The sequence below is a fragment of the Pseudomonas glycinis genome, from assembly GCF_054871425.1.
The window spans coordinates 224716-280347 of sequence record NZ_JBTYHF010000005.1; the positions used below are offsets into that span (position 1 = coordinate 224716).

At 60.2% G+C, this 55632-nt stretch carries 54 protein-coding genes, 2 pseudogenes and 1 riboswitch (1 of these 57 only partly in view); of the genes and pseudogenes, 28 read left to right on the forward strand and 28 right to left on the reverse strand.

Annotated elements, in window-relative coordinates; all coding sequences use genetic code 11:
• Nucleotides 1-11: 11 nt before the first annotated feature.
• Nucleotides 12-611 (forward strand): annotated as a pseudogene (locus tag ACYSTU_RS14100) (methyl-accepting chemotaxis protein); the annotation flags it as partial.
• Nucleotides 612-751: 140 nt separating this feature from the next.
• Here ACYSTU_RS14100 and ACYSTU_RS14105 read toward each other — a convergent pair.
• The gene (locus ACYSTU_RS14105) at nt 752-1237 is read right to left on the reverse strand and encodes a flavin reductase family protein (RefSeq protein ID WP_016775037.1); all 486 of its coding nucleotides are present in this window, start codon (nt 1235-1237) and stop codon (nt 752-754) included.
• Between the two features lie 323 nt (nt 1238-1560).
• Here ACYSTU_RS14105 and ACYSTU_RS14110 point away from each other — a divergent pair, with 323 nt between their 5' ends.
• The gene (locus ACYSTU_RS14110; RefSeq protein WP_016775036.1) at nt 1561-2967 is read left to right on the forward strand and encodes a purine-cytosine permease family protein; all 1407 of its coding nucleotides are present in this window, start codon (nt 1561-1563) and stop codon (nt 2965-2967) included.
• A 249-nt stretch (nt 2968-3216) separates the two neighbouring features.
• A complete protein-coding gene (locus tag ACYSTU_RS14115; protein WP_016775035.1) occupies nt 3217-4317 on the forward strand; it encodes a polyamine ABC transporter substrate-binding protein in 1101 nt (366 codons plus the stop codon).
• A 124-nt stretch (nt 4318-4441) separates the two neighbouring features.
• Here ACYSTU_RS14115 and ACYSTU_RS14120 read toward each other — a convergent pair whose 3' ends face one another.
• Together ACYSTU_RS14120 and ACYSTU_RS14125 are read right to left on the reverse strand one after the other, a co-directional pair.
• The gene (locus tag ACYSTU_RS14120; protein ID WP_323164862.1) at nt 4442-5416 is read right to left on the reverse strand and encodes a TerC family protein; all 975 of its coding nucleotides are present in this window, start codon (nt 5414-5416) and stop codon (nt 4442-4444) included.
• Nucleotides 5417-5655: 239 nt separating this feature from the next.
• Nucleotides 5656-6444 carry an AraC family transcriptional regulator gene (locus ACYSTU_RS14125; protein ID WP_016775033.1) on the reverse strand — a complete coding sequence of 263 codons (789 nt, stop codon included), beginning with the start codon at nt 6442-6444 and terminating at the stop codon, nt 5656-5658.
• A gap of 82 nt (nt 6445-6526) precedes the next feature.
• Here ACYSTU_RS14125 and ACYSTU_RS14130 point away from each other — a divergent pair, with 82 nt between their 5' ends.
• Complete coding sequence (locus ACYSTU_RS14130) at nt 6527-7525, forward strand: bile acid:sodium symporter family protein (protein WP_041480047.1); 999 nt, start codon at nt 6527-6529, stop codon at nt 7523-7525.
• Nucleotides 7526-7532: 7 nt separating this feature from the next.
• On the opposite strand, the gene ACYSTU_RS14135 is transcribed toward ACYSTU_RS14130, so the two are convergent.
• Entirely contained in the window at nt 7533-8135 is a 603-nt protein-coding gene (locus tag ACYSTU_RS14135; protein ID WP_498999424.1) for a LuxR C-terminal-related transcriptional regulator, read from the reverse strand.
• A 113-nt stretch (nt 8136-8248) separates the two neighbouring features.
• Here ACYSTU_RS14135 and ACYSTU_RS14140 point away from each other — a divergent pair, with 113 nt between their 5' ends.
• On the forward strand, nt 8249-9877 hold the full coding sequence (locus ACYSTU_RS14140) for an ATP-binding response regulator (protein ID WP_498999427.1): 1629 nt from the start codon (nt 8249-8251) through the stop codon (nt 9875-9877).
• A gap of 91 nt (nt 9878-9968) precedes the next feature.
• Here the strand turns inward: ACYSTU_RS14140 and ACYSTU_RS14145 are convergent, their stop codons facing one another.
• The 3 genes from ACYSTU_RS14145 to ACYSTU_RS14155 all read right to left on the reverse strand — a co-directional run bounded on the left by ACYSTU_RS14145 (nt 9969) and on the right by ACYSTU_RS14155 (nt 13337).
• Nucleotides 9969-10439, reverse strand: coding sequence for a hypothetical protein (locus ACYSTU_RS14145; protein WP_498999429.1), 471 nt, complete (start codon nt 10437-10439; stop codon nt 9969-9971).
• 352 nt (nt 10440-10791) lie between these two features.
• Nucleotides 10792-11964 carry a cystathionine gamma-synthase gene (locus ACYSTU_RS14150; RefSeq protein WP_498999432.1) on the reverse strand — a complete coding sequence of 391 codons (1173 nt, stop codon included), beginning with the start codon at nt 11962-11964 and terminating at the stop codon, nt 10792-10794.
• Nucleotides 11961-13337: a pyridoxal-phosphate dependent enzyme gene (locus ACYSTU_RS14155; RefSeq protein ID WP_125918460.1), complete on the reverse strand. Its 1377-nt coding sequence runs from the start codon at nt 13335-13337 to the stop codon at nt 11961-11963. Before ACYSTU_RS14155 ends, ACYSTU_RS14150 begins: the two co-directional genes overlap by 4 nt.
• A 364-nt stretch (nt 13338-13701) precedes the next feature.
• Here ACYSTU_RS14155 and metE point away from each other — a divergent pair, with 364 nt between their 5' ends.
• On the forward strand, nt 13702-15990 hold the full coding sequence (gene metE, locus ACYSTU_RS14160; RefSeq protein ID WP_498999435.1) for a 5-methyltetrahydropteroyltriglutamate--homocysteine S-methyltransferase: 2289 nt from the start codon (nt 13702-13704) through the stop codon (nt 15988-15990).
• A 77-nt stretch (nt 15991-16067) separates the two neighbouring features.
• Here the strand turns inward: metE and ACYSTU_RS14165 are convergent.
• The 3 genes and pseudogenes from ACYSTU_RS14165 to ACYSTU_RS14175 form a co-directional block, all read right to left on the reverse strand.
• Nucleotides 16068-16736 (reverse strand): annotated as a pseudogene (locus ACYSTU_RS14165) (ABC transporter ATP-binding protein); the annotation flags it as partial.
• Nucleotides 16737-16828: 92 nt separating this feature from the next.
• On the reverse strand, nt 16829-17845 hold the full coding sequence (locus ACYSTU_RS14170) for a FecCD family ABC transporter permease (protein ID WP_122507927.1): 1017 nt from the start codon (nt 17843-17845) through the stop codon (nt 16829-16831).
• Nucleotides 17842-18855: an ABC transporter substrate-binding protein gene (locus ACYSTU_RS14175; RefSeq protein WP_498999438.1), complete on the reverse strand. Its 1014-nt coding sequence runs from the start codon at nt 18853-18855 to the stop codon at nt 17842-17844. The genes ACYSTU_RS14170 and ACYSTU_RS14175 overlap by 4 nt, the downstream gene beginning before the upstream one ends.
• 139 nt (nt 18856-18994) lie before the next feature.
• Nucleotides 18995-19188: riboswitch (cobalamin riboswitch) on the reverse strand.
• Nucleotides 19189-19308: 120 nt separating this feature from the next.
• Here ACYSTU_RS14175 and ACYSTU_RS14180 point away from each other — a divergent pair.
• Both ACYSTU_RS14180 and map read left to right on the forward strand, forming a co-directional pair.
• Nucleotides 19309-19536, forward strand: a complete 228-nt coding sequence (locus ACYSTU_RS14180; protein ID WP_007918027.1) for a ParD-like family protein — start codon at nt 19309-19311, stop codon at nt 19534-19536.
• Nucleotides 19533-20324: a type I methionyl aminopeptidase gene (gene map, locus ACYSTU_RS14185; protein WP_016775022.1), complete on the forward strand. Its 792-nt coding sequence runs from the start codon at nt 19533-19535 to the stop codon at nt 20322-20324. Before ACYSTU_RS14180 ends, map begins: the two co-directional genes overlap by 4 nt.
• A 202-nt stretch (nt 20325-20526) precedes the next feature.
• On the opposite strand, the gene ACYSTU_RS14190 is transcribed toward map, so the two are convergent.
• The 5 genes from ACYSTU_RS14190 to ribBA form a co-directional block, all read right to left on the reverse strand.
• Nucleotides 20527-21681 (reverse strand): ABC transporter ATP-binding protein, encoded by a 1155-nt coding sequence (locus tag ACYSTU_RS14190; RefSeq protein WP_073471132.1) that lies wholly within the window; start codon nt 21679-21681, stop codon nt 20527-20529.
• A 17-nt stretch (nt 21682-21698) separates the two neighbouring features.
• The gene (locus tag ACYSTU_RS14195; RefSeq protein ID WP_007918021.1) at nt 21699-22508 is read right to left on the reverse strand and encodes an ABC transporter permease; all 810 of its coding nucleotides are present in this window, start codon (nt 22506-22508) and stop codon (nt 21699-21701) included.
• Nucleotides 22509-22514: 6 nt separating this feature from the next.
• Nucleotides 22515-23423: an ABC transporter permease gene (locus ACYSTU_RS14200; protein WP_130927333.1), complete on the reverse strand. Its 909-nt coding sequence runs from the start codon at nt 23421-23423 to the stop codon at nt 22515-22517.
• Nucleotides 23420-24445, reverse strand: coding sequence for an ABC transporter substrate-binding protein (locus ACYSTU_RS14205; RefSeq protein ID WP_136492516.1), 1026 nt, complete (start codon nt 24443-24445; stop codon nt 23420-23422). Before ACYSTU_RS14205 ends, ACYSTU_RS14200 begins: the two co-directional genes overlap by 4 nt.
• A gap of 357 nt (nt 24446-24802) precedes the next feature.
• Nucleotides 24803-25912, reverse strand: coding sequence for a bifunctional 3,4-dihydroxy-2-butanone-4-phosphate synthase/GTP cyclohydrolase II (gene ribBA / locus ACYSTU_RS14210; protein WP_016775017.1), 1110 nt, complete (start codon nt 25910-25912; stop codon nt 24803-24805).
• Nucleotides 25913-25980: 68 nt separating this feature from the next.
• On the opposite strand from ribBA, the gene ACYSTU_RS14215 reads away from it, so the two are divergent.
• The gene (locus ACYSTU_RS14215; RefSeq protein WP_136492517.1) at nt 25981-26277 is read left to right on the forward strand and encodes a DUF1330 domain-containing protein; all 297 of its coding nucleotides are present in this window, start codon (nt 25981-25983) and stop codon (nt 26275-26277) included.
• A gap of 140 nt (nt 26278-26417) precedes the next feature.
• Here ACYSTU_RS14215 and ACYSTU_RS14220 read toward each other — a convergent pair whose 3' ends face one another.
• From ACYSTU_RS14220 to ACYSTU_RS14250, 7 genes are all read right to left on the reverse strand, one after another.
• Nucleotides 26418-26981 carry an NUDIX hydrolase gene (locus ACYSTU_RS14220; protein WP_024013191.1) on the reverse strand — a complete coding sequence of 188 codons (564 nt, stop codon included), beginning with the start codon at nt 26979-26981 and terminating at the stop codon, nt 26418-26420.
• Between the two features lies 1 nt (nt 26982).
• Entirely contained in the window at nt 26983-27747 is a 765-nt protein-coding gene (locus ACYSTU_RS14225) for a GntR family transcriptional regulator (protein ID WP_016775014.1), read from the reverse strand.
• Between the two features lie 57 nt (nt 27748-27804).
• Nucleotides 27805-28194: a carboxymuconolactone decarboxylase family protein gene (locus ACYSTU_RS14230; protein ID WP_498999447.1), complete on the reverse strand. Its 390-nt coding sequence runs from the start codon at nt 28192-28194 to the stop codon at nt 27805-27807.
• Between the two features lie 210 nt (nt 28195-28404).
• Nucleotides 28405-28890, reverse strand: a complete 486-nt coding sequence (locus ACYSTU_RS14235) for a flavin reductase family protein (RefSeq protein WP_016775013.1) — start codon at nt 28888-28890, stop codon at nt 28405-28407.
• A gap of 12 nt (nt 28891-28902) precedes the next feature.
• Nucleotides 28903-30384, reverse strand: a complete 1482-nt coding sequence (locus ACYSTU_RS14240) for an aldehyde dehydrogenase (RefSeq protein ID WP_024013188.1) — start codon at nt 30382-30384, stop codon at nt 28903-28905.
• Nucleotides 30381-31214, reverse strand: a complete 834-nt coding sequence (locus ACYSTU_RS14245; RefSeq protein ID WP_024013187.1) for an alpha/beta fold hydrolase — start codon at nt 31212-31214, stop codon at nt 30381-30383. The genes ACYSTU_RS14240 and ACYSTU_RS14245 overlap by 4 nt, the downstream gene beginning before the upstream one ends.
• Nucleotides 31215-31245: 31 nt before the next feature.
• The gene (locus ACYSTU_RS14250) at nt 31246-31836 is read right to left on the reverse strand and encodes an amino acid synthesis family protein (protein WP_007968626.1); all 591 of its coding nucleotides are present in this window, start codon (nt 31834-31836) and stop codon (nt 31246-31248) included.
• Between the two features lie 461 nt (nt 31837-32297).
• On the opposite strand from ACYSTU_RS14250, the gene ACYSTU_RS14255 reads away from it, so the two are divergent.
• Together ACYSTU_RS14255 and ACYSTU_RS14260 are read left to right on the forward strand one after the other, a co-directional pair.
• Nucleotides 32298-33341 (forward strand): WD40/YVTN/BNR-like repeat-containing protein, encoded by a 1044-nt coding sequence (locus tag ACYSTU_RS14255; protein WP_110603691.1) that lies wholly within the window; start codon nt 32298-32300, stop codon nt 33339-33341.
• On the forward strand, nt 33338-35722 hold the full coding sequence (locus ACYSTU_RS14260) for an efflux RND transporter permease subunit (protein WP_498999453.1): 2385 nt from the start codon (nt 33338-33340) through the stop codon (nt 35720-35722). Before ACYSTU_RS14255 ends, ACYSTU_RS14260 begins: the two co-directional genes overlap by 4 nt.
• A gap of 307 nt (nt 35723-36029) precedes the next feature.
• Here ACYSTU_RS14260 and ACYSTU_RS14265 read toward each other — a convergent pair whose 3' ends face one another.
• Complete coding sequence (locus tag ACYSTU_RS14265; RefSeq protein ID WP_024013185.1) at nt 36030-36749, reverse strand: FadR/GntR family transcriptional regulator; 720 nt, start codon at nt 36747-36749, stop codon at nt 36030-36032.
• A 196-nt stretch (nt 36750-36945) separates the two neighbouring features.
• Entirely contained in the window at nt 36946-38682 is a 1737-nt protein-coding gene (locus tag ACYSTU_RS14270) for an IlvD/Edd family dehydratase (protein WP_024013184.1), read from the reverse strand.
• Nucleotides 38683-38874: 192 nt separating this feature from the next.
• Between ACYSTU_RS14270 and ACYSTU_RS14275 the strand changes: the two genes are divergently transcribed.
• The 6 genes from ACYSTU_RS14275 to ACYSTU_RS14300 all read left to right on the forward strand — a co-directional run bounded on the left by ACYSTU_RS14275 (nt 38875) and on the right by ACYSTU_RS14300 (nt 44974).
• Complete coding sequence (locus ACYSTU_RS14275) at nt 38875-40197, forward strand: MFS transporter (protein ID WP_130911257.1); 1323 nt, start codon at nt 38875-38877, stop codon at nt 40195-40197.
• A 145-nt stretch (nt 40198-40342) separates the two neighbouring features.
• Nucleotides 40343-41335, forward strand: coding sequence for an AraD1 family protein (araD1, locus tag ACYSTU_RS14280; RefSeq protein WP_498999457.1), 993 nt, complete (start codon nt 40343-40345; stop codon nt 41333-41335).
• A 9-nt stretch (nt 41336-41344) separates the two neighbouring features.
• Nucleotides 41345-42925, forward strand: coding sequence for an aldehyde dehydrogenase (NADP(+)) (locus tag ACYSTU_RS14285; RefSeq protein ID WP_137214978.1), 1581 nt, complete (start codon nt 41345-41347; stop codon nt 42923-42925).
• A gap of 240 nt (nt 42926-43165) precedes the next feature.
• Nucleotides 43166-43477, forward strand: a complete 312-nt coding sequence (locus ACYSTU_RS14290; protein WP_206422032.1) for a DUF5629 family protein — start codon at nt 43166-43168, stop codon at nt 43475-43477.
• Nucleotides 43464-44639 (forward strand): lactonase family protein, encoded by a 1176-nt coding sequence (locus tag ACYSTU_RS14295; protein WP_498999461.1) that lies wholly within the window; start codon nt 43464-43466, stop codon nt 44637-44639. Before ACYSTU_RS14290 ends, ACYSTU_RS14295 begins: the two co-directional genes overlap by 14 nt.
• Nucleotides 44640-44794: 155 nt before the next feature.
• On the forward strand, nt 44795-44974 hold the full coding sequence (locus tag ACYSTU_RS14300) for a hypothetical protein (protein ID WP_016775003.1): 180 nt from the start codon (nt 44795-44797) through the stop codon (nt 44972-44974).
• A 204-nt stretch (nt 44975-45178) separates the two neighbouring features.
• Here the strand turns inward: ACYSTU_RS14300 and ACYSTU_RS14305 are convergent, their stop codons facing one another.
• A complete protein-coding gene (locus tag ACYSTU_RS14305) occupies nt 45179-45379 on the reverse strand; it encodes a hypothetical protein (protein ID WP_498999464.1) in 201 nt (66 codons plus the stop codon).
• Between ACYSTU_RS14305 and ACYSTU_RS14310 the strand changes: the two genes are divergently transcribed.
• Both ACYSTU_RS14310 and ACYSTU_RS14315 read left to right on the forward strand, forming a co-directional pair.
• A complete protein-coding gene (locus tag ACYSTU_RS14310; RefSeq protein WP_039763920.1) occupies nt 45378-45590 on the forward strand; it encodes a hypothetical protein in 213 nt (70 codons plus the stop codon). The genes ACYSTU_RS14305 and ACYSTU_RS14310 overlap by 2 nt on opposite strands.
• The gene (locus ACYSTU_RS14315) at nt 45587-45844 is read left to right on the forward strand and encodes a hypothetical protein (protein WP_039763921.1); all 258 of its coding nucleotides are present in this window, start codon (nt 45587-45589) and stop codon (nt 45842-45844) included. Before ACYSTU_RS14310 ends, ACYSTU_RS14315 begins: the two co-directional genes overlap by 4 nt.
• 123 nt (nt 45845-45967) lie before the next feature.
• Here ACYSTU_RS14315 and ACYSTU_RS14320 read toward each other — a convergent pair whose 3' ends face one another.
• Genes ACYSTU_RS14320 through ACYSTU_RS14330 form a run of 3 tightly spaced genes read right to left on the reverse strand, consistent with a single transcriptional unit; the run spans nt 45968 to nt 51443 of the window.
• On the reverse strand, nt 45968-46564 hold the full coding sequence (locus ACYSTU_RS14320) for a glutathione S-transferase (RefSeq protein ID WP_498999469.1): 597 nt from the start codon (nt 46562-46564) through the stop codon (nt 45968-45970).
• Entirely contained in the window at nt 46561-50202 is a 3642-nt protein-coding gene (locus ACYSTU_RS14325) for an AAA family ATPase (RefSeq protein ID WP_498999472.1), read from the reverse strand. Before ACYSTU_RS14325 ends, ACYSTU_RS14320 begins: the two co-directional genes overlap by 4 nt.
• Complete coding sequence (locus ACYSTU_RS14330) at nt 50199-51443, reverse strand: exonuclease SbcCD subunit D C-terminal domain-containing protein (protein ID WP_498999475.1); 1245 nt, start codon at nt 51441-51443, stop codon at nt 50199-50201. The genes ACYSTU_RS14325 and ACYSTU_RS14330 overlap by 4 nt, the downstream gene beginning before the upstream one ends.
• 267 nt (nt 51444-51710) lie before the next feature.
• Between ACYSTU_RS14330 and ACYSTU_RS14335 the strand changes: the two genes are divergently transcribed.
• The 9 genes from ACYSTU_RS14335 to ACYSTU_RS14375 all read left to right on the forward strand — a co-directional run.
• A complete protein-coding gene (locus ACYSTU_RS14335; RefSeq protein ID WP_498999478.1) occupies nt 51711-52187 on the forward strand; it encodes a hypothetical protein in 477 nt (158 codons plus the stop codon).
• Between the two features lie 105 nt (nt 52188-52292).
• Nucleotides 52293-52547 carry a DUF8617 domain-containing protein gene (locus tag ACYSTU_RS14340; RefSeq protein WP_254433232.1) on the forward strand — a complete coding sequence of 85 codons (255 nt, stop codon included), beginning with the start codon at nt 52293-52295 and terminating at the stop codon, nt 52545-52547.
• 65 nt (nt 52548-52612) lie between these two features.
• Complete coding sequence (locus ACYSTU_RS14345) at nt 52613-53056, forward strand: hypothetical protein (protein ID WP_130930007.1); 444 nt, start codon at nt 52613-52615, stop codon at nt 53054-53056.
• Nucleotides 53053-53289 carry a hypothetical protein gene (locus ACYSTU_RS14350; protein WP_071172685.1) on the forward strand — a complete coding sequence of 79 codons (237 nt, stop codon included), beginning with the start codon at nt 53053-53055 and terminating at the stop codon, nt 53287-53289. Before ACYSTU_RS14345 ends, ACYSTU_RS14350 begins: the two co-directional genes overlap by 4 nt.
• A gap of 23 nt (nt 53290-53312) precedes the next feature.
• The gene (cdiI, locus tag ACYSTU_RS14355) at nt 53313-53675 is read left to right on the forward strand and encodes a ribonuclease toxin immunity protein CdiI (RefSeq protein WP_071172684.1); all 363 of its coding nucleotides are present in this window, start codon (nt 53313-53315) and stop codon (nt 53673-53675) included.
• Between the two features lie 64 nt (nt 53676-53739).
• Entirely contained in the window at nt 53740-54081 is a 342-nt protein-coding gene (locus ACYSTU_RS14360) for a hypothetical protein (protein WP_264365390.1), read from the forward strand.
• A 241-nt stretch (nt 54082-54322) separates the two neighbouring features.
• The gene (locus ACYSTU_RS14365) at nt 54323-54631 is read left to right on the forward strand and encodes a hypothetical protein (RefSeq protein ID WP_076562550.1); all 309 of its coding nucleotides are present in this window, start codon (nt 54323-54325) and stop codon (nt 54629-54631) included.
• Nucleotides 54632-54804: 173 nt separating this feature from the next.
• Nucleotides 54805-55245 (forward strand): hypothetical protein, encoded by a 441-nt coding sequence (locus ACYSTU_RS14370; RefSeq protein WP_136492531.1) that lies wholly within the window; start codon nt 54805-54807, stop codon nt 55243-55245.
• An 80-nt stretch (nt 55246-55325) separates the two neighbouring features.
• Nucleotides 55326-55632: the 5' portion of a hypothetical protein gene (locus ACYSTU_RS14375; protein WP_130888534.1), read on the forward strand. Its footprint extends 176 nt past the window's final position; only the first 307 of its 483 coding nucleotides appear in the window; its start codon is at nt 55326-55328; its stop codon lies beyond the right edge, outside the window.

Genomic DNA, 55632 nt, shown 5'->3' on the forward strand with positions numbered 1-55632 from the left:
AGATCGACGCGGCGGTGAGTAACGTCGGGCGCTTGAGTCAGGAGATCGGCCATAGCGCCGAGTCGATGCAGCAACTGGAGCAGGACAGCAACGACATCCAGTCGATCCTCGGCACCATCCGCTCGATTGCCGAGCAGACCAATCTGCTCGCGCTCAACGCCGCCATCGAGGCCGCGCGCGCCGGTGAACAGGGCAGGGGCTTTGCCGTGGTCGCCGATGAAGTCCGGGCGCTGGCCAAACGCACTTCCGACTCCACCGGTGAGATTGACGCATTGCTCGGCAATCTGGCGCGGCGCACCCACCAGATGGGCAAGCAGATGCACGCCAGCCTTGAGGTGTCACAGGAAACCGTGGTGTCGATCAACGAGGCGCGGGCGAGTTTTGAATTGATCCGTGAATCGGTCGACGTGATCCGCGACATGAACACGCAGATCGCCACAGCGGCGGAGGAACAGCATCAAGTGGCAGAGGACATCAATCGGCACATCAGCCAGATTCATGGCGATGCGCAGTTGGTGGCGAGCCTGGCGGATTCGACTCGGCAGGATGCGCAGAACCTGACGGCATTGTCGCAGACGTTGAATCAGTTGGTGAGCCGGTTTAGGACCTGACACGGTCGCCCAGGCAACACCAAAACCTGCGGGAGCGAGCCTGCTCGCGAAGGCGTCGGGTCAGTCAAAAATGTAACAACTGACCCATCGCATTCGCGAGCAGGCTCGCTCCCACATGGAATATCCGAGATCTGGTGAAATCACGCCACAACCGGTAACGCACCCATCTTGCCGTGGCAATACACCAGCGGCCCGGCGACCTGCTCGGGGACGATCAGGTTCTTCACCGCGCCGACCATGATCGCGTGGTCGCCACCTTCGTATTCACGCCACAACTCGCACTCAATCACCGCCGTGGCATTGGCGAGGATCGGGTTGCCCAGTTCGCTCAACGTCCACTCGATGCCCTGCGCCTTGTCCTTGCCTTTGCGGGCGAAGGCATAGGCTTCGCTTTGCTGCACGCTGGACAACAGGTGAATCGCAAAGCGTTTGTTCTTGATCAGCACGGGATAGGAGTCGGAGCTGTAGTTGGGGCAGAACAGCACCAGCGCCGGGTCCATCGAAAGTGAGCTGAACGCGCTGGCGGTCAGGCCGACGATCTGACCGTCGTCGTCCAGCGTGGTGATAACGGTGACGCCGGACGGGAACGAGCCCATGACTTGTTTGTAAATGGCAGCATCGATCATTGGGTGGTCCTCGGGTGGTGTGACGCGGTTTTTATGGTTTGTAGGTCTGATGGTATACCGTAATACATATCTTGCAAGAGCTTTTCTGGTGAACCGATAAACGCGCCACTTTCGTCGGAAACTCAATGTTTACGGGGCGTTCAGCTAGCCGGGCAGGGGCGGGATCAGCGAGGATAGCGGATCAGACAGCGACAGAATCAGCGGATCAGGCTTGTGCAAAGTTTGGAATACCATAATATGGTCTGCATCTGAGGGGCGACCCAAGAGTCCTCCCGGTTTGGCTTCATACAAAGATAAAAACAGACAAACTCGAGTTCATGCATATGTCCCAGATGTCCCGGCAAGATCCGTTGATCGAGAATCATACGGTCGATTACGTCCCACTCGCGGAACGCCACGGGAAGGCCCGCGATCTGTTCACTCTTTGGTTCAGCACCAACATCGCGCCACTGCCCATCGTCACCGGCGCCATGGTGGTTCAGGTGTTCCACCTCAATCTGTTCTGGGGGCTACTGGCGATTGCGCTGGGGCACATGATCGGCGGCGTGGTGATTGCGCTGGCCTCGGCCCAAGGCCCGCGCATGGGCATTCCGCAAATGGTCCAGAGTCGCGGTCAGTTCGGCCGCTACGGCGCGCTGCTGATCGTGTTTTTCGCAGCGCTCATCTACATCGGTTTCTTCATTTCCAACATCGTGCTGGCCGGCAAATCCATCGTCGGCATTGCGCCGTCTGTGCCAGCGCCGCTGAGCATTCTGATCGGCGCGCTGGCTGCTACGGCGATCGGTGTGATCGGCTACAACTTCATCCACACCCTCAACCGCATCGGCACCTGGGTGATGGGCGGTGCATTGCTCGCAGGCTTCATCTACATCTTCGCCCATGACTTGCCGGCAGACTTCCTGACGCGCGGCAGTTTCAACCTCTCCGGCTGGCTGGCGACGGTGTCGCTGGGGATCATCTGGCAGATCAGCTTCTCGCCATACGTCTCCGACTATTCGCGTTATCTGCCAGCAGACATCGGCATCGCCAAACCCTTCTGGGCGACGTATCTGGGCGCAACGCTGGGCACGATTCTGTCGTTCAGTTTTGGCGCGGTGGCAGTGCTGGCGACGCCGGAAGGCACTGAAGCGATGGCGGCGGTCAAGCAGTCCACCGGCTGGCTGGGGCCGATTCTGATGGTGCTGTTTCTGCTCAACATCATCAGCCACAACGCGCTCAATCTGTATGGCGCGGTGTTGTCGATCATCACCTCGATTCAGACCTTCGCCAGCCAGTGGACGCCGAGCATCAAGGTGCGCGTGGTGCTGTCGAGCGTGATTCTGGCCGGATGCTGCGTAGTCGCCCTCGGTGCTTCGGCGGATTTCATTTCCGAGTTCATTGGACTGATTCTCGCGCTGTTGCTGGTGCTGGTGCCATGGGCGTCGATCAACCTGATCGACTTCTACCTGATCAAGCGCGGCAACTACGACATCGCCTCGATCTTCCGCGCCGACGGCGGGATCTACGGGCGCTTCAACCTGCACGCGATCATTGCCTACTTCATCGGCATCATCGTGCAACTGCCGTTTGCCAACACCTCGCTGTACGTCGGGCCATACGCCAATCTGGTGGAAGGTGCTGACCTGTCGTGGCTGGTTGGCCTGGTGGTCACCGTGCCGTTGTATTACTGCCTGGCAACTCGCGGTCAGGCGCAGCAGAGCAGGGCGGCCAGACTCGGCTATACCGACTGATCCAAACTGCAACACAGCAATGCCCGGCCCAGTGCCGGGCATTTTTGTTTGCGTATTTCAGCGGTCACGGAAAATGGCCATATCGATCCCCTTTTGGCCTGCCGCCTACTGTCATCGCGCTACGCTGTCAGCAAGAATCGAAACCATAACAACAGGCTCGACTTTTTTTGCCCTTGGCTATCGTTACTGCCACTGCCGTGTACAGAACATAAAAACCATCGATCTCACGTCGCATTCGGGGAAACAACCATGGTCACGATCAAACGCATTCTGGGCGCCACCGTGTGTGGCCTGACGCTGCTGGCCAGCGCCGTCCAGGCCGAGCAGCGCGAACTGCGGGTGTACAACTGGGCGGATTACATTCTGCCGTCAGTGCCCAAGGACTTCGCCGAGCAAAGCAAGATCAAAGTGACCTGGGACACCTTTGACACCAACGAATCCCTGGAAGCCAAACTGCTCACCGGCAACTCCGGTTACGACCTGGTGGTGCCGTCCAACCAGTTCATCGAAACCCAGATCAAGGCCGGCGTGTTCCAGAAACTCGACAAGTCGAAATTGCCGAACTGGCAGCACCAGGATCCGGCGTTGCTCAAGTTGCTCGACGCCAACGACCCCGGCAACCAGTACGGCGTGCCGTACATGTATGGCACCGTGCTGATCGGCTTCAACCCGGCCAAGGTCAAGGCCGCCCTGGGCGACAACGCGCCGGTGGACAGTTGGGATCTGGTGTTCAAGCCCGAGAACATGGAAAAGCTCAAGGCCTGCGGCGTGGCGATGCTCGATTCGCCGTCGGAAATTCTGCCGCTGGCCCTGCATTATCTCGGACTCGATCCGAACAGCCAGAATCCGGCGGATTATGAAAAGGCCAAGGCCTTGATGATGAAGATTCGGCCGTACGTGACGTACTTCAACTCGGCCAAGTACATGACCGACATCGCCAACGGCGACATCTGTGTGGCGATCGGTTATTCCGGCAGCTTCTACCAGTTCGGCAATCGCGCCAAAGAGGCGGGCAACGGCGTGGTGGTCGACTGGCGTCTGCCGAAGGAGGGCGCGCCGATCTGGTTCGACACCTTCGCTATTCCGAAGAGCGCTAAGAACGTCGCCGAGGCCCACGAATTCCTCAACCACTTGCTCGACCCGAAAGTGATCGCACCGATCAGCGATTTCCTCGGTTACCCGAATGCCAACAAGGACTCGATGCCGCTGGTCAACAAGGACATCACCGACAACCCCAACCTGACCCCGACCAGCGAGGCGCTGAAAACCCTGTACGTGGTGCAACCGTTGCCGCAGAAAATGGAGCGGGTGCGCACGCGGGTGTGGACCAGTATCAAGTCCGATAAATAAGAGCACCGCACTTCAAATGTGGGAGCGAGCCTGCTCGCGAAAGCGGTGTGTCATTCAACTCCTACGTTGAATGATCCGGCGTATTCGCGAGCAGGCTCGCTCCCACAGGTGGGGTTGGGTGGTGTCATTCGGTGCGGCGTTCTGCCTCGCGGCTGGTCACCAGACTCAACAGCACCGAACCCAGAATCACCGACCCGACGATTGCCAGCGACCATTCCACCGGCATGTGGAACCACGGCATCAGCACCATCTTGCCGCCGATGAACACCAGCACGATCGCCAGCCCGTATTTGAGCAGGTGAAAGCGGTCAGCCATGTCCGCCAGCAGGAAATACAGCGCGCGCAGGCCCATGATTGCGAAGATGTTCGAGGTGAAAACAATGAACGGGTCGGTGGTCACGGCGAAGATCGCCGGAATGCTGTCGACGGCGAACATCAAGTCGCTGGCCTCGATCAGCACCAGCACCAGGAACATCGGCGTTGCCCAGCGCACGCCGTTCTGCAGGATGAAAAACTTCTCGCCGTGAAAGCCACTGGTGATGCGCATATGCCCGCGCACCCAGCGCAGTAACGGATTCTTTTCCAGATCCGGTTGATGATCAGCGAACACCAGCATTTTGATCCCGGTGATGATCAGGAATACGCCGAAGGCATACAGCAGCCATTCGAACTGCGACACCAGCCACACACCGGCAAAAATCATGATCGCGCGCATGACGATTGCGCCGAGCACGCCGTACAGCAGCACTCGTCGCTGCAATTCCGGTGGCACGGCGAAGTAGCTGAAGATCATCACGAAGACGAACATGTTGTCGATCGACAGCGACTGCTCAATCAGATAGCCGGTGAGGAATTCCAGGGTTTTCTGCCGGGCGATTTCACCGCCGAATTCACCGTGCAGATACCACCAGAGCAACCCGGCAAAACTCAGCGCCAACAGGCACCAGGCAACCACCCAGGCCGACGCTTCCCGCACCGACACCCGGTGCGCCTTGCGCCCACCGAAGACAAACAAGTCCAGGGCCAGCATGGCCAGAACGAAGATGATGAAGGCACCCCACATCCAGGGTTCGCCGATATTGATGTTCGTGGCAGGCATGGCACGCTCCCCTGTCTTTTTATTTGCAGCAAGCACATCTCCTGTGGGAGCGAGCCTGCTCGCGAATGCGATGGAACAGTGAAGTTGAGGTTGCTGACCCACCGCGTTCGCGAGCAGGCTCGCTCCCACAGGGATCATCTTCTCTTCTCGATCAAAGTCAGACGGGGCCATGCTAGCGACGGATCTGGAGCAAAGAAAAATCGTTTATTTCTGACTGACAGTTCGGCAAAAACGAAGTGTCAGCGGAAAAACTCTCCCGGCGTTTCGCCAAACTGCTGACGAAACGCGGCGATAAACGCCGAGGTCGAGTCGTATCCACAAGCCAGCGCAACATCGGTCACACGCTCGCCTTTCTCCAGCGGGGTCAGGGCGCCGAGCAAGCGCAAGCGCTGGCGCCAGGCGCGGAAGGTCAGGCCGGTGTCGCGCAAAAACAGCCGCGTCAGAGTCTTTTCGGTGACACCGAATTTTTCGCTCCAGTGGCTCAGCGTGGTCTGCTGTTCCGGGTGTTGCTCCAGGCTCTGGTAGATCTGCTTCAGGCGCGGGTCTTGCGGCAGCGGCAGCATCAAGTCGATGGTCGGCGCGTCGGCCAATTGATCAAGGATCACCTGGGCCAAGCGTCCGTCAGGGCCGCTTTCGTCGTATTCCACTGGCACCTGACTGAAGGCGCGAATCAACTCCCTGAGCAGATCGCTGACGCCGAGCACATGGCAATGCTCGGCGGCCCAACCGGTGACGCTGCTGTCGATGTACAGGCTGCGCATTTCCGTATGCGGTGCGCTGAACACCCGGTGCGGCACGCCGGCCGGAATCCACACCGCACGCTCCGGCGGCGCGACGAATCGGCCGGCGCTGGTCTGCACTTCGAGCACACCCTGAATCGCGTATGACAACTGCACCCACGGATGACTGTGGCGGCGGGTGAGGGCGCGATTGGGCAGCGATTCGGTGCGTCCATACACCGGGCGCGGCAGGCTGGGCAGCCCGGGAACACTGCGGCGAACGCTTTTGGCATGTCCTTTAGGCGGCATCTTGCGGCTCTTCGGCGTTAGTCGGTAATTGCCAGTCAAGTTAGAGTCGTCGACACGCACTGGCAACCCCCGAATGAATCTCATGACGCGCCCACGTTTTCTGCCCGATAACTTCACGCTGACCTTGATCGGCGTCGTCCTGCTGGCCAGCTTCCTGCCCGCCAGCGGTCAAGTCGCGGTCGGCTTCGGCTGGCTGACCAACATCGCCATCGCCCTGCTGTTTTTCCTGCACGGCGCCAAGCTGTCGCGCGAATCGATCATCGCCGGCGCCGGCCACTGGCGTCTGCATCTGCTGGTGTTCGGCCTGACCTTCGTGCTCTTCCCGATTCTCGGCCTGGCGCTGAAACCGCTGTTGTCACCGCTGATCGGTGATCAGCTGTACATGGGCATGCTCTACCTCTGCGCGTTGCCCGCCACCGTGCAGTCGGCGATCGCGTTCACTTCGCTGGCGCGAGGCAATATTCCGGCGGCGATCTGCAGTGCGGCGGCGTCCAGCCTGTTCGGGATTTTCCTCACGCCGCTGCTGGTGACGCTGCTGCTCAACGTCCACGGCGACGGCGGCTCGACCCTCGATGCCATCGTCAAGATCAGTGTGCAATTGCTCCTGCCATTCATTGCCGGGCAGATCGCCCGCCGCTGGATCGGCGCGTGGGTAGGGCGCAACAAGAACTGGCTGAAATTCGTCGATCAGGGCTCGATTCTGCTGGTGGTGTACGGCGCATTCAGCGAGGCGGTCAACGAAGGCATCTGGCAGCAGATTCCGTTGTTCGAGTTGCTCGGCCTGGTGGTGGTCTGCTGCATCCTGCTGACGTTGGTTCTGGTGGCATCAATTCTGTTGAGCAAAGCGTTCGGCTTCAATCAGGAAGACCGCATCACCATTCTGTTCTGCGGTTCGAAAAAGAGCCTGGCGACCGGCGTGCCGATGGCGCAGGTGTTGTTCGCCGGCAGCACCATCGGCGTGCTGATTCTGCCGCTGATGTTGTTCCATCAGATCCAACTGATGGTCTGCGCGGTGCTGGCGCAGCGCTATGCGAAACGGCCGGAGTCGGTGCCGGATCTGATGGCGCAGGTTGATCCGTAAAAGCGCTTCACAGCCCCGAATAATTGACCGCCGCTGCCGCCCGCGTCGGCACATCCAGCGTGCGCAGCAACGAAGACACATGGATGCGTACCGTGAACGGGGAGATATCCAGTTCACGGGCAATTTCCTTGTTGGTCTTGCCTTGCGCGATCAAACGCAGCACGTCCTGCTGACGCGGCGTCAGCGTCGTCGCGGTTTCCAGCGGCAACAAGCCGGACGGCGCCGACTTCACCAGTACTTCACCTTCACGGATCGCCAGAATCGCCTGACCGATTTCATCCGGTGCAATGTTCTTGCCGATAAAACCGTCAATGCCCGCCGCCATGACTTCACTGATCAGCGCTTGATCGTCAACCATCGACACCACGATCAGCGTGGTGCGCGGCAATCGTTGGCGCAAGTCGGCGAGTTGAGTGATGCAGGTCAGTCCGGGAAAGCGCAGATCGAGCATCAGCGTGTCCGGCTCGTTGTCCGGCACCAGCAGCTTGAGCACGGTCTCGAAGTCGCCGGCTTCTTCAAGCAACATCTCAGGCAGCAAGCGCTGCACAGTGCGCAACATTGCCTCGCGAAACAGTGGGTGATCGTCGGCTATGATGATCCGGCACGTCATGATGCGACCCTCCCTGGGTCAGGCGTGATTCAAGGCCTGCACCTTAGCACTGGACGCGAAGGTTGCCTGTAGGCTGCTTCCGAAACTGCAATCGCTGCACAAGGACGTTTCCCATGAAGTTCGAGAAAAACACCGAACTCGACCAGGCCAATCTGCGCATCATCATCGCCGCCATCGCGGTGGTTTACATGGTCGTACTGGTCTTTTTGCCGGGCCATCGCTTCGAGACCTACCTGCCGGTCATCACCTACATCAGTCTGTTCCTGCTGGCGTCGATCGTGTTTCGCCAGGCCATTGCGCGCTGGCCGGGGCATTATCCGGCGCGACGGATTTTCGCCATGGCCCACGATTACACCGGCACCTGTTTCGGGCTGGTGATCGGCGGCGAAGCGGCGTTGCCACTGTACGCGGTGATGGTCTGGGTCAATCTCGGCAACGGCATGCGCTACGGCTCGCGCTATCTGGCGATTGCCACCGGCCTTGCATTGGTGGCGCTGCTGGTGGTCTATCGCCTGACGCCGTATTGGCAGGCGCAGCCGTTCATGGTGCTGATGCTGCTGATCACCAGCACGGTGATTCCGTTTTATGCGCACTTGCTGTTGGAGCGTACGCGCAAGGCGTCCGAAGAAGCGCTGGCGGCGAATCTGGAAAAGTCGCGCTTCCTCGCGCAGGCCAGTCACGACTTGCGTCAGCCGATTCACTCCATCGGACTGTTTACCGCGTGCCTGCGGGAGTCGCGCCTGGGTGATGAAGAGCGGCGGTTGGTCGACAACATCGACCGCTCACTGCTCAACGTCTCGCAATTGTTCCGCTCGATTCTCGACCTCTACACCCTCGATAACGGCCGGGTTGAAGCGAAAATGCAAACGCTCAATCTCGGTGAATGGCTTGCGGACATCGTCTGCCAACATCAGGAAGCGGCACGTTGGGCGGGCGTCGAGCTGCGGCTGCGACCGTGCAACCACTGGGTCAGAACCGACCCGGCGCTGCTGGCGACCATGGTGCAGAACGTGCTCTCCAACTGCTTCAAATACGGCGCGCAACGACCCGTGCTGATCGGCGTGCGTAAACGTGGGGCAGGGCTGGCCATAGTCATCTACGACCGCGGCAACGGCATTGCCGAAGAGCATTTGCACAAGGTTTTCGAGGAGTTTTATCGCGTGCGGCAAGTGCGCGACAAAGACGTCGAAGGCGTGGGGCTGGGCCTGTCGATCATCAAGCGTCTTGGTGAACTGATCGATGTGCACGTTGCTCTGCGTTCACAGTTGGGGCGCGGCACAGCTGTGACGCTTGCGGGGTTGCCGATCGTGGCGGCGCCGCAGTCACCGGTGGTTCGCAGTGAAGCGCGGCAGGTGGGTTTGTTGACCGGGCTGAAGGTGTGTCTGGTCGAGGATGACCGCAACGTGCTGCTGGCGACTTCGGCGTTGCTTGAACGCTGGGGCTGCGTGGTGCAGGGCGAGTGGTCGGCTGAAGATCTGGTCACCGACTGCGACATCATCGTCGCCGACTATGACCTGGGCACTCACGCCACTGGCATCGAATGCATTGATGAAGTGCGCAGGCGGCGCGGTTGGGCGGTGCCGGCAATGATCATCACCGGGCACGACGTCGAGAAGATTCAGGCTGCCTTGCATGACCGCCAGATTGCGATTCTGTCGAAACCGGTGCGCCCGGCCGAGTTGCGCGCGACGTTGCGCACCCTGCGTGATCGACAAGGCGAAGCGGTTGAACAGATGCTGTAAAGGCCGATGTAAACGGGCGGCTCAGGAGCTCGCCCGTTATTTCGCGGCGATTATTGTGGGCTGTTGAACTGGTCGGAATAGCTGCCGGTCATCAGCGCCGATGCCACGCGATCAGAACCGACTCCGACCCGGGAGTAGGCCACTCGGTTGACGCCGGTGCGGTCGGCCCCATCCGCTGCCAATGCTCCGGCACCGACACGATCAGCTCCATCGGCAGCCACCGCGCCAGCACCGACACGATCAGCGCCATCTGCAGCCACCGCGCCAGCACCGACACGATCAGCGCCATCGGCAGCCACAGCGCCTGCACCGACGCGATCAGCACCATCGGCAGCCACAGCGCCGGCACCGACGCGATCAGCACCATCGGCAGCCACCGCGCCGGCACCGACACGATCAGCGCCATCGGCAGCCACCGCGCCGGCACCGACACGATCAGCACCATCGGCAGCCACTGCCCCGGCACCGACACGATCAGCACCATCGGCAGCGACTGCACCTGCGCCGACACGATCGGCGCCATTGGCAGCCACCGCCCCAGCACCAACACGATCACCCCCATCCGAAGCCAACGCCTGCGGTTCCGCCGCCAAGACATTCGGCACCACAACGCTGGCCGCTACCGCAAGAAGCACGCCTGACAACAACTTGTATTTCATGGTTTTCTCCACGACCCAGCAGCCAGAATGCGATGAGATGTCGTCCGTTGCGTATGCCCGGCGCAGTTACTCATTGGCTTGGGTTTTACCTGGTTGGCGAAAGGCACGGGCACACCGAGCGGCGTGCGGGTGTCGAGATAATCCTGATCGAGCCGATTGAGTATAGGATCGGCCTCGGGAACTGCCACGGCAGAAAGATCGACGGACAAAAAAAGACGAAGCCCGCATTGCGCGGGCTTCTTGGTGTGGAGCTGTTTACATTTTTGCCAGTGCCTGAGCCAGATCGGCGCGCAGGTCTTCAATGTCTTCGACCCCCACCGACAACCGCACCAGCCCATCGCCAATCCCCAGCTTCGCACGGGTTTCCGGCGGGATGGTCGCGTGGGTCATGATCGCCGGATGCTCGATCAGGCTCTCCACGCCACCCAGACTTTCCGCCAACGCAAAGATCTTCACGTTCTCCAAAAACCGCCGCGCACCGGCCAGGTCGCTGTTCAGGTCAACAGAAATCATCCCGCCAAAACCGCGCATCTGCCGCTTGGCCAGTTCGTGCTGCGGGTGCGAGGTCAGGCCCGGGTAGTAGACGCGCTTGACCTGCGGCTGCTGTTCCAGCCACTGCGCCAGGTCCAGGGCGTTGCTGCAGTGACGTTCCATGCGCAGCGCCAAAGTCTTCACCCCGCGCAGAGTGAGGAACGCATCGAACGGCCCGGAAATCGCGCCGACGGCGTTCTGCAGGAAGCCGAGTTTTTCCGCCAGTTCGGCGTTCTGCCCGACCACGGCAATGCCACCGATCACGTCGGAGTGGCCGTTGAGGTATTTGGTGGTCGAGTGCAGGACGATGTCGAAACCCAACTCCAGCGGGCGCTGGATGTAGGGGCTGGCGAACGTGTTGTCGGCCACGCAGATGATCCCGCGCGCGCGGCAGATGCGCGCGATTGCGGCCAGGTCCGACAGGCTCAGCAGCGGGTTGGTCGGGGTTTCGACCATGACCATGCGCGTGTCGTCCTGCAGCGAGGCTTCGAACGCCGACAGATCGGTCAGGTCGACGAAGCTGAAACGGTGCCCGGCACTGCGCTGGCGGACCTTGTCGAACAGGCGGAACGTGCCGCCGTACAAGTCATTGCCGGAAACGATGTGCGAGCCGGCGTCGAGCAGTTCCAGCACCGTGGAAATCGCCGCCAGCCCCGAGGCGAAGGCGAACGCGCGGGTGCCGCCTTCGAGGTCGGCGACGCAGCGCTCCAGGGCGAAGCGCGTCGGGTTGTGCGAGCGGCCGTAGTCGAACCCCTTGTGCACGCCGGGGCTGTCTTGCAGGTAGGTGGAGTTGGCATAGATCGGCGGCATCAGCGCGCCGGTGGTCGGGTCCGGCTCTTGCCCGGCGTGGATCACCCGGGTGGCGAAGCCTTGGGATTTATCGTCGTGCTGACTCATGCAAGGGATCTCCGTAATTGGTTGAGCATGTCGGTGCGGGTGATCAGGCCATGGAAGCCTGAAGCGTCGGCGATGATCGCGACGAGGCCACGGCTGAGCACCGATTCCAGCTCGGCCAGGCTCGCAGCCGGGGCGAGGGTTTGCAGTTTGTCGGTCATCACACTCGACACCGACTGGCTGAAACGTGCGGCGTCTTCGTGGACGCCGAGGAGGATGTCGGACTCGTCGATCACTCCCACTAGTTGTTTGCCTTCGACCAGCACCGGCAGTTGCGAAACGTCCGCCAGACGCATGCGTTGGAAGGCCGTGAGCAGGGTGTCGTCCGGGCCGACGCTGATCACCCGGCCGTCCTCGAAACGCCGTGCGATCAAATCGCGCAGATCGCCGTAGCCCTTGCGCTGCAACAGGCCCTGATCGGTCATCCACTGGTCGTTGTAGACCTTCGACAGGTAGCGCGTGCCGGTGTCGCAGACAAAGCTGACCACGCGTTTCGGCTCGGTCTGCTCGCGGCAATAACGCAGCGCGGCAGCGAACAGGGTGCCGGTCGATGAGCCACCGAGAATGCCCTCGGCCTTGAGCAACTGGCGGGCATGATCGAAGCTTTCCGCATCGCTGATCGAGTAGGCGTGACGCACGCTGGAGAGGTCGGTGATCGACGGAATGAAGTCTTCGCCGATACCCTCGACCGCCCACGAACCGGGCGTCGGCAAGGTGCCGTCGCGGCTGTATTGCGCCATCACCGAGCCGATCGGATCGGCGAGGACCATTTCCAGATCCGGTTGCACGCGCTTGAAGAAGCGACTCAGCCCGGTCAGCGTGCCGGCCGATCCGACGCCGACGACGATGGCGTCCAGATCATGTTCGGTCTGCGCCCAGATTTCCGGCGCGGTGCTGCATTCATGGGCCAGCGGGTTGGCGGGATTGTTGAATTGGTCGGCGAAAAACGCGCCGGGAATGTCCTTGGCCAAACGCGCGGCGACGTCCTGGTAATACTCGGGATGGCCCTTGCCGACGTCAGAACGAGTGATGTGCACTTCGGCGCCCATGGCCTTCAAGTGCAGGACTTTCTCGGTGGACATCTTGTCCGGCACCACCAGCACCACACGATAGCCTTTGGCCCGGCCGACCAGCGCCAGACCCAGACCGGTATTGCCGGCAGTGGCCTCGACAATCGTCCCGCCCGGTTGCAGGCGGCCGTCACGTTCCGCAGCGTCGATCATCGCCAGACCGATACGGTCCTTGATCGAGCCGCCGGGGTTCTGCGATTCAAGTTTGAGAAACAGCGTGCACGGTCCGGTATCGAAGCGGGTGACCTGCACCAGCGGAGTATTGCCTATCAGCCCAAGCACGGCAGGGCGTGATTCCTTCGACATTTCTTCACCTCTTTATGGTGTTGATCGCGTTCCAATCGCGGGGAAAAGACTCGCGTGCAACTTAGGCGCAGACATCCTCTCTCGCAACCTCTAATCCTTGGAAAATCCAGCCATTTGGATCTAACGATAGAACGAAAACTGGCATGTTGCCCTGAGGTGTCTGATCGTTCCCACGCTCCGCGTGGGACTGCAGCCGGGGACGCTCTGCGTCCCTACGGTCTGAAGATCGCATCCTTCGGCAGCTCCTGCAGGGGCTTCTGTGCATGAGTAGAACTTGTGATGATCTGGAATTTATTGAGTTTGTTTCATTAAGTCCGGTTCCCGACAATACCCGCCATCGAATAAGCATCTGGAGTTGTTTGTCATGGCACTGGCCCATTCCCTTGGATTTCCGCGCATCGGTCGCTACCGCGAACTGAAGAAAGCGCAAGAGGCGTTCTGGAAAGGAGAGCTGCACGAGGCGGGCCTGCGTGACGTCGGGCGTGAGCTGCGCAAGGTCCATTGGAACTTGCAGAAAAACGCTGGCATCGACTTGCTGCCGGTTGGCGATTTCGCCTGGTACGACCAGGTGCTGACCCACTCGCTGATGTTCGGCGTGATCCCCGAGCGCTTCCGCCCGCATGACGGCAAAGCCACGCTGCATACGCTGTTCAGCATGGCCCGAGGCGTCAGCAATACTTGCTGCGGCGAAGGCCACGCTCAGGAAATGACCAAGTGGTTCGACACCAACTATCACTACCTCGTACCGGAATTCAGCGTCGATCAACAATTTCAGCTGGGTTGGGAGCAGCTGTTTGAAGAAACCGAAGAGGCCCGTGCGCTGGGGCACAACGTCAAACCGGTGATCATTGGCCCGCTGACCTATCTGTGGTTGGGCAAAACCAAAGGCGCCGATTTCGACAAGCTCGATTTGCTTGATCGCCTGCTGCCGCTGTACGGCCAGATCTTCGCGCGGCTGGCGGCGTTGGGTGTGGAGTGGGTGCAGATCGACGAGCCGATTCTGGTGCTCGATCTGCCTCAGGACTGGAAGAACGCTTTCGAGCGCGCCTACAACCAGATCCAGCGCGATCCGCTGACAAAACTGCTCGCCACGTACTTCGGTGGTCTGGAAGAAAACCTCGGTCTGGCGGCGAACCTGCCTGTCGATGGCCTGCACATCGATCTGGTGCGCGCGCCGGATCAATACCCGACCATTCTGGATCGTCTGCCGGCCTATAAAGTGCTGTCGCTGGGTGTGGTCAACGGTCGGAACGTCTGGCGCTGCGATCTGCAAAACGCGCTGGCGACACTGCGCCATGCCCATGAGCGTCTGGGTGATCGCTTGTGGGTGGCGCCGTCCTGCTCGTTGCTGCACAGTCCGGTTGATCTGGGCCGGGAAGACCAGCTCGATGCGGAACTCAAGAGCTGGCTGGCGTTTGCCGTGCAGAAGTGCGAAGAGGTCGCCGTGCTCGCCCAAGCGGTCAGCGAGCCGGAAGCGCCGCAGGTGCTGCGCGCACTGGCGCAAAGTCGTTCGGTACAAACCAGCCGCGCTGCCTCGCCGCGTATTCACAAACCGGCGGTGCAAGCGCGGGTCGCGGCGATCACTGCCAGGGATGCGCAACGCCAATCGCCGTTTGCCCAGCGCATCGCCAAACAGCGCGGCAAACTCGATTTGCCGCTGTTTCCGACCACCACCATTGGTTCATTTCCGCAGACGGCGGCGATCCGTCTGGCGCGCCAGGCCTACAAGCAAGGCAAGCTCAGCGCGGCCGATTACACCGATGCGATGCACACGGAGATTCGCCACGCTGTAGAAATTCAAGAACGCCTCGGCCTGGATGTGCTGGTGCACGGTGAGGCCGAGCGCAACGACATGGTCGAATACTTCGCCGAACAACTCGACGGTTATGCCTTCACCCGCTTTGGCTGGGTGCAGAGCTATGGTTCGCGCTGCGTCAAGCCAGCGGTGATTTTCGGTGACCTGAGCCGCTCGAAAGCGATGACGGTCGAGTGGATCCGCTACGCCCAGGGCCTCACCGACAAGGTCATGAAAGGCATGCTGACCGGCCCGGTGACCATGCTGATGTGGTCCTTCGCCCGCGAAGACGTCAGCCGCGAAGTGCAGGCTCGACAACTGGCGCTGGCCATTCGTGACGAGGTGAATGATCTGGAAGCGGCAGGAATCAAAATCGTCCAGATCGACGAAGCGGCGTTCCGTGAAGGCTTGCCGTTACGCCGGGCGCAGTGGCCGGCGTATCTGGAATGGGCAAGCGAAGCGTTCCGCCTGTGCGCCTCCGGCGTGCGCGACGAAACCCAGATCCACACGCACATGTGCTACAGCGAATTCAACGATGTGATCGAGTCGATCGCGGCGATGGATGCCGATGTCATCACCATCGAAACCTCACGGTCGGACATGGAACTGCTTGAGGCATTTGAAGCATTCGCCTACCCGAACGACATCGGCCCGGGCGTCTACGATATTCACTCGCCACGTATTCCCGATGTGACGGAAATGGTCGGCCTGCTGCGCAAAGCTGCCCAGCGCATTCCGGTCGAGCGGCTGTGGGTCAATCCGGATTGCGGGTTGAAGACCCGAGGCTGGCCAGAGACCGAAGCGGCGCTGGTGCACATGGTCAGCGCCGCGCGGCAACTGCGCAAAGAGTGGGCCTGACCCTTTACCGCCCTGGAATACATAACCCCTGTGGGAGCGAGCCTGCTCGCGAAAGCGGTCTCTCAGCTACACATACATCAAGCAAGGAAGCGCAATATCGGTGCACCATCGAACGGGTCCGTCAGATAGTGCGCCCTGACCCCGAAAGTCGTATGTAACCGCTCCGGCGTCAGCACGTGCAGCGGCTCGCCCAATGCCACCAGACGCCCGCGCTCCAGCACCGCCAGGCGATCGCATTTGAGCGCCTGATTGAGATCGTGCAGGGCGATCAGCGTAGTCACCGGCAGTGCGCGCACCACTTGCAGAATGCTCAACTGATGCTGGATATCGAGGTGATTCGCCGGCTCGTCGAGCAGCAGGATCTGCGGGCGCTGCGCCAGTGCGCGGGCGATGTGCACGCGTTGGCGTTCCCCGCCGGAGAGGCTGCGCCAGAGGCGGTTGCGCAGGTGCACGGCGTCGACGTCGACCAGCGCTTGCTCGACGATGGCGTCATCGGCCGGCGACCACGGTTGCAGCGCCGACAACCACGGCGTCCGCCCCAGCGCCACCGCGTCGAACACGCGAATGCCATCGTCGGTATCGGCCTGTTGCTCAACCACCGCGAGCGTCTGCGCGATGCTGCGCCGCGACATTTTGCCCAGCGCCTGACCGCCGAGCTGCACATGGCCCGCGCTCGGTTCGCGCAGGCCGGCGAGCAGTTTCAGCAGCGTAGATTTACCCGAACCGTTCGGCCCGACAATGCCCAGGGTCTCGCCGCGCTGAACATCGAGACTGACACCATTGAGCAACTCGGCACCGCGCACTTTGAAGCCCACACCCGCACAACTCAGAACCGTGTTCATCGCGCCGATCTCCGGCCCACCAGAATCAGCGCGAACACCGGCGCGCCGACCAGCGCAGTGATCACGCCGACCGGAATCACCTGACCCTTGATCAGGGTGCGTGACAGCACATCGGCGGCGATCAGAAACACTGCGCCGCCCAACGCACTGGCAGGCAGAAGGCGCGCATGGCCGGTGCCGAGCAACAACCGCGCGGCGTGGGGAATCACCAGACCGACAAAACCGATCGAGCCGACAATCGACACCATCACCGCCGTCACCAGCGCGGCGCAGCCGATCAGCAGGATCTGTACGCTACGCACGGCAATGCCGAGGGAGGCCGCCGAGTCCGCGCCAAAGGTGAACGCATCCAGCGCCCGGCGATGCCACAGACAAACAACCAAGCCCAACACCGCCACCGGCACCGCCAGCCACACCGACGGCCAGCGCACGCCGCCGAGGTTGCCCAACAGCCAGAACATGATCCCGCGCGCTTGTTCGGAGCTGGCCGAGCGGGTGATCAGAAACGCGGTGAGGGCGTTGAACAATTGCGAACCGGCGATCCCGGCCAGAATGATCTGCCCGGTGCCGCTGGCCGAGCCGCTGACCCTCGCCAACAGGATCACCAGCACGAACGCCGTCACCGCGCCGGCAAAGGCACCGACCGACAATGAAATCGCCCCGGCGCCGACGCCAAGCAGGGCGACCATCACCGCGCCGGTCGAGGCGCCAGCGGAAATACCCAGCAGATACGGATCGGCCAGCGGATTGCGCAGCAGCGATTGCAGGATCACCCCGCACGTCGCCAGGCCGGCGCCGCAGGCCGCCGCGACCAGCGCGCGGGTCAGGCGATAGTTCCAGACGATGCCTTCGTCGATCGGGTCGAGCACATAACCGGCGCCCCACAGCTTGTTGGCCAGCACCTGCAACACTACGCTCGGCTCGATCGAAGTCTCGCCAATGGCCACGCCGCCAATCAGCGCGACCGACAGCGTCAACAGCACCAGCAGCAAACGGATCAGGCGTCTGCTCATGGCGACAGGTCGTAGCCGTTGATGGCGCTGGCCAGTTGTGCGAGGCCGTCGAAGGTGCGCAGGCTGGCCTGCATGGCCATGGCGTCAAGGATGATGATGCGGTTGTGCTTGACCGCGTCCATGTTGCGCGTCACCGGATCACTGCGCAGGAAGGCGAGTTTCTTCTGATAGTCGTCCGCCGGGAAACGTCGACGATCCATGCGCGCGATCACCAGAAATGTCGGGTTGGCCTTGGCGATGGTTTCCCAGCCGACGGTTGGCCATTCTTCATCCGACTCGACCACGTTGCGCACGCCGAGGGTGCTGAGCATGAAATCGGGAACGCCTTTGTGCCCGGCCACGAACGGCTCGATGTCCATCTCGGCGCTGGAGAACCACACCAGGGCGCTGACGTCTTTGCGCTGCTGCTTTTTCGCGGTGGCGATCGACTGCGCGAGGCTGGCTTTAAGCTGCTCATTGAGCTGCTCGCCACGCGCCTGCACATCGAAAATCGCTGCGAGCTGGCTCACGGCTTTGTAGATGCTGTCGATGCGAAACGGCGCCAGCCGCGTGCCGTCCGAACCGACGAGGTTGTCCTTGGCTTCGCAATCGGAGGGCAGCAGATAGGTCGGAATCTTCAGTTCATGAAACTGCTCGCGAGTGCCGACCGCGCCTTGCGGGCCGACCATCCATTCCAGCTCGACGGCAACCAGCTCCGGGCGTTTGGCGATCACCGCTTCGAAACTCGGCTCGTTATCGGCGAGGCGCTCGATCCTGTCGTTCTGCGCTTTGTATGTGCCCAGCACGTCGTTGAACCACAGTGAGGTGCCGACGACTTTGTCGCCCAGGCCCAAGGCGTAGAGCATTTCGGTGCCGGCCTGGCCAATGGTCACCGTGCGCGCAGGCGCGTGCTGAAAGGTCAGGCTGCTGCCACAGTTTTCCACGGTCAGCGGATACGCAGTCGGCGCCGCTTGCGCCAAGGCGCAAAGGCTCAGAGCGGTGAGCAGGGTGGCAACGCGGGGCAGCAGCATGGGGCAGTCTCCAGGGGAACCGTACGGGAGCGGGCGGGTACGGTTGGAAACACACCTCGGGCGCGGTCGTGGAAACTGCGCAAGGCCGGCATAGTGAAAACAAGCACGGCACGATGTCCTTCCCGGACACCCCGCCGGTTAGTCAGTCACTGTGCCGGCAGGTCTCCTGACTGATGCGTCATCGCCACGCTCCGGCCTTCCCGGGATTCACCCAGTGGCAGTCGAGGAGCAGGCTCGGCACCTACAGTTGCGGGGGCAGTTCCGATTGATGCTATTCAAGCATTTCGGATTCCCTATTAATTCCGTGTGGAAACCGGCGGCGGCATGGTAGTCGATTTGCGCGGTGGAGGGGGAGGCGAATCTGCGACAGCGTCGATTTTGCCGTTGGCATTGCAATCGGCCGTACGCACTGATTAATATACGATCCATATACATTTCGTATCGGATATAGATGTGGGCATCGTAAAGATTTCAGAGGACATGCACGAGAACCTGCGCATTTCCAGCAACGCCCTCAGCCGCTCGATCAACGCGCAGGCCGAGCACTGGATGCGCATCGGCATGCTCGCCGAGCTGCATCCCAACCTCGACCACAGCGCCATTTGCCGCCTGCTGATCCGCGCCGAACAGAACGGCGGACTGGATCTGCAACAACTGACTCAGGAAGCCGTCAGCGCATGAGAAACCAGATCAAGATCAACACGCCGGCCGACATCGAAAAATCCCGCGCTGCCGGCAAACTCGCCGCTGAGGTGCTGGCGATGCTGGTGCCGCATGTGAAGGCCGGGGTGACCACCGATGAGCTGGACCGGTTGTGCAACGATTACATCGTCAATGTGCAGAAAGCCGTGCCGGCCAACGTCGGTTATCACGGCTTTCCGAAAACCGTCTGCGCGTCGGTCAATGACGTGGTGTGCCACGGGATTCCATCGGGTACGCCATTGAAAGACGGCGACATCGTCAACCTCGACATCGCCGTGATCAAGGATGGCTGGTTCGGTGATACCAGCCGCATGTATGTCGTGGGTGAGGCGAGCCCCGAGGCGCAGCACCTGATCAAGACCACTTACGACGCGATGTGCGCGGGCATTCGCGCAGTGAAACCGGGTGCAACGCTGGGCGATATCGGTTACGCGATCCAGAGCCTGGCGGAGGCGGAGGGCTTCAGCGTGGTACGCGAGTACTGCGGCCATGGCATCGGCAAGGTCTATCACGATGAGCCGCAGATCCTGCATTACGGCTTTCCCAATCAAGGGCTGAAGCTCAAGGCCGGGATGATTTTCACCGTGGAACCGATGCTCAATGCCGGCAAACGCCATGTGAAGAACATGCCGGATGGCTGGACGGTGCTGACCAAGGATGGCTCGTTGTCGGCGCAGTGGGAGCATATGGTCGCGGTGACGGAGAGCGGGTTTGAAGTGCTGACGGCTTGGCCGGATGAGATTGAAGGGTACCGGGCCATTGGCTGATACCGTGTCGCCTGCTTGCCCTCACCCTAGCCCTCTCCCAATGGGAGAGGGGACTGACCGAGGTGTTGTTGCGAGATACGCCGACGTGCGATACCGAGTCGAACTTACATTTTGAACAGCATGAAGATCGGCTCCCTTTCCCCCTCGCCCACCGTGGGGGAGAGGGTTGGGGTGAGGGGGTAGACCAACTGACTCAGCGCAATCAGTGAGCACCGGCAGCCTTGTTCAAATCGCTCTCGGTCCACTCGGTATAAACACAAGCATCCGCCGTCGCCCAGCGCACCCGGACCGGATCGCCGGCCTTGAGTGGCATGCCCGCTGCCGACAGCGCTTTCACCGTCATCGACGTCCCGCCCGCAGTGACCACGCTGCACGTCTGGCTCTCACCAAGAAACAGCACCTCCACAACATTCGCCGATACCTCATTCCAACCCGCCGCCAGCGGCTCATCGAGCGCCTGCTGCGTGCTCAACGCCAAGGCTTTTTCCGGACGCACCATCAGCAGCACATCCTGATCAGTGTGCAACCCGGACGTCAGCCGAATCGACAATGACTGCCCCTCGAAACTCGCTGCCGCATTCCCTTGCGCCTTGAGCTTGAGGAAGTTCGAATTGCCCAGAAACGACGCGACAAACGCATTCGGCGGATTCTGATAAAGGTCATACCCGCTGCCCAAGCCGACAATCTTGCCGTGGCTGAAAATCGCGATGCGTTGCGACAGCCGCATGGCTTCTTCCTGGTCGTGGGTCACGTAAACGATGGTGATACCCAGGCGCCGGTGCAGCTGGCGCAGTTCATCCTGCAAGTCCTCGCGCAGCTTCTTGTCCAGCGCGCCCAGCGGTTCGTCCATCAGCAGGATGCGTGGCTCGTAAACCAGCGCCCGGGCGATGGCGACACGTTGTTGCTGACCGCCGGACAGTTGCGAAGGGCGGCGATGGGCGAACTGTTCGAGCTGCACCAGTTTGAGCATCGCATCGACGCGCTTTTCGCGCTCGGCGGCAGCCAGTTTACGGATCGCCAAAGGGAAGGCGATGTTGTCGCGCACCGACAGATGCGGGAACAGCGAGTAACGCTGAAAAACCATGCCGATGTCGCGCTTGTGCGGCGGCACTTTGACCAGCGACTGGCCGTTGACGAGGATCTCGCCGCTGCTCGGTGTTTCAAAACCGGCGAGCATCGACAGCGTGGTGCTTTTGCCCGAGCCGCTGGAGCCGAGGAAGGTGAGGAATTCGCCGTCCTTGATGTCCAGCGAGATATTGTCGACGGCAGCGAAATCGCCGTAGTGCTTGTTCAGGTTGCGCAGGCTGACCAGGGGTTTGTCGCTCTGCTGGGATGCGTCTTTGATCACGGCACTCATGTCGTACTCCTGGGCGCTCAGGCGCTGATTTCGTTGCGCCGGCGCAGGGCGGCGGCGATCACCATGACCAACACTGACAGGCCGATCAGCAGCGTCGAAGCGACGGCGATCACCGGGGTCAGGTCCTGGCGCAGGGTGGTCCACATTTTCACGGGAAGGGTTTGCAGAGTCGGGCTCGCCATCATCACGCTGAGCACCACTTCGTCCCACGAAACGAGGAAGGCGAAGAGGGCGCCGGCGACCATGCCCGGACGGATCGCCGGAAACGTCACCTTGAACACCGCTTGCAGGCGCGAGGCACCGCAGATCACCGCCGCGTCTTCAATCGACTGATCGAACAGCTTCAGCGAGTTGATGATCGAGATGATGGTGAACGGCAGCGCGACGATCACATGGCTGACGACGAAGGCGAACATGGTCCCGGTATAGCCGAGCTTGAGAAACAGCGCGTACACCGCCACGGCGATGATCACCAGCGGCACGATCATCGGCAGGGTGAACAGGCCGTAGAGCATCTCGCGGCCGGGAAAGCGTCCGCGCACCAGCGCAAACGCGGTCGGCAAACCGAGGGCCACGGCGCAGATCGTGGTCAGCACGGCAACCTTGAGGCTGGCGGCAGCGGCGTTCATCCAGTCGGGGTTGGAGAAAAACTGGCCGTACCATTTCAGCGTCCAGCCCGGTGGCGGGAACACCAGCCACTGCGAGGAGCCGAACGACAGCAGCACGATGAACACGATCGGCAACAGCAGGAACAGACCGATCAGCCCAGTCGTGGCGTAGAGGCCGAAACGCATGCGCCGGCTCATGGCATTGGGGGTCAGGAGCATGTCGGCTTACCTCGCGTTACTGGCGCCAACCGGGGATTCCGGTTGAAGCTTCAGGTAGAAGTAGAACAGCACCAGGGTGATTGCGATCAACAACGCGGCGCCGGCACTGGCCAGGCCCCAGTTGAGGAACGATTGCACCTGCTGAATGATGAACTCCGGCAGCATCATGTTTTGCGCCCCGCCGAGCAGCGCCGGGGTGACGTAGTAACCGAGCGACATCACGAACACCATCAAACCGCCGGACGCCAGACCCGGCCGGCACAGCGGCAGGAACACCCGGAAGAAGTTGGTCCACGGACTGGCACCGCAGATCGAGCCGGCCTGCAGGATCATCGGGTCGATGGCCTGCATGGTCGCCTGCAACGGCAGCACGATGAACGGGATCATGATGTAGCTCATGCCGATCACCACGCCCGTGAGGTTGTGCACCATCTCCAGCGGTTGATCGATGATGCCCAGCGCCATCAGCGCCTTGTTGATCACGCCCGAGGCTTGCAGCAACACCAGCCACGAATAGGTGCGGGCGAGCAGGCTGGTCCACATCGACAGCAGCACGATGTTGAGGATCCAGCGCCCCCAGCCGCGCGGCACCAAAGTGATCGCCCAGGCCAGCGGAAAGCCCAGCAGCAGGCTGAACAGCGTCACCAGCCCGGCCACCGAAAAGGTGTTGAGCAGCACTCGCGCATAGGCCGAGTTGGCGAACAGTTGTTCGTAGTTGCCGAGACCCGGCACAGGTTCGAGCACACCGCGCAGCAGCAGGCCAATCAACGGCGCCAGAAAGAACAGGCCGAGGAACAGCAGCGCCGGGACGAGGTTGCCGGCGCCGCGCCAGCGTTGCTTGAAAGCCGAACCGGCAGCGCCGGCGGCGCTCCCGGTGGCAGTGGAAGAACGGGGCGCAGTGGCCGCGATTTTCATTTGACCAGCCATTCGTTCCACCGTGTCGCGATAGCCGGACCGTTCTTGGCCCAGTAAGCGAAATCAAGGGTGATCTGATCCTTGGCGTAAGCCGTCGGCAGGTTGGGGGCCAGCGTCGAATCCAGACGCTCCACACTGTCGAGGTTGACCGGCGCGTAGGCGGTCAGGTTGGAGAAGTCGGCCTGGCCTTTGGCGCTGCTGGCATTGGCGAGGAACTTCATCGCCGCATCTTTGTTTTTCGAGCCTTTGGGGATGACCAGAATGTCGGCCATGACTAGGTTCTGTTTCCAGCTCACGCCGACCGGTGCGCCGTCTTCCTGCAAGGCGTGCACACGGCCATTCCAGAACTGGCCCATGCTCGCTTCGCCGGACGCGAGCAGTTGCTGCGACTGCGCGCCGCCGCCCCACCAGACGATGTCTTTCTTGATGGTGTCGAGTTTCTTGAAGGCGCGATCCAGATCCAGCGGGTAGAGCTTGTCGGCAGGTACGCCATCGGCCAGCAGCGCCAGTTCGAGCACGCCGGGGCTTGGCCATTTGTACAGGGCGCGTTTGCCGGGCCAGGTCTTGGTATCGAACAGCGCGCTCCAGTCCTGCGGCTTGTTGGCGCCGAGCTTGCCTTCGTTGTAGCCGAGGACGAAGGAGAAGAAGAACGAGCCGACGCCGTGATCGCTGACGAAGCGCGGGTCGATCCTGTCGCGCTGGATCACTTTGAAGTCGAGGGGTTCAAGCAGGCCTTCGGCAGCGGCGCGCAGGGCGAAATCGGCTTCGACATCGACCACGTCCCACTGCACGTTGCCGCTTTCGACCATGGCCTTGAGTTTGCCGTAGTCGGTGGGGCCGTCCTGGACGACGGTGATGCCGCTGGCCTTGCTGAACGGATCGGCCCAGGCCTGTTTCTGCGCATCCTGGGTGCTACCGCCCCAGCTGACAAAATTCACGCTTTCGGCAGCCATTGCAGCCTGGCCGGTAACGCTGAGCAGTCCCGCGAAAAAGATCGCGGTTGCAGCTTTGTTCAACACCATGTTCACGCCCTCATTGTTGTGTTTTTGAGCGGGCCTTGCGTTGTTGCCCGCCTGTCGGGAGCAGTAGCTGGACGCTTCGTTGGAACGTCCGATCTATGGAATATCATATTATGGTATTCCAAACTTTGTGCAAGCACTTTGCCTTACCGGTTATCTGGCGGATCTGTCTTTCCGGTCTTCATCCAAATGTGTAGCGAATGAAACTGTGGCGAGGGGATTTATCCCCGTTGGGCTGCGGAGCAGCCCTGAAAGCGGGACATGCGATATTTCTGGCGGATCGCGTTGGCAGGAATCGGGGCCGCTTCGCAGCCCGACGGGGATAAATCCCCTCGCCACAGGGGAGTATCGATAACAGGGTTATTCGGTGAACGGAATGCTCTCAACCACCTCAAGGTCATACCCGGTCAACCCCGCGTACTTCAGCGGCGGGCCGAGGTGGCGCAACTTGCCCACTCCCAGATTCTGCAGAATCTGCGCCCCCGTCCCGACCTCGGAATAAATCCGCGATTGCGAACGGCTGAACTGCCGTGGCGGCTGGGTCAACTGCGGCACGCGCTCGAGCAAGGCCTGCGACGATTCATGATTGGCCAGTACCACCACAACCCCATGACCTTCCGCCGCGACCCGTTGCAGCGCCGCCCACAGCGTCCAGTTCGTTGGCCCGCTGTACTCGGCGCCGACCAGGTCGCGCAGCGGATCGATCACATGCACGCGCACCAGTGTCGGCTCCTCGCGGCGCAGATCGCCCATGACCATCGCCATGTGCACGCCGCCTTCGATGCGATCCTCGAAGGTGATCAAACGGAACGTGCCATGCACCGTCGGCAGCTCACGTTCGCCGATGCGTTCGATAGTGTGCTCGGTGCTCAGGCGGTAGTGGATCAGGTCGGCAATCGTGCCGATCTTGATCCCATGCTTGCGCGCGAACTGCTCCAGATCCGGGCGGCGCGCCATGGTGCCGTCGTCGTTCATCACTTCGACGATCACCGAGGCCGGGGTGAAACCGGCCAGACGCGCCAGATCGCAACCGGCCTCGGTGTGCCCGGCGCGAGTCAGCACGCCACCTTCCTTGGCGCGCAGCGGGAAGATGTGGCCGGGCTGCACCAGGTCTTCGGCGCGGGCATTCGGCGCGACCGCGGCGGCAACGGTGCAGGCCCGGTCGGCGGCAGAAATGCCGGTAGTCACGCCAACCGCCGCTTCGATCGACACGGTAAATGCAGTGCTGAACACGCTGCCGTTGGCGGGTACCATTTGCTCCAGGCCCAGACGCTGGCAATGTTCGTCGGTCAGGGTCAGGCAGATCAGCCCGCGTGCTTCGCGGGCCATGAAGCTGATAGCCTCCGGTGTGCAACGATCAGCGGCCAGCAGCAGGTCGCCTTCGTTCTCGCGGTCTTCGTCATCGACCAGCAGGACCATTTTGCCGAGGCGATAATCTTCGATGATTTCTTCGATGCTGTTGAAGGCCATGCTGGACTCTCAGGGTTCGTTGGAAATATATTGGTATACCATAATACAAAATCAACAAAGAGGTCACTATGAAGGCGTACTGGATTGCACATGTGGATATAGCCGATGCCGAGCACTACAGCCAATACACCCAGCGCACCCCGCAGGCGATTGCCGCATTCGGCGGCAAGTTTCTCGCCAGAGGCGGGCGCAGCGAAGCGATGGAAGGACGGCAGACGCCACAGCGCACGGTGATCATCGAGTTTGAAAGCTACGAAACAGCCGTCGCGTGCTACCGCTCGGCGGCGTATCAGGAGGCGAAAAGTTATCGCGAAGAATGGGCGAGGGCGGAGATCATCATCGTTGAAGGCATCAACCCACTCTGAAGCCTAGGGTATTGATCGTTCCCACGCTCCGCGTGGGAACGCAGCCCGGGACGCTCCGCGTCCCTTTCAAAGCCGAACGCGGAGCGTCCGTAGAGGCATTCCCACGCGGAGCGTGGGAACGATCAGGGGGAAGGTGATTTTTAGCGCATGAAATGGATCTTGCCGCTGTCATCATTGCCCATGTAAATCCCGTAAACCCCAGCCTGGCGCTCTTCGATATAGCGCTCGAGGATCTGCCGGATCGCCGGGTAGTAGATCTGCTCCCACGGAATCTCTTCCGGGGCGAAGAACTTGTAATCCATGGTCTCCGGCCCGTACTGCCCGGTGATCTCCAGGGCGATGGCGCGGAATATGATGTACACCTCGCTGATTTTCGGCACGCTGAAGATCGAATACGGCGAGACGATTTCCGCGCGCACGCCGCTTTCTTCCCAGACTTCGCGCAGCGCCGCCTGTTCGGTGGTCTCACCGCTTTCCATGAAACCGGCCGGCAGCGTCCAGGTGCCCGGGCGCGGGGGAATCGCCCGTTGGCACAAGAGGTATTTGCCGTCCTGCTCGATGATGCAGCCGGCAATGATCTTCGGATTGACGTAGTGGATGTAGCCGCAGCCGCGGCACATCAGGCGCTCGTGCGTATCACCCGGCGGCGTCTGCTGACCGAGGTCAGGGCCACCGCATTTCGGGCAAAAGCTCGGGCTGAACATGTCATTGACCTATGCGGGGTTCTTTCAGCGCGATCGGCAGGGTGATCGCCGGGGTGCCTTTGACGGCGACGCCGGTTTCTTCCTGCTTGCGCTTGAGGTAATCGAGGGCCACGGCAGCCGCCGCGCGGACGTGATCGACACACGCCTGATGCGCCGCCAGCGGATCGCCGCTCTTGATCGCCTCGACCATTTTTTCCATCTCGTGATTACTCGCGCCACGACGGTTTTCCTGGGACACCGAAGTGGCCCGCAAGTAACTGATGCGCGCCTGCAACTGGCGCAGCTGGGTGGCGGCGACATGGTTGCCCGAGCCTTCGAGCAGCACGTCGTAGAAGCCCTGCACCGAGTCGATGACCTGTTGCAGCTCGCCGTCCTTGAGCGCCTTGCGGTTGTCGTCGAGGGCTTTTTCCAGGGCCTTGATGTCCTTGGCTTTGGCACGCAGGGTGAACAACTGCACGATCAAGCCTTCGAGCACGCAACGCAGTTCGTAGATATCGACGGCGTCGTCGAGGGTGATGATGGCTACGCGCGGGCCTTTGGCATCGGCGAATTCGACGAGACCTTCGGATTCGAGGTGACGCAAGGCTTCGCGCACCGAAGTGCGGCTGACACCGAGGCGATCGCACAGGTCGCGTTCGACCAGGCGATCACCTGGCATGAGCTGGAAATTCATGATCGCGCTACGCAGTTTGTCCAGCACGATTTCGCGCAGGGTAACGGGGTTGCGATTGACCTTGAAGCTGTCGTCGAGTGGCTGGCGTTTCATGGGGTCCGCTCTTGAGCTTGGCTGTCCATGCCAGACGGGCATCAAAACAGCCGAGGGTTAACTGGAGGCCTCGGCGTCGGCTTCGGCAAAGGCTTCACGGGCCAGCCGGAAACTGTCCACGGCCGCCGGAACGCCGGAATAAATGCCGACCTGAAGCAGAATTTCGCGTATTTGCTCACGACTCAGGCCGTTACGCAAGGCGCCACGCACATGCAGCTTGAGTTCATGCGGGCGGTTGAGCGCCGAGATCATTGCCAGGTTGATCATGCTGCGCTCCTTGAGCGACAGACCCTCACGCCCCCATACATGGCCCCAGCAGTATTCGGTGACCATTTCCTGCAGCGGACGGGTGAAATCGTCGGCGTTGTCTATCGAGCGCTGAACATAGGCTTCGCCCAATACCTGGGTGCGGATTTTCAGACCTTTTTCGTACTTATCGTTACTCATCATTCCTCCTCACAACACAGATCCCCTTGTTGGAATGAACCCTGTGGTGAGGGGATTTATCCCCGACGGGGTGCGAAGCACCCCCAATACCTGCAACGGCGATTTGCCAGATATTCCGCGCGCAATGGTTTTACGACTGCTTCGCAGCCGGTCGGGGATAAATCCCCTCACCACAATGGGTCGTCCCACAGTGGGAGTTGTGTGGATCCGTCAGGTCAAGGCAGGCAACGCACCCAACTTGCCCTTGTGATAAATCATCGGCGTCACCGGTTGCTCGGGCAGGATCAGGTTCTTCACTGCGCCGACAATGATCGCGTGATCGCCGCCGTCGTATTCACGCCACAACTCGCACTCGATGATCGCCGTGGCCTTGGCCAGAATCGGGTTGCCCAGATCGCTCAGGTGCCACTCGATGCCCTTGGCCTTTTCCTTGCCCTTGCCGGCGAACGCGTAGGCTTCGGCAGTCTGCTCGGCGGAGAGCAAATGGATGGCGAATTTCTTGCTGTCGCGCAGTACCGGGTAGGTGTCGGACGCATAGTTGGGGCAGAACAGCACCAGCGCCGGGTCGATCGACAGCGCGCTGAACGCGCTGGCGGTGATACCGACGATGCCGCCGTCCGGGTCGAGGGTGGTGACCACCGTGACGCCGGACGGAAACGAGCTCATAACGTCTTTGTAAATGCCGGGTTCGATCATTTCGCAGGACTCCTAGCGCATCACAAACGGATCAGGCATTGGCGCCTGGGAGAGGTTGATCCACACCGTTTTCAGTTCGGTGTAGGCCAGCACCGAATCGATGCCGCTTTCGCGTCCATAGCCACTGTTCTTGAAGCCGCCGATCGGCGCCATCGCCGACACCGCGCGGTAAGTGTTGACCCAGATGATCCCCGAGCGCACATCGCGCGCCAGACGATGGGCGCGGCCGAGGTCACGGGTCCAGATGCCGGCGGCGAGGCCGAACTGTGAGTCATTGGCGATCGCCAGCGCTTCGGCTTCGTCTTTGAAACGAATCACCGAGGCGACCGGGCCGAAGACTTCTTCCTGCATGATCTTCATCGAATTGCGGTCGCATTCGAACAGCGTCGGCTCGTAGAACCAGCCTTCGCCGAGATCCGCCGGACGCTTGCCACCGGTGCGCAAACGCGCGCCTTCGGCGATCGCATCGGCGACCAGACCTTCGACCACCGCCAGTTGCTGCGCGGTGGCCATCGGCCCCATTTCACTGTTGTCTTCCTGTGGGTTGCCGATGCGGATGCGCTGGGCGCGCTCGACCAGACGATTGACGAATTCGTCGTAGATTTCGTCCTGCACCAGCAAGCGCGAACCGGACACGCAACTCTGCCCGGACGCCGCGTAGATGCCGGCAATCGCACCGTTAATTGCACTGTCGAGATCGGCGTCGGCGAAGATGATATTCGGCGACTTGCCGCCCAGCTCCAGCGACAGCTTGGCGAAATTCTCGGCGCTGCTGCGCACTACATGCCGCGCCGTGGCCGCGCCGCCGGTGAAGGCGATCTTGCGGATCAGCGGATGACGGGTGAGGGCGGCGCCGGTGCTCGGGCCGTAGCCGGTAACGACGTTGACCACGCCCGGCGGAATCCCGGCTTCGAGGGCCAGGCGTGCCAGCTCGAGAATGGTCGCCGAGGCGTGCTCGGACGGCTTGATCACAATCGTGTTGCCGGCGGCGAGGGCCGGGGCCAGTTTGATCGCGGTCAGGTACAGCGGGCTGTTCCATGGAATGATCGCGGCGACCACACCCATGGCTTCATGCACGGTGTAGGCAAACAGGTCAGGCTTGTCCAACGGCAGGGTGCCGCCTTCAAGCTTGTCAGCGAGGCCTGCGGTGTAGTGGAAGAACTCCGGCAGATAGCTGACCTGGCCACGGGTTTCGCGGATCAGCTTGCCGTTGTCGCGGCTTTCCAGCTGCGCGAGGTGTTCCTTGTTTTCTGCGATCAGATCACCGAGGCGGCGCAGCAGTTTGCCCCGCGCAGTGGCGGTCAGGCCGCGCCACGCCGGGCTGTCGAAGGCATTTTGCGCTGCTTGCACGGCGCGTTCGACGTCCGCTTCATCGGCGTCGGGCAGTTCCGCCCAGGCTTGCGCGGAGGCCGGGTTGAGGCTTTCGAAGGTCTTGCCGGAGAGGGCGTCGACCCAGTCTCCGCCGATGCACATCTGGAAGCGTGCGAGTGTCATGCAACGATCCCCTTTATATGGTTTTGTCGGGCGTGTGCGAATTGGAGAAATTCCAGCAGCATCTGGTTGACCAGACGCGGCGACTCTACCGGCATCATATGCCGTTGCTCGGGCAGCACGGCAACCTTCGCAGCGGGGATGCGTCGGGCCAGTTGCTCGGCCATTTCCGGCGTCGAGCCGGGGTCGAGTTCGCCGGTGGCGATCAGCGTCGGCGCCTGAATGCTGCTCAGGTCGTCGGCGCGGTACATGTCCTGGGTGGCGAACAATTCATAAGTGGTCAGGTAGCCCTGCGGATCGTTGTTGGCCAAGGTCTGGCGCAACGCGGCGATCTGCGCCGGGTTGGCCGCCTGATATTCACGGCTGAACCAGCGCGACAACGCCGCTTCGGCATTGGCGTCCGGGCCATGTTCGGCAGCCTGCGCAGTGCGGGCAATGACGCCAGCACGCTGTTCTTCGCTGCGGTTGAACACGCTGTTCAACACCACCAGGCTTTGCAGGCGCTCCGGGTAATGCAGGGCGAAGGCCCGCGCGACCAGGCCGCCCATGGAGAAACCGATCACCGCTGCCTGGGGCAGATTGAGGTGATCGAGCAGCTCGAGCAACTGATCGGCGTAACCGAGCAGGTCGGTGCCGCTGGCCGGGCGCGGGCTGGCGCCGTGGCCGAGCATGTCGTAGGCGATCACCTGGTACTGGCTGGCGAGGCCGACAATCTGCCCGCCCCACATTTCTTTGTTCAGGCCCACGCCGTGGATCAAAACCACGGGCTGGCCTTGGCCGGTCGCCAGGTAACTGGTGCCAGCCGGGGTGAGTTCAGCGGTGAGCCGAATCATGGAGCGCTCCTGCAATGCCTTTTTATTGTGATTACTGGGCTTTTTCGGCAGCCAGTTCTTCCAGATCGATGTAGCGGTTGCCGATGCGCGGGTGCAGGCGGCCACCGTCGGCGCAACCGAGCACGACGACGATTTCGTCGGCACGCGGCGCGTCTTCGATCTGCATTTCCAGGGTGATGTAGTGCGAACGCAGGCCTTCGTCGTCCTTGTGCATCATCGGGATCTGAATTGAAGTGCCCGGGCCGCCGCGCTTGTTGGTAAAGCTCAGGTAGCTCTTGGCTTTTACCGCTTCGCGATAGTGATTGCCGAAGCGCAGGGTGTGGATCACCGCCGATGCGTGCTCGATTTCGCCATCAGCGCCGACGACCGCCGCTTTGCCGTAGGCCTCGATCTTCTCGGCACCGCCGATGATCCCGACCAGACGCTCGACCATCATTGCGCCGAGGTCGGAGCAGTTGGCGCGGATCTGCGGCTTGAGGTCTTCGACAAAACCGTTGCCCACCCACGGGTTCTTCATCACCACGGCGAGGCCGACCATGGTCACCGGCTTGTCAGTAGCCTTGCCGCCTTCGATGAAGGTTTCTTCGACATAGCTGACGATCTTGCGAATTTCGAAACTCATGAGCTGCTCCGTTGGGGGATTGAGAGTGTCTGTGCGTCTGATGGTATACCATAATACCGATCCTGCAAGTCCCCTCCGCAACAATTGCGTCATCCATCCTACGAATGGCTGCGCATTCACCCTTTGTCGCAAAACCAACCATCACTACAAACCCTGTGGGAGCGAGCCTGCTCGCGAAAGCGGTGGTTCAGCCAATAAACAGGGTGACTGATACACCGCATTCGCGAGCAGGCTCGCTCCCACAGGGAAAATGATGGGTTACAGAGGGCCGCTTTCGGTTAACAAAAGATAACGCGGCGCCGATTGTCAGACATTTGCAAAGCCCGATAGGATGAGCCAGCTTCCGAAGGGGCTCTGGATTGCGGGTTTCAGGACTATGCTTCTGAAACGCCACTAGCCGAGCACCCTTGCGGCGCCCTTGAAGGCCCGATGGCCCAACAATAATAAATAGGGGAAGGTCTATGAGTCGTTGCCGCCCGCCGGCGTTACGCAACACCGCGTTGCTGGCCACAGCACTCTCGCTGCTGGGCTTCGCCACGTTATCGGCACCTGTGATTGCCGCCGAGGCCCCGGCTGACGTGGTCTATGCCACCGAATCGGCCAAGGCCGCAAAAAGCCTGATTCTTGATGTCGTCCACGCTGGCGCGCGTCTGGTCGCGGTCGGCGATCGCGGGCACATCGTCTATTCCGATGATCAGGGCAAAACCTGGACCCAGGCCAAGGTGCCAACGCGGCAACTGCTCACCGCCGTGTATTTCGTCGACGACAAAAACGGTTGGGCCGTGGGCCACGACGCGCAGATTCTCGCCAGCGCAGACGGCGGTCTGACCTGGACCAAACAATTCGAAGACCTCGCACGCGAATCGCCGCTGCTCGACGTCTGGTTCAAGGACGCCAGCAGCGGCTTTGCCGTGGGCGCCTACGGCACGCTGCTGGAAACCACCGACGGCGGCAAAAACTGGGAAGACGTCAGCGACCGCCTCGACAATGAAGACCAGTTCCACCTCAACGCCATCGCCGCCGTGAAAGACGCCGGGCTGTTCATCGTCGGCGAGTCCGGCAGCATGTTTCGCTCCGCCGATGACGGCCAGACCTGGGAAAAACTCGAAGGCCCGTACGAAGGTTCGCTGTTCGGCGTGATCGGCACGGCGCAGCCGCAGACACTGCTGGCGTACGGCTTGCGCGGCAATCTTTACCGCTCCACTGATTTCGGCAGCAACTGGGAGCAGGTCGAACTCAAAGCCGCACGCGGTGCGCTGGAGTTCGGCCTGTCCGGCGGCACGCTGCTGGAAGACGGCTCGATCGTCATCGTCGGCAACGGCGGCTCGGTGATCAGCAGCAGCGACAACGGCGAAACCTTCAGCGTGTTCAACCGCCCGGATCGCATTTCGCTGTCGTCGGTCACCGCCGCGGGCAACGGCAACCTGATTCTGACCGGGCAGGGTGGCTTGCACATCACCCAGCCAAACGGTGCCGAGACCAATAACAAGAAGGCGGGGCTATGACTTCCTTGATCACTCCTCAGCAGGAAAAGGCGACGGTTCTCGAGCGCCTGATCTTCAACAACCGTCCGGCCGTGATCCTGATCTGCCTGGTGGTGAGCATTTTCCTGTTCTGGCAGGCCACGCTGATTCGGCCGTCGACCAGTTTTGAAAAAATGATCCCGCTGCAGCATCCCTTCATCGAAAAGATGATGGAGCACCGCAACGATCTGGCGAACCTCGGCAACACCGTGCGTGTTTCGGTGGAAGCCACCGACGGCGACATCTTCTCCAAGGAGTACATGGAGACCCTGCGCCAGATCAACGACGAAGTGTTCTACATTTCCGGCGTCGACCGTTCCGGCCTCAAATCGCTGTGGAGCCCGAGCGTACGCTGGACCGAAGTGACCGAAGAGGGTTTCGCCGGCGGCGAAGTGATTCCGCAGAGCTACAACGGTTCCCAGGACAGCCTCGATCTGCTGCGCAACAACGTGCTCAAGTCCGGCCAGGTCGGGCGTCTGGTGGCCAACGACTTCAAGTCGAGCATCGTCGACATCCCGCTGCTGGAGGCCTATCCGGACCCGCAGGATCAGGGCAAGTTGCTGGCGCTGGACTATCGCCAGTTCTCCCATGAGCTCGAAGACAAGATCCGCAACAAGTTCGAAGCGCAGAACCCCAACATCAAGATCCACATCGTCGGTTTCGCCAAGAAAGTCGGTGACCTGATCGACGGTCTGGTGATGGTAGTGCTGTTCTTCGGTGTCGCCTTCGTCATCACCCTGATTCTGCTGCTGTGGTTCACCAACTGCCTGCGCAGCACCATCGCGGTGTTGAGCACGACGCTGGTGGCGGTGGTCTGGCAACTCGGGTTGATGCACTTCTTCGGCTTCGGCCTCGACCCGTATTCGATGCTGGTGCCGTTCCTGATTTTCGCCATCGGCATTTCCCACGGCGTGCAGAAGATCAACGGTATTGCCCTGCAATCCAGCGAGGCCGATAACGCCCTGACCGCTGCACGGCGCACCTTCCGCCAGTTGTTCCTGCCGGGGATGATCGCGATTCTGGCCGATGCGGTGGGCTTCATTACCCTGCTGATCATCGACATCGGCGTGATCCGTGAACTGGCAATCGGCGCGTCTATCGGCGTTGCGGTGATCGTGTTCACCAACCTGATCCTGCTGCCGGTGGCGATTTCCTATGTCGGCATCAGCAAGCGCGCGATTGCCAAGAGCAAGAAGGACGCCAACCGCGAGCACCCGTTCTGGCGCCTGCTGTCGAACTTCGCCAGCCCGAAAGTTGCGCCGATTTCGGTAGCGCTGGCGCTGATCGCCTTCGGTGGCGGCCTCTGGTACAGCCAGAACCTGAAGATCGGCGACCTCGACCAGGGCGCGCCGGAACTGCGTCCGGACTCGCGCTACAACAAGGACAACAACTTCATCATCAGCAACTATTCCACCAGCTCCGACGTGCTGGTGGTGATGGTCAAGACCAAGGCCGAAGGCTGCTCGCGCTACGAAGCCATGGCGCCGATCGATCAGCTGATGTGGAAGATGCAGAACACCGAGGGCGTACAGTCGGCGATCTCGCTGGTGACCGTGTCCAAGCAGATGATCAAGGGCATGAACGAGGGCAACCTGAAATGGGAAACCCTGTCGCGCAACCCGGACGTACTGAATAACTCGATCGCCCGCGCCGATGGCCTGTATAACAACAGCTGCTCGCTGGCGCCAGTGCTGGTTTTCCTCAACGACCACAAGGCCGAAACCCTCGATCGTGCGGTCAACGCGGTGCAGGAGTTTGCCAAGGAAAACAACAAGGATGGCCTGGAATTCATCCTCGCTGCCGGTAACGCCGGGATCGAAGCGGCCACCAACGAAGTCATCAAACAGGCTGAGCTGACCATCCTGATTCTGGTGTACATCTGCGTGGCAGTGATGTGCATGATCACCTTCCGCTCATGGGCAGCGACCCTGTGCATCGTCTTGCCGCTGGTGCTCACCTCGGTGCTCGGCAACGCGCTGATGGCGTTCATGGGCATCGGCGTGAAAGTCGCGACGCTGCCGGTGGTGGCGTTGGGTGTGGGGATCGGCGTGGATTACGGCATCTACATCTACAGCCGCCTCGAAAGTTTCCTGCGTGCCGGGCTGCCGTTGCAGGAAGCCTATTACCAGACCCTGAAGTCGACCGGTAAAGCGGTGCTGTTCACCGGCCTGTGCCTGGCGATCGGCGTGTGCACCTGGATCTTCTCGGCGATCAAGTTCCAGGCCGACATGGGCCTGATGCTGACCTTCATGCTGCTGTGGAACATGTTCGGCGCGCTGTGGCTGCTGCCGGCGCTGGCCAAGTTCCTGATCAAGCCTGAGAAGCTGGCGGGGCAGAAGGGCAATTCGCTGTTTGCTCATTGATCTGACAGGCTGAAACGACAAAGCCGCAACCTTGAGGGGTTGCGGCTTTTTTTGTGCTTCAAGATCAAGAGCCCCTCACCCTAGCCCTCTCCCGGAGGGAGAGGGGACTGACCGCGGTGTCTCTCGCCATACACCGACCTGAAAGATCGAGTCGATTATGGATTCAAAGCAAATCACTGGACCTGCAATACCAAGCGATGTTGGATTCAGCGCAAATCGTTCAAGTCGGCGTAAATCTCAAATATCCCCCAATCGGTCCCCTCTACCTCTGGGAGAGGGCTAGGGTGAGGGCAAGCGGTCTCAAGCCCTAAGAAAGCTCTGCGCCAAGCACAACACTCAACGCACTACGCGCATCATCCAACTGCACCAACGTCGCATGCCGGGCGCCCAGGGCATCGCGGTTCTCGATGGCGGTCAAGATCGCCTTGTGCCTGGGCAACGCCAGTTCATGCAGATTCGGCCGTTGATTGGAATGCTTCAACGCCTCGGCAATCGCTACCGCCAACATGTTGCACAGGTTCGCCAGCAGGTCATTGTGCGTCGCATCGGCGATGCGGCTATGGAAATCCAGGTCCGGCTGCAACAGCGCTTCCGGGGTCGGCGCGGCTTCCATGCGTTGGTAGGCTTCGTTGATCGCAGCGATGTCGGCATCGGTCGCATGCTGAGCGGCGAGGGCGGCGGCTGCCGGTTCGATGATGCTGCGCACGCTGGTCAGCACGTTGAAGAATTCATTCTGCGGGCTGCTTTGCATCAGCCAGTGCAGCACGTCCGGGTCGAGCATGTGCCATTCGCGGCGCGCCTTGACCACGGTGCCGACGCGCGGTTTGGAATACACCAGCCCCTTGGCCACCAGCACTCGGGTGGCCTCGCGCAACACCGGCCGACTGACCGCGTACTCCTCGCACAGCAGGGCTTCGGCGGGCAGTTTGTCGTCGGGCAAAAAGCGTCCGGAGACGATCTGCATGCCCAGTTCCTGGACGATGCGCGAGTGCATGCTTTTACGGTCGGAAGGTTTGCGGTAATCCATGGGGAGTGGCGCGATCCTGAGCGATGGAGATGCCGCGCATCATAGCAGGCACGGCGCAATCTTGAGGTAGGCAATGATCGTTCCCACGCTCTGCGTGGGAATGCCTCAAGGGGCGCTCCGCGTTCCAGCTATGAAAGGGACGCGGGGCGTCCCGGGCTGCATTCCCACGCGGAGCGTGGGAACGATCAGTGGGGTGTCAATGAGAGTGACGCGGAACCTCGGCGCCTCGGCAACCGACGAGGAAGTCAAAGTCGCAACCCTGATCCGCCTGCAGCACGTGGTCGATGTACAGCTGACGATAACCGCCCACCAACAACTGTTGCGGTGCTTGCAGATCGGCCATGCGTGCGGCCAGTTCAGCATCCGGAATGTCCAGATGCAGACGGCCGCTGGCACAATCGAGCTCGATCCAGTCGCCTTCTTTTACTGCCGCCAAAGGCCCGCCGGCTGCGGCTTCCGGGGCAACGTGCAAAACCACCGTGCCGTATGCCGTGCCGCTCATGCGTGCATCGGAAATACGCACCATGTCGGTCACGCCTTCTGCCAACAGCTTGGCCGGCAGGCCCATGTTGCCGACTTCAGCCATGCCCGGATAACCCTTCGGCCCGCAGTTTTTCATCACCAGAATCGAATCCTTATCGACGTCCAGCTCCGGATCGTTGATCCGCGCCTTGTACATGTCGAAGTTCTCGAACACCACCGCACGACCGCGATGCTGCATCAGTTCAGCAGTGGCGGCGGACGGCTTGAGCACCGCGCCCAACGGCGCCAGATTGCCGCGCAACACGCAGATGCCACCGTCAGCGCGAATCGGATTGTCGAGGGTGCGGATCACTTGGTCTTCGCCGTAGATCGGCGCGTCCTTGGTGTTTTCGCCGATGGACTTGCCGTTGACCGTCAGTGCATTCGGGTTGGGGATCAGATTGGCTTCGCCGAGGCGACGCAGTACCGCTGGCAAACCACCGGCGTAGTAGAACTCTTCCATCAGGAAACGCCCGGACGGTTGCAGGTCGACGATGGTCGGCATGCCGCGACCGATGCGGGTCCAGTCGTCCAGATCCAGCTCGACGCCGATGCGTCCGGCAATGGCTTTCAGGTGGATCACAGCGTTGGTCGAACCGCCGATGGCAGCGTTGACACGAATAGCGTTTTCGAAGGCTTCCTTGGTGAGGATCTTCGACAGCTTCAGGTCTTCACGCACCATCTCCACCGCACGCATGCCGGACATGTGCGCCAGCACATAACGGCGTGCATCCACAGCCGGAATCGCCGCGTTGTGCGGCAGCGAAGTGCCCAGCGCTTCAGCCATGCACGCCATGGTCGACGCGGTGCCCATGGTGTTGCAGGTGCCCGCCGAACGCGACATGCCGCCCTCGGCTGCGAGGAAGTCGTCGATGGTGATGGTGCCGGCCTTGACTTGTTCGCTGAGCTGCCAGACCACGGTGCCGGAACCGATGTCCTTGCCTTTGTGCTTGCCGTTGAGCATCGGCCCGCCGGTGACGACGATGGCCGGCACGTCGCAACTGGCCGCGCCCATCAGCAGTGCTGGAGTGGTTTTGTCGCAACCGGTGAGCAGCACTACGCCGTCGATCGGGTTGCCGCGAATCGCTTCTTCAACGTCCATGCTCGCCAGGTTGCGGGTGAGCATGGCGGTCGGGCGCAGGTTCGATTCGCCGTTGGAGAACACCGGAAACTCCACCGGAAAACCACCGGCCTCGATCACCCCGCGTTTGACGTGCTCCGCGATCTGGCGGAAGTGCGCGTTGCATGGGGTCAGTTCCGACCAGGTATTGCAGATGCCGATGATCGGCTTGCCGTGGAACTGATGGTCGGCGATGCCCTGATTCTTCATCCAGCTGCGGTACATGAAGCCGTTCTTGTCGGCCGTGCCAAACCATTGGGCGGAGCGCAGGGTGGGTTTCTTATCAGACATGATCGATTCTCTTATTGTAAGACTATTGTTTGCGAGCTGACGCTTAATCTAAGCTCAAAATCCGCGCTTTGGAAGTGTTGTTGGGTAATTAGTATTACTATATAGTCGTTTTCGACGGAGGGATGGCCCTGGCTGTTTTGGCGAGAGGCGTCCCCCGAGGTTCTATAAAAACAACAATCGGAGACCGATCTCATGAGCCAGGAATTGCGGCTTGTCCGGCGCATCACATTGAAACTGATTCCCTTCCTGATCCTGCTGTACCTGATCGCCTATGTGGATCGCTCCGCCGTCGGCTTCGCCAAGCTGCACATGGGCGCCGACATCGGCATCGGCGACGCCGCCTATGGCCTCGGTGCCGGGCTGTTTTTCATCGGCTACTTTCTTCTGGAAATTCCCAGCAACCTGATGCTCGAACGCTTCGGCGCGCGGCGCTGGTTCGCGCGGATCATGATCACCTGGGGCGCGATCACCATCGGCATGGCCTTTGTGCAAGGGCCGCACAGCTTCTATGTGATGCGTTTTCTGCTCGGCGCGGCCGAGGCGGGCTTCTTCCCCGGCGTGCTTTACTACATCACCCAGTGGTTCCCGGTGCGCCATCGCGGCAAGATCCTCGGCCTGTTCATCCTCTCGCAACCGATCGCGATGATGATCACCGGTCCCGTGTCCGGTGGCTTGCTGGGCATGGACGGCATCCTTGGTCTGCATGGCTGGCAGTGGCTGTTCATCGTCATCGGCACCCCGGCGATCCTGCTGACCTGGCCGGTCCTGCGCTGGCTGCCGGACGGCCCGCAGCAAGTGAAGTGGATGGATCAGGCGGAAAAAGACTGGCTGACCGGCGAACTGAAAAAGGACTTGCAGGAATACGGCCAGACCCGTCACGGCAACCCGCTGCATGCGCTGAAAGACAAACGCGTGTTGCTGCTGGCGCTGTTCTATCTGCCGGTGACCCTGAGCATTTATGGCCTCGGCCTGTGGCTGCCGACATTGATCAAACAGTTCGGCGGCAGCGATCTGGTCACCGGTTTCGTCTCTTCGGTGCCATACATTTTCGGGATCATCGGCCTGCTGATCATTCCGCGCAGCTCCGACCGCTTGAATGATCGCTACGGCCACTTGGCGGTGCTCTATGTGCTCGGTGCGCTGGGCCTGTTCCTCAGTGCCTGGCTGTCGCTGCCGGCGGCGCAACTGGCGGCGCTGTGTCTGGTGGCGTTCGCGTTGTTCTCGTGCACAGCGGTGTTCTGGACTTTGCCAGGGCGCTTCTTTGCTGGCGCCAGTGCAGCGGCGGGGATTGCCTTGATCAACTCGGTGGGCAACCTCGGCGGTTACATCGGGCCGTTCGTGATTGGCGCGTTGAAGGAATACACCGGCAATCTGGCGTCCGGCTTGTACTTCCTCTCGGGCGTGATGGTGTTCGGGCTGATTCTGACCGGCATCGTTTATCGCGTGCTGGAGCGCAAGCACGTGCTGCCCGTCGACCAGTTCGCAGCAAGTGCCCGTGGCGCGACCCGAACCTGACTGACCAACACTGGCCCCTGTGGGAGCGAGCCTGCTCGCGAAGAGGCCATCACATTCAACACTGTTGGTGACTGATACACCGCTTTCGCGAGCAGGCTCGCTCCCACAGGGGATAGCGGCGTTTTTGATGGAACAGGAGAAAATGATGCATCTGGTTCAATTCGAATTACCCAACGGCGAGCGCCGTGTCGGCGTGGTCGACAACGGTCAGGTCCGCGAAGTCCAGGACGCCCGCAGTGTCCGTGATCTGGCCTTGGCCGCAATCGAGGCCGGCAGCTCGCTTGAGCAGCAAGTGCAAAGCCTCGGCCTCGGCGCGAGCCACGACTACGCGCAGTTGCTCAAAGACCTGCGCATCCTTCCGCCACTGGATCACCCGGACCCGGCACACATGCTGGTCAGCGGTACTGGTCTGACCCATCTGGGCAGCGCTTCGGCCCGGGACAAGATGCACCAGCAGGCCGGCGATGAAACGGCGATGACCGACACCATGCGCATTTTCAAATGGGGCGTGGAGGGTGGCAAACCGGCGGCGGGGCAGGCCGGCGTGCAACCGGAATGGTTCTACAAGGGCGACGGCAGCATTGTCGTGCGTCCGGGGCAGCCGTTCCCGCTGCCGCCGTTTGCCGAAGACGCCGGCGAAGAGCCGGAGATGGCCGGCCTGTACGTCATCGGCAACGACGGCAAGCCGTATCGTCTCGGTTTCGCGGTGGGCAATGAGTTCTCTGACCACGTCATGGAACGCAAAAATTACCTGTACCTCGCGCACTCGAAATTGCGCAGTTGCAGTTATGGCCCGGAACTTCGTACCGGTGAATTGCCTCAACACCTTGCCGGCACCAGCCGAATCCTGCGTGACGGCGAAGTGCTCTGGCAGAACGAGTTCCTCAGCGGCGAGGCCAACATGTGCCACAGCCTGGCGAACCTTGAGTACCACCACTTCAAATACAGTCAGTTCCTGCGTCCGGGCGACGTGCACATTCACTTTTTCGGCACTGCGACCCTGTCGTTTGCCGACGGCATCCGCACCCAGCCGGGCGACACGTTCGAGATCAGCCAGGCCGACTTCGGCGCACCGCTGGTCAACGGTATCGCACCGGTTCAGGCTGCTTTTGAACCGGACAGCATCGGCACCCTTTAAGGAGATCCCATGACTCAGATTCTCGGTCACAACTACATCGGCGGTCAGCGCAGCGCCGCCGGCAGCGTCAAACTGCACTCGGTCGACGCCAGCACTGGCGAGGCCCTGCCGCACGATTTCATTCAGGCCACGGCCGAAGAAGTCGACGCCGCCGCCAAGGCCGCCGCTGCGGCTTACCCGACCTATCGCAGCCTCAGCGCCGAACGTCGCGCGCAGTTCCTCGATGCGGTCGCGGATGAGCTGGATGCGCTTGGCGACGATTTCGTTGCTGTGGTCTGCCGCGAAACCGCGCTGCCGGCCGGACGCATTCAGGGCGAGCGCGGTCGCACCAGCGGGCAGATGCGTCTGTTCGCCAAAGTCCTGCGTCGTGGTGATTTCTACGGCGCACGGATCGATCAGGCATTGCCGGATCGCCAGCCGCTGCCACGTCCGGATCTGCGTCAGTACCGCATCGGCCTCGGCCCGGTCGCCGTGTTTGGTGCCAGCAACTTCCCGCTGGCGTTCTCCACTGCCGGTGGCGATACCGCAGCAGCACTGGCCGCCGGTTGCCCGGTGGTATTCAAGGCGCACAGCGGCCACATGGCCACCGCTGAACTGGTCGCCGACGCGATCATTCGTGCCGCAGAAAAAACCGGTATGCCCGCCGGCGTGTTCAACATGATCTACGGTGGCGGCGTCGGTGAATGGCTGGTCAAGCATCCGGCGATTCAGGCCGTTGGTTTCACCGGTTCGCTGAAGGGCGGTCGCGCCTTGTGCGACATGGCTGCCGCACGTCCGCAACCGATCCCGGTGTTCGCCGAGATGTCGAGCATCAACCCGGTGATCGTGCTGCCGCAGGCACTGGCCACGCGTTCGGAAACCGTTGCGCGTGACCTCACCGCTTCGGTGGTTCAGGGTTGCGGTCAGTTCTGCACCAACCCGGGTCTGGTCATCGGTATTCGCTCTCCGCAGTTCAGCGCGTTTGTCCAACAAGTCGCCGCTGCAATCGGTGATCAACCGGCGCAAACCATGCTCAACGCCGGCACCCTCGGCAGCTATGGCAAAGGCCTGGAAAAGCTTCTGGCGCACAGCGGCATCGCGCATTTGGCCGGTAATCCGCAGCAGGGCAATCAGGCGCAGCCGCAGTTGTTCAAGGCCGATGTCAGCCTGTTGATCAACGGTGACGAAGTGCTGCAGGAAGAAGTGTTCGGCCCGACCACAGTAATCGTCGAAGTGGCCGATCAGGCACAACTGAGCGCGGCGCTGCATGGCCTGCACGGTCAACTGACCGCGACGATCATTGGTGAGCCGTCGGACTTCGAGCAATTCGCCGAACTGACGCCGCTGCTGGAACAGAAAGTCGGGCGCATCCTGCTCAACGGTTATCCGACCGGTGTCGAAGTGTGCGATTCGATGGTGCACGGCGGGCCGTACCCGGCGACGTCCGATGCGCGCGGCACGTCAGTGGGCACGCTGGCGATCGACCGCTTCCTGCGCCCGGTGTGCTTCCAGAACTACCCGGACAGCTTGCTGCCCGAACCACTGAAAAACGCCAACCCGCTGCGGATTCAGCGTTTGGTGGATGGCAAGCCATCGCGAGAGGCGATCTAGCCAACACCGCGTTTTTTTGTGTTGATCGTTCCCACGCTCTGCGTGGGAATGCAGCCCGGGACGCTCTGCGTCCCACTGGAACGCGGAGCGTCCCTTGAGGCATTCCCACGCGGAGCGTGGGAACGATCAGCTGGCACACCGCCTTCGCGAGCAGGCTCGCTCCCACAGAGGTTCCAGCAGGGGCCTTCGGATCACATTGGGCTATCATTGGCCCTTTCCCCCCTAGAAAGACTGTTTGCCATGACTGCCCAAACCCTTCTCAACGCCCTCGAACACTGCGGTATGGTCGAAATCGATGGCCTGCACGCCTTCGAATTCGCCCTCGACGAGGACGATAACCTGCACATCGAATGCATCGACGGCCGCGAAGCCAAGCACTGGCAATTCACCCCGGCGCAGGTCGCGCAAGCGACGTTCGCTGAGACGCTGCAGAGCTGGCTGATCGTTGGTTACGCCAGCGACACCAAGACCACGGGCGAGCATCGTCTGGTGTGCGTCGGCGACGTAGTCAGCAGCAGCGACGATGAGGATGACAATAATGAAGATGCGTAATTTCTGGCCTTTGCTGATGGCCGGCAGCGTCGGCGCGATGGGGCTTTCCAGCGCCTCTGCCGAAACCTTGCAATTGCTGGTCGGCTCCTACACCGCCGGTTCCAGCCAGGGCATCTACCGCATGCAGTTCGACAGTGCCACCGGCCAGATCGACGCCAAGCCGCTGCAAGTGGTCAAGACCGAAAACCCTTCGTGGCTGACCCTCTCGAAAGACCAGAAACGCCTGTTCGTGGTCAACGAAAACGGCCCGGGCCAGACCGATCCGGTCGGCCGCGTCAGCAGCTTCGCCATCGACCCGAAAACCCATGCGCTGAGCCTGATCAATCAAGTGCAGAGCCTCGGTAACGAGCCGACCCATTCCAGCCTCAGCGCAGATGCCAAACACCTGTTCGTCAGCAACTACTCGGTGATGGAAGATCCGGGCGGTACCCTGGCGGTATTGCCGGTCGATGCCGACGGCCAGCTGAAACCGGTGGTGCAGATGAGCGGCCACCCGGCCAGTCGGGTGAACCCTGAGCGTCAGGCTTCCAATCATGTGCACTCGACGGTGTCTTCGCCGGACGGGCGCTATGTGTTCTCCAATGATTTGGGCGCAGACAAGGTTTTCATCTATCAGTACGACCCGAAGGCCAACCCGCACTTGCCGCTAACCCCGGCGAAAACCGCCTCGGTAGCCTTGCCGGCCGGCAGTGGCCCGCGTCATCTGCTGTTCAGCGCTGACGGCAAACACGCTTGGCTGACCATGGAGATGAGTGCACAGGTCGCGGTGTTCGACTACAAGGACGGCGTACTGACCCAGACGCAACTGGTCGATCTGGCAGCGGGCCAGCCGACCTCGGACAAAGCCGGCGCGGCGCTGCATGCTTCGGCTGACGGCAAGTTTCTCTACGTGAGCAATCGCGGCACGGCCAATCAGCTCGTAGTGTTCAGCATTGATCCTGCGACCGGTCAGCTCAAAGAGCTGCAAAAGCGCTCGGTCGAGGGTGATCACCCGCGCGAGTTTGCCCTCGATCCGAGCGGTAAATTTGTCTTGATTGCCAACCAGAAGAGCAACCAGATCGTCGTCGTCGAGCGCGATGCCAAGACCGGTCTGCTGGGCAAAACCGTGCAAAAACTGCCGATCGACGCGCCAAGCGATCTGAAATTCCTGGTGCGACAATAAGCCACAGGCCCCGGTCTACGGGGCCTGCATCGTTGTATTAATTGCACTGATATCGGCTAATGCTACAAAAGATTTCAAGCGAGTAACCCTCGAGCGTTACGTTTGTTTCACAGCCCGCCGGGCAAACCAAGCAAACGAACACGAGGGTTACTGCCATGAACTTCAATCTCTTCTCCGTCATCGCCGCTTCCGCCATTTCTGCCACCGTGGTATTGCCAGCCGGTGCCAACGTCGAAATCGCCAGCAAAAAATCCCACACCCAGAGCTACACCCAGAAATACCTGCAACAAAGCGCCAACTTCTACGCCGCGCTGGATCACAAAACCCAAGCCTGAGCGCACCGTTCTCCTGTAGGAGCTGCCGAAGGCTGCGATCTCTTGATCTTCATCGTCAAAAGATCGCAGCCTTCGGCAGCTCCTACGCGCGCGCGTAATCTGATCGTTCCCACGCTCTGCGGGGGAACGCAGCCCGGGACGCTCTGCGTCCCATTGGAACGCGGAGCGTCCCTAGAGGCATTCCCACGCGGAGCGTGGGAACGATCAACGATCAAACAAGAGATCGCAGCCTTCGGCAGCTTCTACACGCGCGCGTTCTGCACGCATAGGTTTTCTCTCGCCGGCAAATAGAGCGTCTAAATAATCAACGAAGCTGATATTCACCATTGCAAACCCTGAGTGGTTGCTTCGGCTTTTTTGATTGATTCTGTGGCCATCGAAACCTTTGCCCACGGAGAACACCATGGCCAGCGCAATCCTCACTTCCGCCAAACGCGGCGCCTACCTGGCCATCGGTCTGTACCTGGCCGTGGTGCTGTTCGTCAGCATCGGCGCGCAGATGGAACACAGCTTCGACGCCCCGATCGACGTCGCCCACCCCGGCATCCAGTTCGAACTGCGCTCGCAAAGCGCGATGGTCGACAGGGCCGAACTCGCAGGAGTCGGCGGCGCATGAAAGGCTACAGACTCTGGGTCATCGCCAGCCTCGCGCTGATGACCAACGGCGCCTCACTCCTGGGGTTTGGCCAGGGCTCGGTGGGCGGCTTGGCCCGGGCCATAGAGGCCAACCACAACATCGCCCACAACATTGAACGCGCCAACACGCTGGGGCTGATGGCCGGCAATCCACCGGTCAAGGTCGCGGTGGATTTTCTCGGGCCGTTTGAAGTGGATTGCATGGCGCTGGGCATGTGCAACGCCCTGGCCTGACGAAGATCGTTCCCACGCTCTGCGTGGGAATGCCTCAAGGGACGCTCCGCGTTCCAATGGGACGCAGAGCGTCCCCGGCTGCATTCCCACGCGGAACGTGGGAACGATCAAAGGGACAGAGGGTTATTTTTTCATGATTGAGGTGAACAGCTCAGATTCGAGCAAGCGCTGCAACCAGGCCTGCAAGCGAAGATAAGGCGTCTGCGCAAACCACTCGCGATCAACATGAGCGAACTGTCGGACGAAGGGCAGCAGGGCGATGTCGGCGAGACTGAGCCGGTCACCCAGCAAATAGTCGTGGTCTGCGAGCGTCAGATCCAGATAGTGGGCGATCATCTCGCACTGCATGCGATAGACCTCCATCGGTTGCTCTGGATAACGCTCAGCGTATTTGTAGTGGTTCAACGAAGTCTTGAATCGTTGATCGTTCGTCTCGATCAGCATGTCCATGATGACGTCTGCTCCCGGATCATCCTTGTACAACCAATCATCCGGATCATTCTGCGCCAACGCCCAGCGCATGATCTGCAGACTCTCATCAATCACCACGCCATCGGCATTCAGCACCGGCACGGTGCCCTTGGGCGAGAGCGCGAGCATTTCCGCCGGCTTGTTCTTGAGGCTGACCTCAACGATCTCCACCGGCACGCCCGCATAACGCAGCGCCATTCGCGCACGCATGGCGTAAGGGCAGCGGCGGAAGGAATACAGCGTGTTCATTTCACCTCCAGCGTGCTCAAACCATTGCCCTGGCGCCGCACCTGAATCTGCACCGGGATCCGTTCGTGCATTTCCTGCACATGGGAAATCACCGCGACCTTGCGTCCCTGCGCCTGCAAGCCATCGAGCGCGTCCATGGCCAGTTGCAAGGATTCCGGGTCGAGGCTGCCAAAGCCTTCGTCGATAAACAGCGATTCGATTTTCAGCGTGCTCGACGCCATCGAGGCCAGACCCAGCGCAAGGGCGAGTGATACGAGGAACGTCTCGCCGCCCGACAACGAATGCACCGAGCGCAGTTCGTCGCCCATTTCCGTGTCCATCACCAGCAGGCCGAGCATGCTGCCGCCGCGTTTGAGGCGATAGCGTTTGACCAGTTGGCGCAGCTGCGCGTTGGCGTGATGTACCAGCAGATCGAGGTTGTAGGCCTGGGCGATCTTGCGGAAGGTGTCGCCGGTGGCCGAGCCGATCAAGGCACTGAGTCGCGCCCAGCGCTGGTACTCGGCATAGGCGTCGGCGATCTGCTGGGCTAGCGCCTGATTGGCGTTCTGCCGGCGCTGGTCTTCCGCCTGTTCGGCGCGCAGTTCGGCGCACTGCTGCTCGCTGACGGCGAACTGGTTTTGCAGCTCGGCGAGGGCGCTGTCCAGCTGTTCGGCGTCAAGATTGCCGTCCTGCCGGGTCTGGTGATCGAGCAGACGCTGATCGCGCTCCTGCAACAGGACCTGGGCCTGTTCGATGGCTTTTTCGTTGTGCTGAAGGGTTTGGCGCAGCTCGGCGACTTGCGCGTCATCGAAGCGCAGCAAGTCTTCGAGGCCGCCGTCATCCAGTTCCGGATGGCTGGCGCGCCAATCGGCGATCTTGCCGGCGAGTACCAGGTCTTCAGCTTGCAGTGCTTGCAGGCGTTCCTGTTGGGCCTTGAGCTCAGCGGCGATCTGCACCAGCTGCGTGCGCACGCTTTGCAGCTCTTCAGCGGTGCTGGTTTCCGCGCTACGTGCCTGTTCCACCGCGTTTTCCAGTTGCTGCTGCCAATGCTCGGCGCTGCTGTGCTCGCCAAGTAACTGCGCGAGTTTTTCCTGACAGCTTTGCTGCTGCTCGGTCAACGCCGTGAATTGCTGTTCGGCACTGTGCAGCTGCTGAGTGCGCAGCTGCTGGCGATCCTGCTCTTTCTCCAGCGTCTGCTGGCGTTGCTGCTGTTCGCTCAGCTCTTCCTTTTGCTGTTCGAGCTGGGTCAAACGCTCGGCGATCTGCCGGTCCAGCTGCATGAACGTTGCCGCCGGCTCCAGGCGCAAGGCCTCAAGTGTGTCGGCGGGCAGCAGCGGGCCGAACGCGCTGAGTTCTTCCTCAAGGCGCTGACGGTCGCTGTTGAGTTCATGCTGCTGATGGCTCAGCTGTTGCGCCGCTTGCTGATGCGCCACTTCAGCCTGACGCAATTGCTGCGATAAGCGCGCAGCGTCCTGTTGCAAGGTGAGCAGCGCACTTTGGCGTTGTTCGTCCTGAGTGATGCTCTGGTTCAACTGCTCGGTCTGGCGGCTGAGCCAGGCGTCGCGTTTGTCGGCGTCCTGATTGAACAGTTGCGCGGCCAGCGGATGCGCGTCGAGGCTTGGGGCCAAGGCTTGTTGCTGCGCCGCGAGTTGTTCCTGTTGCTGCAGCAGCTCTTTCTGTTGTGCGATCACGCCACCGACTTCGCCGCGCAGCTCGATCAGTTTTTCCTTGAGCTGATCGACCACTTGCTGGGCGTTGGCCTGCTCGTTTTCATCGTGACGGCCAAGGCTTTGCAACAGCGCTTCGGGCTGGTGATAGGGATGCTCGTTGCTGCCGCAGACCGGGCAGGGCTGATCGTCCTGCAACTGCGCGCGCAACTCTTCGACACTGGCACTGCGCGCTAGCCGCTGACGCTCTAGCAGCTCGCGAGTGACATTGAGGGTCTGCTCGGCGACGGTCAGTTCGGCCTTGGTTTTCACACCGTCCTGGGTCAAGCGTTCGCGTTGCTGCTGCGCGTCGAGCTGGCGTTGTTGCAACTCGGCGCTGCGCTTGTCCAGATCCTGCTGAGACGCCCACAGGCGCGACAGGTCTTCGATTGCGCGCAGCTGTTTGCGGTTGTCCTGCAGCAAGGTGCCGAGCAGGCCGATCTGTTCGGCGACTGCGTCCGGCTCTGCGCCAGCCTCTTTGAACAGCACTTCCAGTTGCTGTTTGTGCGAGGCCAGTTGCTCAGCACTGTGCGCGGCGTTCCGTTCGAGGGACGCCAGTTCGCTCTGGCCCTTGTTCAAGCGGTTGCCGATCAGCATCAGCTGTTGCAGACGATCGCGATAGGCGCTCCAGGCATCGCTCAACGGCGCCAGATGCGCACTCTGCTCAAGCTCGGTGGCGATGCGTTGCAAACGCTCGGCGACCTCAGCCTGTTTTTCCTGCAAGGCCTGAATCGCGCTCTGGCCATCCTTGAACGCTTGCTCGGCGGTTTGTCGGGCTTCGGCGCTGCTGGCAGTGTCCTTGATCAGGCGGGCGAGGGTGCTTTGCTCTTCGAATGCCTGACGCAGCAACGGCGCATTTTCGCTCTGGCGTTGTTGCGCTGCGCTCAGGGCGACTTTCGCTGCGCCGAGGTTCTGTTCCAGCTCCGTCTGGCGTTCGCCCAGCGCCGCGTGTTGTTGGGTGTGCGCGGCAATCTGCGTCGCCAGTGGCGTCAGCAGCGCATCGAGCTCAGCCTTGCGCGCGAACTGATGACGCTGCGGGCCAAGCTGTTCCAGACGCGTCAGTTTTACCCGCTCGCCGGCCAGTGCCTGCCATTGCTGTTGCGCGGCTTGCAGTTGTTCGCTGGCGGCTTTTTGCGCGTCCTGCAACTGACGCAAATCCGTCAGCCAACCGTGTTGTTGCTCAAGCTGTTTGAGCTGCGCTTGTTGCGCCTTCATCTGTTGCTGCGCGGTGTTGAAACGCTCGTCGAGTTCGGCGCGTGCTTCCGGTGCCAGCGGCGTCACGCCGGTAGCCTGATCCTGCAACAGCTTGTGCGCTTCGCGGGCCTCTTTGGTCTTGTCGAAGGCGCGGCGGCCGAGGCGGGTGTAGAGCGCGGTGTCGGTGAGTTTTTCCAGCAGTTCACTGCGGTCGTTGTCGTCAGCCTTGAGGAACGCGCTGAACTCGCTCTGCGCCAGCAGCACAGCGCGAGTGAACTGTTCAAAGTTCAGGCCCAGCGCGGCTTCCAGCTGGGTTTTGTATTCGCCTTTCTGGCTGGCGAGCAGTTGATCCTGATCGATGTCGCGCAGGCTCTGCCGGCTCGCTTGCAACTTGCCGCCAGCCTTCTCGCGAGCACGATTGGCTTCCCAGCGCGCGCGATAGCGGCGGCCATCGACGCCGACAAAATCCACTTCGGCATAGCCTTCACCGGTGCCGCGTCGCAGCAAGGTGCGCGGGTCGCCAGTGGCGATTTCACCGTCAGCATCCGGGACTTTCGCATCTCGGCCGGTGTTGTTCAGGCGCGGCACAGCGCCAAACAGTGCCAGGCACAAGGCATCGAGCAATGTGCTTTTGCCGGCGCCGGTGGGGCCGGTGATTGCGAACAGACCGGCGCTGGCCAGCGGGTCAGCGGTGAAATCAATCTCGAACGGCCCGGCCAGCGAGGCCAGGTTCTTCAAACGAATGGCGAGAATCTTCATGGCTGCTCGCCCTCCAGTTGCACGTCCTGCAGCAGTTCAGCGAAGTCCTTGAGCGTCTGCTCGTCGACCTCGCTGCCGTAGTTGTCGAGCCAGGCGCGGCTGAACAATTCCTGCGGGGTGAGCTGGTCGAGTTCGATCAGCGTGCTGCCGTCATCGCTGCCATCGGCACCACGATTGCCGGCGTATTCAGCGGCGATGCGCACCAGTCGCACGGCTTTGCCTTGCAGCGCAGTTTCCACCTGATGGCGCAGATCCGGCTGCGGCTCGTCGAGGGTGACGCGCACTTCCAGCCACGGTTGCCGTTGGGTTTCGGCGAGCAGGTCGATGTTCGGCAGATCGGCCAGTTGCAGCAGGATCTCGGCCAGCGGTGCCGGGCCGATGCGTTGCAGGTTGACCGAGCGCGGAATCAGTTTCGGCTCGACGCTGACCAGTGTTTCACCGTCGAGGACCACATCGAGAATCTGATGCTGATAACCGATTTCGGAGAACGACAGCGGAATCGGCGAGCCGCTGTAGCGGATGCGCTCCTCACCATTGACCTTCTGCGGCTTGTGCAAATGGCCGAGGGCGACATAGCTGATGCTTTCGCCGAACAGGCTGGCGGGCAGCGCTTCGGCATTGCCGATGATCAGGCTGCGCTCGGAATCCTCCGACACCGAACCCCCGGCCATGTGCGCGTGGCTGATAGCGATCAACGCCTGCCCGGGCTGGCGCTTGGCATTCGCCGCCGCGATCAGCCACGCATGTACCTGACCGATGCCGCGCAAATAGTTGTCACCCAGATGCGCGCCAGTGACTTCCGCCGGGCGCAAGAACGGCAGCGCCAGACACCACGCGGCGATTTCTCCCTGCGCATTCGGCAGCGGCAGCAGCAGGCGCTCGGCGTCGAGCTGCCCGTCATCCAGCCACAGCACCCGACCCAACGCGTGAGTGCGCAAACGCCGCATCAACGGCGCCGGCAGCTCGATCCGCGAGCCGGAATCATGGTTGCCGGCGATCATCACGATTGTCAGCAACGGCTGCTGTTCGTGAGCGCTGACGATGAAGTCGTAGAGGCGTTCCTGCGCTTTGACCGGCGGATTGACCGTATCGAAGATGTCCCCGGCGATCAGCAGCACATCCGGCTGCGCCAAGTGCAACTGGCGCAGCAGCCATTCGAGAAAACACGCGTGCTCGAAATCGCGCTCCTGGCCGTGCAGGTTTTGCCCAAGGTGCCAGTCGGAGGTGTGGAACAGACGCAAGGTGGACTCCGCTACAGAAAAGAGGTGATGGCCGCAGATGAAATGAGGGCGGCGAAAGAGGGGAGAGTTTACAGATTATTGCGCCGGTGGAGCTTGTCCCAGCGGAACGCCGCAGGGCATTTCGACGATTCGCTCGTTGACGCCCTTACAGCGGCTACCTAATATCGAGCCATCGTATTGATATCATCTCGGTCGCAAGCGTTACGTCCAGTCTTCAGCGTTATTCGATAAAGCCGACGCCGGAAGATCGAGTGGGGAGCCAATGTAATGCAAGTGATCAACTCTATACCATGGGTTATCGACACAGAACCCTTCGACACATGGAAGCAGCAGTGGTCGAATCAGGAAGGCCTGGATATTCATTCGTATATCCACGACCAATGCCACCCGGAACAGATATTGATATTTTCCACGTTGCTGTTCCCGACGTTCATCGTGTCTGAGGGAGGCGTCTTCCTCGAGCGGAATTTTTCACATGAAGCGTTCGCGCGCTGCGTGAACCTGGCCGCTGGCGACATGGTGGAGGTTGAGCGGCTTATGAATTATGTGAAGATTTATGATGTTTTTGGCCAATACGGAAATGGTGTATCGCCGAGAATATTTCTTCAACTGTGCGAGATGATCGGGTTTGCCTGGCGAATGGTGTTGAAGGAGAAATTCCCGGACACATTATTCACTGTCGAGGTGTCGAACTCGGATGATGATTACGGCCCGGTGGTTACGATTTATCAGGTGAAACAATGATTGATCCCTTCCCAACACTCGCTGATGAAAGATTTTTGTTTTGATGTGTCCGCCTCAAGACCGTGGGCGAGTTTTTTACATTTCTTGAGTTGAGCCACCAATACAATACCTAAATTTTCCTGTGTGTGCGGTCAGATTATCAATTTGTCTCATGGTACGTCCGAGTTAGAGTTTTCAATGGTTGCCGAGCGAAAGATAGATGAGCTGGGTGCTGCCTTGGCAGACCGTTGGTTGTCTGAGGAAGAGTTCTATCAGCAGATAGGTGCGGGTGCTACTACTGTTTATCGATGCAATAAATGCGGGCGACTACATATTGATCAAGGTGGCGGAAACTTTTCTTCCTATATTAAGGAACTATGATAGAGCGCGCCACACGCTTTCGGGTAAGAGTGGGGACTGGATTGTTCGCCAGCAAGAGGCTTCAAATGGACTTTTCAATTGCGGAGTACGGAGCGGTCGGCCCTTTGAATGGCAAGTTGTCCAGAGGACAAGTGCGCGACATTCTTGGAGCCGGTTTCGAAGTGTTCTGGAAAACAGCTGACTCCTTGAATACTACGGATGCTTATTTTCAGCTCGACCTTCATGTCTACTACGACGCGCGAGATATGGTTAAAGGGGTAGAGTTTTTCGAAAGAAGCACGGTGTCCTGGAACGGCCACAAGCTGGTAGGCGAAACATCCACGGACGTGTTGGCTTTGTTTCGTCGCCACGGTATTGATCCCGTCATTGACGATGACGGATTTGAAGTCGGTGAGTTGGGTATGGGGTTTTACGTTGACGATGACGACGACTTGATCACCACTTTATATATCAATCTGCGCCGCGAAATTCATTTAACGGCGTCGTGCTCTAACATGAGCCAGAGATGATCATCTGCCCAAGATGTCAGCAGGATTACATTGTCTGTGCCCATGTCAAGGCCACTGGGAAAGAGTTATTCATGTGCCCAGAGTGCGACGCTACCTGGTTTTCAGTTGAGGCGATCGGCGTTGCGCCTTTTCTGGATTTTGGGACTTATATGGAAAGCATAGGCTTGTCGATGCTGTGGGACGAGTTGGACATTGTTTCCGATTCAGAAGACTCAAGAAATGACAGTGTTTGATCCGGCAATGAAGTGAGGTTGTTATGAAGGAGTTGTTCGGTCAGCCATACCGCCAGTCAGACCCTTATTGGATTGTCAAAGGGTATTTTGACAGGATGTATGATGATGGCCGTTTCATCGAGGCAGCCGGCTATATTGTTAGGCGTTGGGGGTTCAGTGTTGATGGAGCATACTGTAACTTCCCTGATGTAAATAGCTCATTTGAAGAGGGTCATTTCGAAGGAGTGGAGTTTTCTTATGGGTGTCCCTCTAGCGATGCAGACACAATTGTTGTCAGTGAAGAGGTTTGCATGGAATACCTTCGGCTAGCTTGTGATAAATACCTACAGCGCCATCCTGAAAGTAACGCTGAAGTAGATGTTCTCTTAAGTGGGAGCTATATCTGATAAGTAGAAGTGTTCCATTTGTCTAGCGCAGCCAAAAGATCTCCGATCAAGAGAAAGTTAAAAGATGAATGATTTCGAGTCAGTAAAGAAACTGATTATCCAGTTGGTTAAAGATAAAGCCGGTAATTTTGATGGTGACAGTTGGGAAGCTGATTACAAGCTGAACTGGGAAGACGAGTTAGCGGAAAGGCTAGCAAACGCTTTCTACAATATGTCCAGAGCGGCATCCGCCAAAGAAAATACAGATGATGTCATGTTGAAAGCCGCGTTACTGAATTCACGAACGGACTTCATGGATCTCGCCAATTTTTTCAGGGATATTTTCGACGATTTGGATGCACTGCTGCGCAAGCCAGTCTGGCCGGATATTCCAGAAGGATTTGATTATCAGGGCTACCACCAGTGAGTTATCCATAGGTGCAGAATGCGACGACATCGGGTCTTTGATAAGGGGCGCGGGCGTCAGGCTAAAAGGGGACAGATTCATTTTAGGAAATAAATCTGTCCCATTTTTTGCTTCCAGATAACAGAGGTTACGTAGTGGGCAATGCCACAAGAGATGGGCTCGATATCAAAGTTGTTTATGATACGGTTCTTAATCGTGTTGTAACAGGTTATCCAACGAATGTACCCAAGAATCCAAAATTATGAGTAGGGATGATGTCTTTGTTGAAAAAAGTCTCACAGCGCTCTTGGAGGAGCTTGAGTCTCAGCCCGAAATGGCGATCTTCTTTGCGTCAGATATATTGGGTTATGAAGATACATTATCCAATATTAGAGAATGGTTGGAAGATGATAGCGAATATGGTTTGGCATACGAAGTGATGGTGTCCTTACTTGAGCGTTTTGATTTCAAGATTTCAGGAAAGTCAGCCGTCAGGTTGCTGGAAGTAGGGCTGTATTTCGGTTACAAGACCGATCTTGAAAGTGACCGTGATCTCGATTGGAGAACTTGATTGAAATTTTAGGCGACTTCTTGATCTCATTTCCTTTCACGCAGACGAGGTCTGAGGCGTTTGGAGGAATAATGGGACAGACCACGTTTAAATAAACGTGGTCTGTCCCCTTTTTATACTTTTTACCATTTAAATAAACGTGGTCTGTCTCGAGGGATCAAAGGTCTGAATTTATGACAGTTGAAAATGAAGAAGGCCATCTCCTTACTGTTATTGCTGAAATTGGCGTATTGGAGTGGCAAAAGTATCAACAGCGTTTTCCAAAAGTAAGGGTTGGGAATGAAATGCAGCGGGAGGATCATTCTGCGCTGCCACCCTTCATCGCTTTCAGGTTTGAGTGTATTAGCAACGTTGATATCGACAAGTTGAAGGTCGCCGTGGAAGGCTACAGGGGGGGGGTAGCATGGTCGCTTGTTGGCCGGTCACGCGAAGGGCTGCCTGGGATTAACTGGATGATTGCACCGTCAAGGTTGTGGGGCGTGGATGAATGTGCTTTGCAAGTAAACATGACGGCAGCGGTCTATTTGTCCATTCATGAACCTTTGCTTGGTCCAGTGGCGTACGAGGATTTAATTGGACTGACGGAATATGTTCGTTCTGTGTTCGATCTCTGAGGATAACGGGACAGACCTCGTTTAAAAAACGTGCACTGTCCCTGAGGGATCCTTTAGTCGCTTGGAGTTGGGTCGTTGCAGTGAGCATTGGCGTATCAACCAACTTCAGATTTGCCCTTCAACCAGGAAAAGTTCAAGAAGACATGACGAAGATTTTCAGATTTTTGGGGGGCGGGGACTTGGGATTGATTCGCGCTGGTATGACGCGAGATGAATCCCGAACAGCCCTGGGTGGTGGTTTTGAGGCGTTTTTCAAAACCGAAGATTCGGCAGTGCCGACTGACGCTTATGATGACTTGGGCGTTCATGTGTACTTTGATGAAAAGCTCATAGTCGTTGGTGTCGAGTTTTTTAAGTGGAGTAAGCTTTTCTGGGATGAGCAGAACC

What these genes read in the sequence shown, in the direction of transcription:
- ACYSTU_RS14105 (WP_016775037.1), bottom strand. Translation starts at nt 1,237, where the DNA reads ATGATCGATGCTGCCATTTACAAACAAGTCATGGGCTCGTTCCCGTCC.
- ACYSTU_RS14110 (WP_016775036.1), top strand. Translation starts at nt 1,561, where the DNA reads ATGTCCCAGATGTCCCGGCAAGATCCGTTGATCGAGAATCATACGGTC.
- ACYSTU_RS14115 (WP_016775035.1), top strand. Translation starts at nt 3,217, where the DNA reads ATGGTCACGATCAAACGCATTCTGGGCGCCACCGTGTGTGGCCTGACG.
- ACYSTU_RS14120 (WP_323164862.1), bottom strand. Translation starts at nt 5,416, where the DNA reads ATGCCTGCCACGAACATCAATATCGGCGAACCCTGGATGTGGGGTGCC.
- ACYSTU_RS14125 (WP_016775033.1), bottom strand. Translation starts at nt 6,444, where the DNA reads ATGCCGCCTAAAGGACATGCCAAAAGCGTTCGCCGCAGTGTTCCCGGG.
- ACYSTU_RS14130 (WP_041480047.1), top strand. Translation starts at nt 6,527, where the DNA reads ATGACGCGCCCACGTTTTCTGCCCGATAACTTCACGCTGACCTTGATC.
- ACYSTU_RS14135 (WP_498999424.1), bottom strand. Translation starts at nt 8,135, where the DNA reads ATGACGTGCCGGATCATCATAGCCGACGATCACCCACTGTTTCGCGAG.
- ACYSTU_RS14140 (WP_498999427.1), top strand. Translation starts at nt 8,249, where the DNA reads ATGAAGTTCGAGAAAAACACCGAACTCGACCAGGCCAATCTGCGCATC.
- ACYSTU_RS14145 (WP_498999429.1), bottom strand. Translation starts at nt 10,439, where the DNA reads ATGGGGGTGATCGTGTTGGTGCTGGGGCGGTGGCTGCCAATGGCGCCG.
- ACYSTU_RS14150 (WP_498999432.1), bottom strand. Translation starts at nt 11,964, where the DNA reads ATGAGTCAGCACGACGATAAATCCCAAGGCTTCGCCACCCGGGTGATC.
- ACYSTU_RS14155 (WP_125918460.1), bottom strand. Translation starts at nt 13,337, where the DNA reads ATGTCGAAGGAATCACGCCCTGCCGTGCTTGGGCTGATAGGCAATACT.
- metE (WP_498999435.1), top strand. Translation starts at nt 13,702, where the DNA reads ATGGCACTGGCCCATTCCCTTGGATTTCCGCGCATCGGTCGCTACCGC.
- ACYSTU_RS14170 (WP_122507927.1), bottom strand. Translation starts at nt 17,845, where the DNA reads ATGAGCAGACGCCTGATCCGTTTGCTGCTGGTGCTGTTGACGCTGTCG.
- ACYSTU_RS14175 (WP_498999438.1), bottom strand. Translation starts at nt 18,855, where the DNA reads ATGCTGCTGCCCCGCGTTGCCACCCTGCTCACCGCTCTGAGCCTTTGC.
- map (WP_016775022.1), top strand. Translation starts at nt 19,533, where the DNA reads ATGAGAAACCAGATCAAGATCAACACGCCGGCCGACATCGAAAAATCC.
- ACYSTU_RS14190 (WP_073471132.1), bottom strand. Translation starts at nt 21,681, where the DNA reads ATGAGTGCCGTGATCAAAGACGCATCCCAGCAGAGCGACAAACCCCTG.
- ACYSTU_RS14195 (WP_007918021.1), bottom strand. Translation starts at nt 22,508, where the DNA reads ATGCTCCTGACCCCCAATGCCATGAGCCGGCGCATGCGTTTCGGCCTC.
- ACYSTU_RS14200 (WP_130927333.1), bottom strand. Translation starts at nt 23,423, where the DNA reads ATGAAAATCGCGGCCACTGCGCCCCGTTCTTCCACTGCCACCGGGAGC.
- ACYSTU_RS14205 (WP_136492516.1), bottom strand. Translation starts at nt 24,445, where the DNA reads ATGGTGTTGAACAAAGCTGCAACCGCGATCTTTTTCGCGGGACTGCTC.
- ribBA (WP_016775017.1), bottom strand. Translation starts at nt 25,912, where the DNA reads ATGGCCTTCAACAGCATCGAAGAAATCATCGAAGATTATCGCCTCGGC.
- ACYSTU_RS14215 (WP_136492517.1), top strand. Translation starts at nt 25,981, where the DNA reads ATGAAGGCGTACTGGATTGCACATGTGGATATAGCCGATGCCGAGCAC.
- ACYSTU_RS14220 (WP_024013191.1), bottom strand. Translation starts at nt 26,981, where the DNA reads ATGTTCAGCCCGAGCTTTTGCCCGAAATGCGGTGGCCCTGACCTCGGT.
- ACYSTU_RS14225 (WP_016775014.1), bottom strand. Translation starts at nt 27,747, where the DNA reads ATGAAACGCCAGCCACTCGACGACAGCTTCAAGGTCAATCGCAACCCC.
- ACYSTU_RS14230 (WP_498999447.1), bottom strand. Translation starts at nt 28,194, where the DNA reads ATGAGTAACGATAAGTACGAAAAAGGTCTGAAAATCCGCACCCAGGTA.
- ACYSTU_RS14235 (WP_016775013.1), bottom strand. Translation starts at nt 28,890, where the DNA reads ATGATCGAACCCGGCATTTACAAAGACGTTATGAGCTCGTTTCCGTCC.
- ACYSTU_RS14240 (WP_024013188.1), bottom strand. Translation starts at nt 30,384, where the DNA reads ATGACACTCGCACGCTTCCAGATGTGCATCGGCGGAGACTGGGTCGAC.
- ACYSTU_RS14245 (WP_024013187.1), bottom strand. Translation starts at nt 31,214, where the DNA reads ATGATTCGGCTCACCGCTGAACTCACCCCGGCTGGCACCAGTTACCTG.
- ACYSTU_RS14250 (WP_007968626.1), bottom strand. Translation starts at nt 31,836, where the DNA reads ATGAGTTTCGAAATTCGCAAGATCGTCAGCTATGTCGAAGAAACCTTC.
- ACYSTU_RS14255 (WP_110603691.1), top strand. Translation starts at nt 32,298, where the DNA reads ATGAGTCGTTGCCGCCCGCCGGCGTTACGCAACACCGCGTTGCTGGCC.
- ACYSTU_RS14260 (WP_498999453.1), top strand. Translation starts at nt 33,338, where the DNA reads ATGACTTCCTTGATCACTCCTCAGCAGGAAAAGGCGACGGTTCTCGAG.
- ACYSTU_RS14265 (WP_024013185.1), bottom strand. Translation starts at nt 36,749, where the DNA reads ATGGATTACCGCAAACCTTCCGACCGTAAAAGCATGCACTCGCGCATC.
- ACYSTU_RS14270 (WP_024013184.1), bottom strand. Translation starts at nt 38,682, where the DNA reads ATGTCTGATAAGAAACCCACCCTGCGCTCCGCCCAATGGTTTGGCACG.
- ACYSTU_RS14275 (WP_130911257.1), top strand. Translation starts at nt 38,875, where the DNA reads ATGAGCCAGGAATTGCGGCTTGTCCGGCGCATCACATTGAAACTGATT.
- araD1 (WP_498999457.1), top strand. Translation starts at nt 40,343, where the DNA reads ATGCATCTGGTTCAATTCGAATTACCCAACGGCGAGCGCCGTGTCGGC.
- ACYSTU_RS14285 (WP_137214978.1), top strand. Translation starts at nt 41,345, where the DNA reads ATGACTCAGATTCTCGGTCACAACTACATCGGCGGTCAGCGCAGCGCC.
- ACYSTU_RS14290 (WP_206422032.1), top strand. Translation starts at nt 43,166, where the DNA reads ATGACTGCCCAAACCCTTCTCAACGCCCTCGAACACTGCGGTATGGTC.
- ACYSTU_RS14295 (WP_498999461.1), top strand. Translation starts at nt 43,464, where the DNA reads ATGAAGATGCGTAATTTCTGGCCTTTGCTGATGGCCGGCAGCGTCGGC.
- ACYSTU_RS14300 (WP_016775003.1), top strand. Translation starts at nt 44,795, where the DNA reads ATGAACTTCAATCTCTTCTCCGTCATCGCCGCTTCCGCCATTTCTGCC.
- ACYSTU_RS14310 (WP_039763920.1), top strand. Translation starts at nt 45,378, where the DNA reads ATGGCCAGCGCAATCCTCACTTCCGCCAAACGCGGCGCCTACCTGGCC.
- ACYSTU_RS14305 (WP_498999464.1), bottom strand. Translation starts at nt 45,379, where the DNA reads ATGGTGTTCTCCGTGGGCAAAGGTTTCGATGGCCACAGAATCAATCAA.
- ACYSTU_RS14315 (WP_039763921.1), top strand. Translation starts at nt 45,587, where the DNA reads ATGAAAGGCTACAGACTCTGGGTCATCGCCAGCCTCGCGCTGATGACC.
- ACYSTU_RS14320 (WP_498999469.1), bottom strand. Translation starts at nt 46,564, where the DNA reads ATGAACACGCTGTATTCCTTCCGCCGCTGCCCTTACGCCATGCGTGCG.
- ACYSTU_RS14325 (WP_498999472.1), bottom strand. Translation starts at nt 50,202, where the DNA reads ATGAAGATTCTCGCCATTCGTTTGAAGAACCTGGCCTCGCTGGCCGGG.
- ACYSTU_RS14335 (WP_498999478.1), top strand. Translation starts at nt 51,711, where the DNA reads ATGCAAGTGATCAACTCTATACCATGGGTTATCGACACAGAACCCTTC.
- ACYSTU_RS14345 (WP_130930007.1), top strand. Translation starts at nt 52,613, where the DNA reads ATGGACTTTTCAATTGCGGAGTACGGAGCGGTCGGCCCTTTGAATGGC.
- ACYSTU_RS14350 (WP_071172685.1), top strand. Translation starts at nt 53,053, where the DNA reads ATGATCATCTGCCCAAGATGTCAGCAGGATTACATTGTCTGTGCCCAT.
- cdiI (WP_071172684.1), top strand. Translation starts at nt 53,313, where the DNA reads ATGAAGGAGTTGTTCGGTCAGCCATACCGCCAGTCAGACCCTTATTGG.
- ACYSTU_RS14360 (WP_264365390.1), top strand. Translation starts at nt 53,740, where the DNA reads ATGAATGATTTCGAGTCAGTAAAGAAACTGATTATCCAGTTGGTTAAA.
- ACYSTU_RS14365 (WP_076562550.1), top strand. Translation starts at nt 54,323, where the DNA reads ATGAGTAGGGATGATGTCTTTGTTGAAAAAAGTCTCACAGCGCTCTTG.
- ACYSTU_RS14370 (WP_136492531.1), top strand. Translation starts at nt 54,805, where the DNA reads ATGACAGTTGAAAATGAAGAAGGCCATCTCCTTACTGTTATTGCTGAA.